At 42.3% G+C, this 57,671-nt stretch carries 50 protein-coding genes, 1 pseudogene and 1 riboswitch (1 of these 52 cut by a window edge); of the genes and pseudogenes, 34 read left to right on the top strand and 17 right to left on the bottom strand.

The window, feature by feature from the left end:
- Positions 1–71 precede the first annotated feature (71 nt).
- The 5 genes from A5878_RS10590 to efp all read left to right on the top strand — a co-directional run bounded on the left by A5878_RS10590 (position 72) and on the right by efp (position 6,858).
- A complete protein-coding gene (locus tag A5878_RS10590) occupies positions 72–833 on the top strand; it encodes a hypothetical protein (RefSeq protein ID WP_005229660.1) in 762 nt (253 codons plus the stop codon).
- Between the two features lie 424 nt (positions 834–1,257).
- The gene (locus A5878_RS10585) at positions 1,258–4,248 is read left to right on the top strand and encodes a WxL domain-containing protein (protein ID WP_060792231.1); all 2,991 of its coding nucleotides are present in this window, start codon (positions 1,258–1,260) and stop codon (positions 4,246–4,248) included.
- Between the two features lie 363 nt (positions 4,249–4,611).
- Positions 4,612–5,181: a DUF2179 domain-containing protein gene (locus tag A5878_RS10580; RefSeq protein WP_005229664.1), complete on the top strand. Its 570-nt coding sequence runs from the start codon at positions 4,612–4,614 to the stop codon at positions 5,179–5,181.
- A gap of 103 nt (positions 5,182–5,284) precedes the next feature.
- Positions 5,285–6,223 carry a cation diffusion facilitator family transporter gene (locus tag A5878_RS10575; protein WP_005229666.1) on the top strand — a complete coding sequence of 313 codons (939 nt, stop codon included), beginning with the start codon at positions 5,285–5,287 and terminating at the stop codon, positions 6,221–6,223.
- Positions 6,224–6,297: 74 nt separating this feature from the next.
- Entirely contained in the window at positions 6,298–6,858 is a 561-nt protein-coding gene (efp, locus tag A5878_RS10570; RefSeq protein ID WP_005229668.1) for an elongation factor P, read from the top strand.
- Positions 6,859–6,916: 58 nt separating this feature from the next.
- Here efp and A5878_RS10565 read toward each other — a convergent pair whose 3' ends face one another.
- Positions 6,917–8,128: a chloride channel protein gene (locus A5878_RS10565; RefSeq protein ID WP_060792232.1), complete on the bottom strand. Its 1,212-nt coding sequence runs from the start codon at positions 8,126–8,128 to the stop codon at positions 6,917–6,919.
- Positions 8,129–8,218: 90 nt separating this feature from the next.
- Positions 8,219–8,291: riboswitch (Fluoride riboswitch) on the bottom strand.
- Positions 8,292–8,522: 231 nt separating this feature from the next.
- Here A5878_RS10565 and A5878_RS10560 point away from each other — a divergent pair.
- On the top strand, positions 8,523–9,215 hold the full coding sequence (locus tag A5878_RS10560) for a hypothetical protein (RefSeq protein WP_060792233.1): 693 nt from the start codon (positions 8,523–8,525) through the stop codon (positions 9,213–9,215).
- Positions 9,216–9,301: 86 nt separating this feature from the next.
- On the opposite strand, the gene A5878_RS10555 is transcribed toward A5878_RS10560, so the two are convergent.
- Entirely contained in the window at positions 9,302–9,580 is a 279-nt protein-coding gene (locus A5878_RS10555) for a GIY-YIG nuclease family protein (RefSeq protein WP_060792234.1), read from the bottom strand.
- Positions 9,570–10,304 carry a tRNA1(Val) (adenine(37)-N6)-methyltransferase gene (locus tag A5878_RS10550; RefSeq protein WP_060792235.1) on the bottom strand — a complete coding sequence of 245 codons (735 nt, stop codon included), beginning with the start codon at positions 10,302–10,304 and terminating at the stop codon, positions 9,570–9,572. The genes A5878_RS10555 and A5878_RS10550 overlap by 11 nt, the downstream gene beginning before the upstream one ends.
- A 137-nt stretch (positions 10,305–10,441) precedes the next feature.
- Between A5878_RS10550 and A5878_RS10545 the strand changes: the two genes are divergently transcribed.
- Positions 10,442–11,077, top strand: a complete 636-nt coding sequence (locus A5878_RS10545) for a 1-acyl-sn-glycerol-3-phosphate acyltransferase (protein WP_005229679.1) — start codon at positions 10,442–10,444, stop codon at positions 11,075–11,077.
- 53 nt (positions 11,078–11,130) lie between these two features.
- Here A5878_RS10545 and A5878_RS10540 read toward each other — a convergent pair whose 3' ends face one another.
- The 3 genes from A5878_RS10540 to anmK form a co-directional block, all read right to left on the bottom strand.
- Positions 11,131–12,222 carry a DUF871 domain-containing protein gene (locus A5878_RS10540; RefSeq protein ID WP_060792236.1) on the bottom strand — a complete coding sequence of 364 codons (1,092 nt, stop codon included), beginning with the start codon at positions 12,220–12,222 and terminating at the stop codon, positions 11,131–11,133.
- Positions 12,223–12,337: 115 nt separating this feature from the next.
- Entirely contained in the window at positions 12,338–13,633 is a 1,296-nt protein-coding gene (locus A5878_RS10535) for a PTS sugar transporter subunit IIC (protein WP_005229683.1), read from the bottom strand.
- 21 nt (positions 13,634–13,654) lie between these two features.
- Positions 13,655–14,815, bottom strand: a complete 1,161-nt coding sequence (anmK, locus tag A5878_RS10530) for an anhydro-N-acetylmuramic acid kinase AnmK (RefSeq protein ID WP_060792237.1) — start codon at positions 14,813–14,815, stop codon at positions 13,655–13,657.
- 254 nt (positions 14,816–15,069) lie between these two features.
- Here anmK and A5878_RS10525 point away from each other — a divergent pair, with 254 nt between their 5' ends.
- From A5878_RS10525 to A5878_RS10515, 3 genes are read left to right on the top strand one after another with little or no spacing between them, the layout of a single operon-like run.
- On the top strand, positions 15,070–16,191 hold the full coding sequence (locus A5878_RS10525) for an exonuclease SbcCD subunit D (protein WP_060792238.1): 1,122 nt from the start codon (positions 15,070–15,072) through the stop codon (positions 16,189–16,191).
- Between the two features lie 2 nt (positions 16,192–16,193).
- A complete protein-coding gene (locus tag A5878_RS10520) occupies positions 16,194–19,322 on the top strand; it encodes an AAA family ATPase (RefSeq protein ID WP_086295533.1) in 3,129 nt (1,042 codons plus the stop codon).
- A 16-nt stretch (positions 19,323–19,338) separates the two neighbouring features.
- Complete coding sequence (locus A5878_RS10515; RefSeq protein WP_060792240.1) at positions 19,339–22,503, top strand: DEAD/DEAH box helicase; 3,165 nt, start codon at positions 19,339–19,341, stop codon at positions 22,501–22,503.
- Positions 22,504–22,550: 47 nt separating this feature from the next.
- Here A5878_RS10515 and A5878_RS10510 read toward each other — a convergent pair whose 3' ends face one another.
- The gene (locus A5878_RS10510) at positions 22,551–23,285 is read right to left on the bottom strand and encodes an HAD family hydrolase (protein WP_060792241.1); all 735 of its coding nucleotides are present in this window, start codon (positions 23,283–23,285) and stop codon (positions 22,551–22,553) included.
- Positions 23,286–23,529: 244 nt separating this feature from the next.
- Here A5878_RS10510 and A5878_RS10500 point away from each other — a divergent pair, with 244 nt between their 5' ends.
- The 5 genes from A5878_RS10500 to pepF all read left to right on the top strand — a co-directional run bounded on the left by A5878_RS10500 (position 23,530) and on the right by pepF (position 30,153).
- Positions 23,530–25,266 carry an ABC transporter ATP-binding protein gene (locus A5878_RS10500; RefSeq protein WP_074535160.1) on the top strand — a complete coding sequence of 579 codons (1,737 nt, stop codon included), beginning with the start codon at positions 23,530–23,532 and terminating at the stop codon, positions 25,264–25,266.
- A gap of 709 nt (positions 25,267–25,975) precedes the next feature.
- Positions 25,976–26,374 carry a transcriptional regulator SpxA gene (gene spxA / locus A5878_RS10490; protein ID WP_003127030.1) on the top strand — a complete coding sequence of 133 codons (399 nt, stop codon included), beginning with the start codon at positions 25,976–25,978 and terminating at the stop codon, positions 26,372–26,374.
- 152 nt (positions 26,375–26,526) lie between these two features.
- A complete protein-coding gene (locus A5878_RS10485) occupies positions 26,527–27,177 on the top strand; it encodes an adaptor protein MecA (protein WP_086295532.1) in 651 nt (216 codons plus the stop codon).
- 100 nt (positions 27,178–27,277) lie between these two features.
- On the top strand, positions 27,278–28,267 hold the full coding sequence (locus A5878_RS10480; protein ID WP_074535161.1) for a competence protein CoiA: 990 nt from the start codon (positions 27,278–27,280) through the stop codon (positions 28,265–28,267).
- A gap of 68 nt (positions 28,268–28,335) precedes the next feature.
- Positions 28,336–30,153, top strand: a complete 1,818-nt coding sequence (gene pepF / locus A5878_RS10475) for an oligoendopeptidase F (RefSeq protein ID WP_016610833.1) — start codon at positions 28,336–28,338, stop codon at positions 30,151–30,153.
- Between the two features lie 130 nt (positions 30,154–30,283).
- Here the strand turns inward: pepF and A5878_RS10470 are convergent, their stop codons facing one another.
- Both A5878_RS10470 and A5878_RS10465 read right to left on the bottom strand, forming a co-directional pair.
- The gene (locus A5878_RS10470) at positions 30,284–30,940 is read right to left on the bottom strand and encodes a ClpXP adapter SpxH family protein (protein ID WP_005229705.1); all 657 of its coding nucleotides are present in this window, start codon (positions 30,938–30,940) and stop codon (positions 30,284–30,286) included.
- A gap of 108 nt (positions 30,941–31,048) precedes the next feature.
- Entirely contained in the window at positions 31,049–31,624 is a 576-nt protein-coding gene (locus A5878_RS10465) for a CYTH domain-containing protein (RefSeq protein ID WP_060792243.1), read from the bottom strand.
- A 196-nt stretch (positions 31,625–31,820) separates the two neighbouring features.
- Here A5878_RS10465 and A5878_RS10460 point away from each other — a divergent pair, with 196 nt between their 5' ends.
- The 4 genes from A5878_RS10460 to mgtE are packed head-to-tail and all read left to right on the top strand — an operon-like array spanning position 31,821 to position 35,578.
- Positions 31,821–32,489 carry a GTP pyrophosphokinase family protein gene (locus A5878_RS10460; protein ID WP_005229708.1) on the top strand — a complete coding sequence of 223 codons (669 nt, stop codon included), beginning with the start codon at positions 31,821–31,823 and terminating at the stop codon, positions 32,487–32,489.
- Between the two features lie 5 nt (positions 32,490–32,494).
- Positions 32,495–33,292 carry an NAD kinase gene (locus A5878_RS10455; RefSeq protein ID WP_026008090.1) on the top strand — a complete coding sequence of 266 codons (798 nt, stop codon included), beginning with the start codon at positions 32,495–32,497 and terminating at the stop codon, positions 33,290–33,292.
- Between the two features lie 4 nt (positions 33,293–33,296).
- Positions 33,297–34,196, top strand: a complete 900-nt coding sequence (locus tag A5878_RS10450; RefSeq protein WP_060792244.1) for an RluA family pseudouridine synthase — start codon at positions 33,297–33,299, stop codon at positions 34,194–34,196.
- 17 nt (positions 34,197–34,213) lie between these two features.
- Positions 34,214–35,578 (top strand): magnesium transporter, encoded by a 1,365-nt coding sequence (mgtE, locus tag A5878_RS10445; RefSeq protein WP_010749430.1) that lies wholly within the window; start codon positions 34,214–34,216, stop codon positions 35,576–35,578.
- A 56-nt stretch (positions 35,579–35,634) separates the two neighbouring features.
- Here mgtE and A5878_RS10440 read toward each other — a convergent pair whose 3' ends face one another.
- A complete protein-coding gene (locus A5878_RS10440) occupies positions 35,635–36,471 on the bottom strand; it encodes an AraC family transcriptional regulator (RefSeq protein WP_010749431.1) in 837 nt (278 codons plus the stop codon).
- A gap of 144 nt (positions 36,472–36,615) precedes the next feature.
- Between A5878_RS10440 and A5878_RS10435 the strand changes: the two genes are divergently transcribed.
- Positions 36,616–38,367, top strand: coding sequence for an ABC transporter ATP-binding protein (locus A5878_RS10435; protein WP_060792245.1), 1,752 nt, complete (start codon positions 36,616–36,618; stop codon positions 38,365–38,367).
- Positions 38,354–40,135, top strand: coding sequence for an ABC transporter ATP-binding protein (locus A5878_RS10430; RefSeq protein WP_060792246.1), 1,782 nt, complete (start codon positions 38,354–38,356; stop codon positions 40,133–40,135). The genes A5878_RS10435 and A5878_RS10430 overlap by 14 nt, the downstream gene beginning before the upstream one ends.
- A gap of 61 nt (positions 40,136–40,196) precedes the next feature.
- Here A5878_RS10430 and A5878_RS10425 read toward each other — a convergent pair whose 3' ends face one another.
- Positions 40,197–40,838, bottom strand: a complete 642-nt coding sequence (locus A5878_RS10425) for a copper homeostasis protein CutC (RefSeq protein ID WP_005229722.1) — start codon at positions 40,836–40,838, stop codon at positions 40,197–40,199.
- Between the two features lie 102 nt (positions 40,839–40,940).
- Here A5878_RS10425 and A5878_RS10420 point away from each other — a divergent pair, with 102 nt between their 5' ends.
- From A5878_RS10420 to A5878_RS10400, 5 genes are all read left to right on the top strand, one after another.
- Positions 40,941–41,783 (top strand): methyltransferase domain-containing protein, encoded by an 843-nt coding sequence (locus tag A5878_RS10420; RefSeq protein WP_005229724.1) that lies wholly within the window; start codon positions 40,941–40,943, stop codon positions 41,781–41,783.
- 353 nt (positions 41,784–42,136) lie between these two features.
- Complete coding sequence (gene trmL / locus A5878_RS10415) at positions 42,137–42,640, top strand: tRNA (uridine(34)/cytosine(34)/5-carboxymethylaminomethyluridine(34)-2'-O)-methyltransferase TrmL (RefSeq protein WP_005229727.1); 504 nt, start codon at positions 42,137–42,139, stop codon at positions 42,638–42,640.
- A gap of 17 nt (positions 42,641–42,657) precedes the next feature.
- Positions 42,658–43,311, top strand: a complete 654-nt coding sequence (locus A5878_RS10410; protein WP_074535163.1) for a histidine phosphatase family protein — start codon at positions 42,658–42,660, stop codon at positions 43,309–43,311.
- A gap of 20 nt (positions 43,312–43,331) precedes the next feature.
- Positions 43,332–45,986, top strand: coding sequence for an ATP-dependent RecD-like DNA helicase (locus A5878_RS10405; RefSeq protein WP_074535164.1), 2,655 nt, complete (start codon positions 43,332–43,334; stop codon positions 45,984–45,986).
- Between the two features lie 101 nt (positions 45,987–46,087).
- Positions 46,088–46,315, top strand: a complete 228-nt coding sequence (locus A5878_RS10400) for a hypothetical protein (RefSeq protein WP_005229738.1) — start codon at positions 46,088–46,090, stop codon at positions 46,313–46,315.
- A gap of 103 nt (positions 46,316–46,418) precedes the next feature.
- Here the strand turns inward: A5878_RS10400 and A5878_RS10395 are convergent, their stop codons facing one another.
- Both A5878_RS10395 and A5878_RS10390 read right to left on the bottom strand, forming a co-directional pair.
- Positions 46,419–47,042 carry a response regulator transcription factor gene (locus A5878_RS10395; protein WP_060792249.1) on the bottom strand — a complete coding sequence of 208 codons (624 nt, stop codon included), beginning with the start codon at positions 47,040–47,042 and terminating at the stop codon, positions 46,419–46,421.
- Positions 47,039–48,148 (bottom strand): sensor histidine kinase, encoded by a 1,110-nt coding sequence (locus A5878_RS10390; protein WP_370447897.1) that lies wholly within the window; start codon positions 48,146–48,148, stop codon positions 47,039–47,041. Before A5878_RS10390 ends, A5878_RS10395 begins: the two co-directional genes overlap by 4 nt.
- A gap of 86 nt (positions 48,149–48,234) precedes the next feature.
- Here A5878_RS10390 and A5878_RS10385 point away from each other — a divergent pair, with 86 nt between their 5' ends.
- From A5878_RS10385 to A5878_RS10375, 3 genes are read left to right on the top strand one after another with little or no spacing between them, the layout of a single operon-like run.
- Positions 48,235–49,167, top strand: a complete 933-nt coding sequence (locus tag A5878_RS10385) for an ABC transporter ATP-binding protein (RefSeq protein WP_060792250.1) — start codon at positions 48,235–48,237, stop codon at positions 49,165–49,167.
- Positions 49,168–49,181: 14 nt separating this feature from the next.
- Positions 49,182–50,327, top strand: coding sequence for an ABC transporter permease (locus A5878_RS10380; protein WP_060792251.1), 1,146 nt, complete (start codon positions 49,182–49,184; stop codon positions 50,325–50,327).
- Positions 50,314–51,486 carry an ABC transporter permease gene (locus tag A5878_RS10375; RefSeq protein WP_010749441.1) on the top strand — a complete coding sequence of 391 codons (1,173 nt, stop codon included), beginning with the start codon at positions 50,314–50,316 and terminating at the stop codon, positions 51,484–51,486. Before A5878_RS10380 ends, A5878_RS10375 begins: the two co-directional genes overlap by 14 nt.
- 53 nt (positions 51,487–51,539) lie before the next feature.
- Here A5878_RS10375 and A5878_RS10365 read toward each other — a convergent pair whose 3' ends face one another.
- Positions 51,540–52,511, bottom strand: a complete 972-nt coding sequence (locus A5878_RS10365; RefSeq protein WP_060792252.1) for a diacylglycerol kinase family protein — start codon at positions 52,509–52,511, stop codon at positions 51,540–51,542.
- Between the two features lie 645 nt (positions 52,512–53,156).
- Between A5878_RS10365 and bsh the strand changes: the two genes are divergently transcribed.
- A complete protein-coding gene (gene bsh, locus A5878_RS10360) occupies positions 53,157–54,131 on the top strand; it encodes a choloylglycine hydrolase (RefSeq protein WP_060792253.1) in 975 nt (324 codons plus the stop codon).
- 60 nt (positions 54,132–54,191) lie between these two features.
- On the opposite strand, the gene A5878_RS10355 is transcribed toward bsh, so the two are convergent.
- Entirely contained in the window at positions 54,192–54,719 is a 528-nt protein-coding gene (locus tag A5878_RS10355) for an aromatic acid exporter family protein (RefSeq protein WP_060792254.1), read from the bottom strand.
- 390 nt (positions 54,720–55,109) lie between these two features.
- Here A5878_RS10355 and A5878_RS17710 point away from each other — a divergent pair, with 390 nt between their 5' ends.
- The 3 genes and pseudogenes from A5878_RS17710 to A5878_RS17705 all read left to right on the top strand — a co-directional run bounded on the left by A5878_RS17710 (position 55,110) and on the right by A5878_RS17705 (position 55,808).
- Positions 55,110–55,367, top strand: a complete 258-nt coding sequence (locus A5878_RS17710) for a hypothetical protein (protein WP_074535166.1) — start codon at positions 55,110–55,112, stop codon at positions 55,365–55,367.
- Positions 55,368–55,388: 21 nt separating this feature from the next.
- A pseudogene (locus tag A5878_RS17825) lies at positions 55,389–55,445 on the top strand (hypothetical protein); the annotation flags it as partial.
- Complete coding sequence (locus A5878_RS17705; RefSeq protein WP_081091723.1) at positions 55,425–55,808, top strand: hypothetical protein; 384 nt, start codon at positions 55,425–55,427, stop codon at positions 55,806–55,808. The pseudogene A5878_RS17825 and the gene A5878_RS17705, both read left to right, overlap by 21 nt.
- A 173-nt stretch (positions 55,809–55,981) precedes the next feature.
- Here the strand turns inward: A5878_RS17705 and A5878_RS10345 are convergent, their stop codons facing one another.
- Entirely contained in the window at positions 55,982–56,431 is a 450-nt protein-coding gene (locus A5878_RS10345; protein WP_060792255.1) for a hypothetical protein, read from the bottom strand.
- A 505-nt stretch (positions 56,432–56,936) separates the two neighbouring features.
- Between A5878_RS10345 and A5878_RS10340 the strand changes: the two genes are divergently transcribed.
- The gene (locus A5878_RS10340) at positions 56,937–57,446 is read left to right on the top strand and encodes a QueT transporter family protein (RefSeq protein ID WP_005229760.1); all 510 of its coding nucleotides are present in this window, start codon (positions 56,937–56,939) and stop codon (positions 57,444–57,446) included.
- Between the two features lie 84 nt (positions 57,447–57,530).
- Here A5878_RS10340 and cbpA read toward each other — a convergent pair whose 3' ends face one another.
- On the bottom strand, positions 57,531–57,671 hold the 3' end of the coding sequence (cbpA, locus tag A5878_RS10335; RefSeq protein WP_005229762.1) for a cyclic di-AMP binding protein CbpA. 498 nt of this gene lie beyond the right edge of the window; 141 of the gene's 639 nt are visible here — the last part of the coding sequence; its start codon lies off the right edge, out of view — the gene reads right to left on this strand; the stop codon is at positions 57,531–57,533.

The following is a 57,671-nucleotide window of genomic DNA, read 5'->3' as shown; positions in this document are numbered from 1 at the left end:
TCTGAAATGGTGTAGTCTTTCGTGAAATTCTCCTTAATTTATGGTATGATGAAAAAAATGCATGTAAGAGGATGAGTACAGTGGCAAATTATTTAGATGTGAAACGAAAACACTTCCGTTTTCCTGCTTATGATGATACAGATGGTGTGAAGCTGCAATCCGAGCATCGCCCCGCATTCAGTAAAGCAGATGATTGGATTTTAACCGAAATCAAAGATTCCGTGAGTCATTCTCACAAGGAAGAAAATCAATCTTTGCAGCGTAAAGTGCAGTCCAGCCAACGCGATCGGGGGCACAATGTTCGTCAAAAAGAAGAGCTTGCCAATCACCGTGCCAACTTGCCTCAGTACGGAAAACGTCCGGTGAAAGAACAGATGCCAACAGGAAAAACCAATTTTTTTGGCAAAGAGGCGAACCATTCTTCTTATCAAGTGACCAGTAAGAAGGAAAAAGCTGAGGTTCCTGTTTCTTCGAAAAAAGAATATTCGGGGCGCTCTTACTTCGTACCTAAATATATTCCTGCATCAATTATTCCAGATGAGCAAAAACCTGAAATTACGCCGAACGATTTGATGGATGCAATGGCAAAAAAACAAGAAAGTTATTTGTTGTTTGATACGGAACCAGCAGCTTATCAAGTCAAAGAAGAAAATGATCCAACCGTCAAAAAATTCAATCGCCATCCCTCTGTTGGGATGACGCGCAGTGAGTTTCGCGCCAATAACAAAAAAAATGGTGAGAAAAAACGTTCCGTTTTAGATCGATCATTAAAAGGAATGATTGAAGACGATCAACAAGAAGAATCTTCAAATGGCTATTTTCGTTCTAAATAGTAGTGACAGTTACTCTTAATAGAAGTGGTCCTTTGATCATAACGATGAATGATTTCAGCTAGATGGCTAACATCTAGCTGTTTTTTTTGTGTGCCGAAACTGCCGATTTCACAAAATGCTTAGTCGAATTACATTTTTCACCGGCTGAGGAATATTCTGATTTTACTAAGCGATAGCGTGGGCTATAGAATAAAGTGAAACGATCAAAACCATCGTTATTTATAATGTTTGTTATTTTAATTGGCGATTTCTTTTGTCATTTAAAATCGATGGCAGGTCAAACGGTAACAGGATTGTGGTTTTCTAATCAGCTGTAATTGAAAAAGGGAAGCAAGCGTCCTGATGGCTAAAGCTGCTCTTTGGGAAGGACTGATCCATGATCGATTTCAAGGGAAAGATACGCTGAAAGGTGGGGCATCAACAAATGAACAAGAAAAAGAGAAAGGTATATTTCACTATCATTATTGGCTTACTTGGAGGACTCTACTTTTTTTCAACCATGAGTGTGTTTTCTTCAAACATTTTCTTTGCTGCTCAGCTGGAGGAAGACACGGTTGCGAGTGAAGCATTTGAACCGATACGAGAGAAAGAAGCCGAGGAAAGAGTTGCCATTTATTTTGATGAATCAACGAAAGCTGGGACTGTAGGAGACATGTTGCTAGTCGCATTTCATACGGACCGTCCCATTAATGAAATAGCGATCCGATTGCCGCAATCTGCGGTTATTGCTGAAGAGGAGTTGCCAAAGGGAGTCAAAATTACACCAACCACTGAAGAGAATGGGTGGAAACTAACGACCGATACCCCTAGAAGTGATTTCTTGGTTCCAGTGGTAGTTGATACAGCAGGGTCGTTTCCATTTGAGGTAGCAGAATCAATGATAATACTTGAGATAAAAGAAGCACGGGAGACAAACCCTACGGATACACAAGAGGATGACCAAACTGATTCGAGTGACTCCACTGATCAATTGGATCAAGAGGATCAAGTAGCAGAAGAGAAGGAAATAGAAAGCCAGCTTCCTGAGGCATCAGATTCTGATCCTGGCAATCTGTATCTTTTAGGCGACGACGTAAAAAAGAGAGGGGTTGCTAACTGGGTCGAATTTATGGCTGCAATGGTCGATCCGACGGTCAATTATATTTATTTGACAGCCAGTTTTCAAACGAACGATAATCCTCGTTTAGGTATTACGGGAATTGACGGCTGGAGCAGCAGCGCCAATCCTAATGGCGGATTAGCCTATGTTTATATCAATGCCTCGAGAGTTTCAAGAACGTTAATCATTGATGGTCTCGACACCTATCAGATGGATCTTAGAGCCGTTGCGATCTGTTTCCGCGATTCGAGTGTCAATCCTGATTCCCCATGGGACATTACCTTGCAAAATTTGGAACTCTACCATGGAAACTTTTGGGGGGCAATTGAATACCATGATTTGAACATGACAAATCAGCAGCGTTCAATCATTCGGTACCACAATCTCAACCATACTGGCAATCAGTTGTTTTACGGTTTGCACTCTCGAGCAAGCTTTTCTGGACATTCGGTTTCACACCAAACGCCTAGATATACATCAGACTTCAATGCTTCTTGGATGATTCACTCGAACATCCAAGCGAATTTTGAAATCAACCAAATAGAACTTCGTGAGGGAGCAAACGTCGAAATGTCGACGATCAGCTCAGGAAATCTTGATTTTTATAATACGAATGCGCGTCTCGTACTAGGGGATAATGCCCGACTCTCATTAAATGCCAACGGTTCAGCTGGTGAAGCAGGTGGTGCCAATATTCGGTTTGTCGCTGGCAATGGACGCATTGAGTTAGGAAAAGGTGCGGAATTGGCATTAAATACACAAAACAACAGTCCGGCAGTCATCACATCAGGCACGCCTCATGATATTCGCTTAATGGAAAAAAGTCGCTTGTCGGTTACTGCTGCAAACCGAACATTGTATAGTCATATTTTCTGGTTGAGTGCCAATACTCATGTAACCTTAGAAGACAGCAGCACCTTAGAGGTTGAAGCAACAAATCAAAATACAACCGCAAATATCTTCCACTTCTCTGGCACGACTGGCAATCTCAATGTTGGCAAAGATGCTACCTTAGATATTCGTTCGGACAGCCCTCAACCTGTCCAACGCCTACTTTTCTTTAGTGGTGCCAACAATCCCGCAAGATTGACGATCGACGATGCCAAGCGTGTCAATTTGCAAAGAACCCGCCCAATAACGACCACAACAAATGGTCTAATTGAAGGGGGAGGAATCACTGCAAAGAACCAGGCGATTCGCCAGTGGCGGCATGGAAATACAGGAGACCCATCTGATTTTCAGTGGCAACCGATTCTGTCCATGACTGCGGCGATTTCAGGAACCAATACCAATGTGACCAATGTATCTTCACTGAATGAGGACACAAGTCGAGGGGTTGCCGCGCAGTTTGCTTCTCGTTCACAACGTCTATTATTTGAGAGAATACCAGACATCACGGTGACCATCGATCCTTTGACAGAAGATAGAACCTTACCTAATGCCTATACGATTTCGGGAACTGCCAATCCTGGTAGCTACCTTCGATTTCAAAGAGAGGGGCTGATGCCAGAACCGACGCTTGAAACGACAGTCGATAGTGCTGGCAATAGCGGGTATTTTCACACACAAGCGGATGAAAACGGGCACTATTTACTTGATCTATCTGATTTAGAACCTTTCCAGTATTTTACACAAGGTGAGGTGGTCACCGCACAGGCATTTCTTGATGGTAAATGGGCAGAAGCATCAACCACTGTGGAACCCATTGGTGACGTTGACCCAAAAGATCCCCTTGATCCTGATCAACCGATTCTTCCTGAAAATCCACCATTGATACCAGAAAATCGCGGGTTTGTCAGCATAGACTTTGTTTCACAATTCGATTTTGGTACAGTACCGATTCGCTCGTCGACAAGCCGCTATCCGGCGCGTTCGCAACGAATTTCTTCAGTGGATGATTATGAATCAACCGAACGACCAAACTATATTCAGGTTTCCGATCGTCGATTTCTCCCAAATGGCTGGACCTTGAGTGCCCGTTTATCTGAGGAAGGGTTCGTTAGCACGGATGCGTTTAAGCACAACTTAAAAGGAGCGAGTGTGCATTTGAATAATATTGAAATGGTTACCTCTAGAGAAAATCCCTCTGAAGCACCAGACTACTTTGAAGCAATTGAGCTGGGACCGCAGAACCAAGTGATTGCACGTGCCAATGAAAAGCAAGGGGCGGGAACTTGGATTCAACGCTATGGAAACGAGCATACCATGCAAAAAAGTGTCGAGCTGGAAATCCCTATTGGCGCGAGGCCACAAGCAACAAGTTATCAAGGAACCATCCATTGGGAGCTGAGTTTCGTACCTGGTGCTGACGAATAACCCCTTGGAAAACAAGTAAATATGTTCTGCAATCGTGAATATGATCGAACACTGTAAAAGTTGATCAGACAAAAAGAAGTCCATTTGCCATTGGGCTTCTTTTTTTGTCTGAAACAAACGAGTAGTGGTTTACACTACTTTTCCCACTTTGGTGGATACGCTTTTCAATCAATAGAAGTGAGTGAAACCACAGGCAATGGATCGATGAGCAAAATCATGACACGGTAGTCATCAACGAAATCACCTAAGCACTTTGCCTTCTGCAGAATAAATTTAATTTAGTTATTTTAGTAATTAAATCCTGCTCAAATATTTTAATTTTCGCTTGCGTTTTGATATGCTAAGAACAAGGGGGAATCAAAGATGGAAGTTGATCTACAAATGCTGGCGATGATTTTCTTTATCAATCTCGCCTATGTTACATTGAACACACTGCGATTTTTATTGACAATGAAAGGGTATCGCGTGATTGCCCCATTAGTGAGTATGATCGAAATCACGATCTATATTTTAGGCTTATCTATGGTATTGGATCGTTTGGATAACCCACTGAATCTCTTGTTCTATGCATTAGGTTATGCTGCAGGAGTCAGTATCGGGATCAAAATCGAAGATAAGCTGGCTCTGGGCTATACAATGGTCACAGTGATCCTACCTAGTAATACAGATGAAGAAAAGAGTTTGCCGAAGATTTTGCGACAAGAGGGCTATGGTGTGACACAAAGCTTTGGTGAAGGATTGGAAGGCCCGCGACTGATTTTAGAGATTCTTTCCCAAAGAAAAAGTGAGAAAAAGCTCTATCAAACGATCAAAGCGGTGGAAGAGCGAGCGTTTATCATCAGCTATGAACCCAAGTATATCTCGGGTGGTTTTTGGACCAAAAAAATCAGTCGTAGAGAGGCGAAGTTGAAAAAGCAAGCACCTGTTGATTGAGGAACTAGAGGCAGCTTGATTCATTCGTGAAGAATAGTTGCATAATAAGCAGGGAGTTTATTGATGAGAGGAAGCGTTAGGTGTGGAAAAGAAAGCAAATGGCATGATGGCGGTCATCGCTGCACTGATCTCAAACATTTTGGTGGCGATCAGTAAGTTTGTCGGTTATGCCTTGAGCGGTAGTGCGGCCATGCTGAATGAAAGCATTCATAGTGTCGTAGATTGCAGCAATCAGATCTTTTTATTGATCGGTGATAAACGGGCAACAAAGGGACAAAGTGAACTGCATCAGTTTGGTGAAGGTCGGGCGAAATATTTTTTCAGCACGATCGTTGCGATGATGCTCTTCTTTGGTGGGGGCGCACTAGGCGTGATGGAAGCAGTGGAAAAGCTGCTGCATCCCGCCCATGAAGTCGGCAATACCTGGTTAGTGATCGCTATCTTGATTTTCGGGATGATCGTTGAAGGAAGTTCGTTGTGGATCGCAATCAAGGAGATCCGCGAGCTAAACGTCGAACGTCAACCAATCTATCGTTTTTTGAAAGAAAGTCGGCATAGTGAGATTTTGATCATTTTCACAGAAGACTTTTGTGCGGTGATCGGTCTGATGATCGCACTGATCGGAACGGTTTTAACAATGATTACCGGGAACGCATTTTTTGATGCCTTCAGCGGCTTATTGATTGGTCTTTTATTGATGGTAGCAGCGATCTTCTTAGCCCGCGAATTTTACAGTCTACTGATTGGGGAAAGTGTTACCAAACGTGATTTAGCGGTGATCAAACAAGCGTTTGAACGTCCCGATGTTGATCGCTTGATCGATGTGAAAACAGTCCATTTAGGGCCAGCAGAAATTTTGATTGCAGCGAAAGTCGATATTGCCGCAAAACAAGAAGAGGTCGGCTATGAGATCATTAATGAGATCGAAGCCGAGATCCGACATCAAATGGCAGATAAAAAAGTCTATATTTATATTGAAACGGATGAGTACGATCCTCACTACATGGAGAAGCGGCGCAAACTTGTGCGACCTTCCCACTGATTTAGCTAGAATAAAGCTGTTTTTTTTGATACAATAGACAAGGATTATCACATAGTGAAGGAGATTTCAAAATTATGATCAATGCAAGTGACTTAAGAGCTGGAATGACGTTTGTTCAAGACGGCAAACTTATCAAAGTATTAGATGCCAGCCACCACAAACCAGGTAAAGGAAATACGGTTATGCGTATGAAATTACGTGACGTTCGGACTGGTTCGACTTACGATACAACCTTCCGTCCAGAAGAAAAATTTGAAAAAGCGCATATCGATACGAAAGCTGTACAATACCTATATACAATGGACGATACCGCATTCTTTATGGATCTGGAAACCTATGAACAATATGAAATTCCAGTTGAAGTGGTTGAAGAAGAAATGAAGTTCATTCTAGAAAACATGGAAGTAAAAATCCAATTCTTCGGCAGCGAAGTGATTGGCGTGCAATTACCTTCAAGCGTAATCTTGAAAGTTGTTGAAACACAGCCATCGATCAAAGGGGCAACTGTGACTGGTTCTGGTAAGCCAGCAACGATGGAAACGGGCTTAGTTGTCAATGTTCCTGACTTTGTTGAAGAAGGCGAAATGCTAGAAATCAATACAGCTGAAGGTACCTATTTAAAACGTGCAAAATAGCAAAAAACCGCGACTTGTTCGCGGTTTTTTCTTTGCTCTTGTTGTGTTCAGAAGTGGCTCATTGTCCCATTGCCGATGTTTTTTGTAAAGGATAGATACTATAAGGTTTACTGATAAAGTAGGCGACGGAGCAGACGATCACAAAGAAGGGTAGATTTTGAAAGCCAAAGACTTCTCCACCAATAAAGATCGGTGCAAATAAGGTGCTAGTGGCGCTGCCAAAAACACTGGCATAGCCTAGTGCTGCTACCAGTTCGATAGGCAGTCCGAACAGTGGCGCCAACACGACCCCCAAAGAAGAGCCAATCGCAAACAAAGGGGTGACTTCTCCACCCAAAAAACCAATGCTGATGGTCAATACGGTCAACACCAACTTAAGCAGCCAATCATAAGAATAGATCGGTTGATTCGTGAAACTCGCGCTGATCAAATTTGTTCCTAAGCCTGAATAACGCCCTTGATACAACAAAACAAAAAGCAAGACTAACGCCAATGCGCCAATCCCAATACGCCACAGTGGATTCGGGAAGCGCCGCTTCATGATGCGTTTCATCGTTTCTAAACAGCCCGCAAAGCTACCGCCAACCATACCAAAAATCAACCCAATCACAAGTAATTTCAGAAAAACAGGTATCGTCAAATCGACGGATTGAGGCAACATAAGACTAAATTTTTCTAAGCCTAACCATTGAGAAGTCGTACTAGCAGTGAAAGCAGCCAGCAAAGCAGGTAAGAGGGCATGATGACTGAATTTACCGATGACAAGCACTTCCAATGCAAAGAACGTCGCAGCGATGGGGGTTTCAAATAAACCAGCAAATCCCGCAGCCATCCCAATCATGATCAGGGTGCTGGCGTACTTTTCTATTCGCAGCCATTTTCCTAAACGATTGGCGATGGTGGCACCTAACTGAACCGCAACTCCTTCTCTGCCGGCGCTTCCTCCAAATAAATGCGTCAGCCAGGTTCCCACCATTACAAAAGGAATCAAACGCAGCGGAATATCTTTTTCTTCTTCCTGCCCGACTAAAAACACTAAGTTCATTCCTTGAGGACTCCGATCGCCATACTTTTGGAAAAGGTAAGTAAAGCAAATACCGATAATTGGTAAGAAGAGAATCAATGGCAAAAAATGACTTTCACGAAAGGCACTTAAGAACAGCAAAATTTTACCAAAGAAAGTGTCAACGGCTCCAGCAAGCACCCCAATCACCAGACTGAGCAAACCTAATGTAGTCAGTTCAAAATACGTTGTTTTTTGTTTCTTCATTTCTATCACGATCCTTTAAAAAATATAGGAATAATGCTCTTGCAACTATGACGAACGAGTGAAAATAAAAAATGACTACTACACACTAAAAAAGTGGTAGAAGTCATTAGCAAAATTGCGGTTTCAGTAAGAACTGAGGGAGACATTCATTCCCTATTAGCATCAATATTATCTGATAAAACCCTCGTTTTGTCAATGGATGCTGGTCGCGAAAAGCAGTCCATCTAATACTTATCTTTTATACATACTTATGGTAAAATTAATTTCATAAGAATTTACATGTGAATTGAGCGTCGGAAGAGTCAATGGCAAGAAAAGGGATGAAAGGACGATCCTTCTACTGGTTGACCAAGGGAAAAACAGTAGGTAGTGAGGAATCGAAGGGGAAGAAAGAATGGTTGCATTTATGACGATCGAAAAATGGCTGCAAAGTGAGCGTTTTTATTACGTGATCCTACCAATTCTCATGGTGGTTGGTCTAATTGCGTTATTAGGGTTCCTGATGGTTTTGCTTTATCGAGAAAACCGCAACCCAAAAGTGACGCTATTGCTTGGCGGCATAGTCGTTGCGTGTCTGCTAGGCTTTTTTATTGGAGATCAAGTGTATGGTGAATTCAAAACGTATAATGCGCTGATCACACCGAATATCCGTGACCGCGAAAAAATGTTTTTAGGCTATAAATATTACGAATCTGATACTACAGCAGTTTATCAGCGCATCCAAAGCAATGAAGCGATTGAAACTTTAGGGATCTATCAAGCAGTACCAGTGGAACGGGCGATTGAATTTCTTGGATCTGCTCATAACTCCGTATATTTTAAAATGGGCGCCCAGGTTTACTATGCTCGCTATCAACCGACATTTGTGGAAGAGGAAACAACCGCTAAACTGCAGGGGGTTCAATACCATTTGACTGATCCTTCCTTTGAAACGATCGGCTTCTATTCCGAAACCAACAACTATTTGACGGCAATTACGATTCCAAATACTCAAGAAACCCTCGAATATCAATCCGTCGATTCTGTGATCCCGCAAGAATTTGGGAAAAGTCAAACCCAATGGGCGTTACCGAATAGGAATGAATAACCATAAAAGAAAACTACCTAAGTAACGAAAGAAAGTTCTCTCAAGAGGGAATCTTCCGTGCGCAGGTAGTTTTTTTGTATGCTTAGTCAGATAACATTGCTTTTCCTATGACTGATTAGGTAGTCCTCTTTCTTTTTGCGAGACAATTTTTTGAAGGCGGCTTCTGCTTGAGTGGCTTCACTGCGAGTGGAAAAGCTTTCTGCATGAATCATTTGCAAAGGTCTGCGACTAGCAGGACGGGTATATTTTGCCCCAATCCCTTTGTTGTGCTCTAATAAGCGGCGACTCAAATCAGTGGTATAACCACCGTAGAAGGACTGATCGTTGCAACGCAAGACATAAAAATAATGATTCTCAGCAGCCATAGAGCATCGCCTTCACTTCTGAACTATAGGCACCTGTTTCATCATAGGTAATGAGAGGGGAATCAATTTTAAAGCCATCCGCCTTACCATCCTTGATTCCTTCAATCAATAAAATATTTGCCTCTTTGCCTACTTTCGGATAGACGAAGCGGACGCGTTTTGGGGCGATTCGATGGGCACGCATATGGTCCAAAATATCGAGAAAGCGATCCGGTCGATGAACCATCGCAAACCGTCCGTTCATTTTTAACGCTTTACTGGCGGTTTGGATCACTTCATCTAAATTTGTGGTGATCTCGTGACGGGCGATCGCTAAATAGGGATTCGGGTTTTTGATCGCCGTCGGTACATTTTTAAAATAAGGCGGATTGCAGACCAAAAGATCGACGGAATCAGGTTTGATTTTTTGAAAGAGGTTCTTCAAGTCCATAGGATAGACCGTCAGCTGGTCTTGCAAGTCGTTTAATTCGATACTGCGTTGCGCCATATCCGCTAGACGTTCCTGCAATTCGACCTGATAAATATGAGCGGTCGTTTTTCTGCTGATAAATAAACCGACTGCACCATTCCCTGCACAAAGGTCAACGACCACACCTCTTTTTGGCACTCTAGCGTAATTGGCTAATAAGACAGCATCTAATGAAAAAGAAAAAACTTCGGAACTTTGAATGATCTTGATGTCATCGGCATACAATTGGTCGATGCGTTCGTTCGGTTGCAACATGAAGCATACTCCTGTTCTAAATTCATTTCAATGTATTATACTACGATTAAGAATAATGGGAAACGCTAAAAAATGCTTGTCATTTAAACCGTTTTTTTGCATACTTGAATAGGAGAGAAATAGAAAGGAAAATGAGTATGTTTTTTCGCTTTATGCGCGGTGTGGTTCGCGTAGTATTATTTTTGATCAACGGCAATGCTCGTTATCAAAACAAAGAGGTTTTACCTAAAAATGAAAACTATATTTTAGTGGCTCCTCACCGAACCTGGTGGGATCCATTGTACCTAGCAGTGGCTGCTCGGCCAAAGAAATTTAGTTTTATGGCGAAAGAAGAGCTGTTCAAAAACCCGATTTTACGGTTCATTTTGATTCATGCCAATGCTTTTCCAGTCAAACGGGACAAACCAGGACCGAGTGCGGTAAAGACGCCAGTCAAAATTTTGAAGGAAACCGATCTTAGCTTGATCATGTTTCCAAGTGGTACGAGACACGCAACGGCTTTAAAAGGCGGCATGGCGTTGATCGCAAAAATGGCTAAGGTCAAGATCGTTCCCTCTGTTTATCAAGGACCGCTGACATTAAAGGATTTATTTAAACGCAAGCGAGTAACCGTCCGCTTTGGGGAGCCAATCGATATCAGTGACATCAAAAAGATGGACAAAGAGGGCTTGGCGGAAGTCGAACGGCGCATCCAGGGTGCATTTGACACACTGGATCAAGCGATTGATCCGTCATTTGTTTATCAAATCGATGAGTCCAAAAGAGAAGATTAATACCTAAGAAAAGCCGCTGATCCTTTTGTGATCAGCGGCTTTTTTCTAAAGAGTTAATCCAATAATTCGAAAGCAAATTTGGTCCATGGTTTCAAATATTCCAACAAAGGCAACTCCTCTTTGGGGATAGTGCCGACTTTGTTTTTTCGCACGTCTTGGTGAGGGGTCAAAACGATCTGCAATTCGTTTTTGTACTGACCAAAGGTATCATTGCCGATAACGATGTCCCCGTAAGCAAACGGTTCTTGGTTTGTATGAGGGAGGTTTTCGACGGGACGGTACTTCACCCGTGACTGTGTGGAACGAGCAACTAACGCATTACTATCACCGCGACGAAAATGATTGGTTTCAGCTAATATCCTCCGTTCGATTTCGCTGGCTTCTGCTTCTACGGAAACGCCAAATGTCAGTTTGTAGCGATCGATCGCCGCCAGAGCTTTCAGTTCTGCATCCGACGCATAGGCATTGCCAATAATCACCGTATCGATCAACCCAGAAGCAAAAAGCAGCTTCCCTTGCAGCGCCAATGGTAAATCTCGACAAGATTCTAAGGTCGGTAAGCCATCATTGACTTCCCAAGGGCCAATTTTGGCTGATTGACTAGTGATGAAGGCGGCTGTTTTCAACCCATATTTTTTAAAACGTTGACTGCAGCTGCGGAAAAAAGCCTCCGTTAAGCCTGTGCCTCGTTGGGGGTAAAAATTGTGGCAGCCATATAAAAAAGGTTCATTTGCTTGATAAGAAAGGATATTTTCTAAATAGTTCACATCATTACTCATATTCAATTCAATCGCCAAGCCAAATGGATTAAAGGTCAGCTGGGCTTCTTTATTGCCATCAAATCCTTGATCCAAGCGGATACCGTCCGCACCTAATTCTGCAAAGAAGCTCAGATCGTCATAAGAGATCGCCAAATCACTAAAAACAGCTGGCGAAATATCTAATATCGTTTCAAAGCCAAGGTTCTTGGCAAACCCGATAATCGAAGAGAATTTTTTTCTGACGGGCTCTTTGCCTTCACTGACTTCCAGCATACTCATAAATAAGCGCGAATAACCAAGGGCAGCAGCTTTTTTTAAATAGTCTTGATCCAGTAAAGGATCGCTATGGTCGGGGTAAATCGAAAGGCCAATTTCTCGTTTCAATGGTTTTCCTTCTTTCTAAAAAACCGCACGAAGCACCTCTTGGCATTGAAAAAGCTGCTGAGGAAGGCTTCTTCTGTTGTCTTGATGGGTACTTCGTACGACCATTATTTACACATTATTGTGCGACTGGTTGATTTTCTTTTTCTAATTCGTTTTTGTCATAGATTTTTACGAATGGGTAATAGATCAGAATCGATAAAAGAATCAAAAGAACATTCAGCACGATGGCACGCCAATCGCCGCCAGTCGCTAAGAAAGCACCAATTGGTCCAGGCAATGTCCAAGGGGCATTGACCGTGACGGCATTGACTAAACCTGCTGAGGTGGCGACCCATGCAATGACACCATTGATTAAAGGCGCAATGATGAATGGTGGGATCAAGATTGGATTCAAGACGATCGGTGTACCGAAAATCAGTGGTTCATTGATGTTGAAAATTGCTGGAATTAAGGCTGTTTTTCCTAGTTTTGAACCGAATTCTGATTTGGTGCGAAACGCTAGCAAAATCGCCAAACCAATCGTTGAACCAGCCCCACCAATCCAGATAAACCATTGATAAAATGGTTCGGCTGCGATATTGGGAATCATATCTCCTGAAGCAAGCGCAGTTGTATTCCCTTCTAACAACTGCAACCATAATGGTCGAGCCAATGATCCAACGATAGAAGCACCATGGATCCCGAATGACCAGAAGAAGGTCGTCAAGAAGGTGATCAATAGCACACTTGGCAAGGTGTCTGCGGCACTGACTAAAGGATCGACGACTTTTGCCACGATCGTGTGCCAGTCAAAGCCGATATAGTAAGTGATCGCGCCCATTCCTAAAATAATGACTAAGGTAGGGGTCAAGGCTTCGAAAGAGCGAGCGACTGCAGGTGGGACTTGTTCTGGCATCGTGATTTTAAATTTCGATTTGTCCGTTAACCGATAGATTTCAACGGCAAGAATCGAGGTGATGATCGCCACGAACATACCAGCACTCCCTAAGTTGGCCATTGGCAAGACAAAGCCGACCGTTCCAGCAGCATCCAAGGCTTCTGCTGGGATATTGACCGGGGTGAAGGTCAGTAAAAAGGCGGTCGTAGCTAGGATCCCGCCAGAAAGACCATCAAGCTTATAAGAGCGAGAAAGACTGTATCCAATCCCGAATGCCGCATACAAGCTCATAATGTACATCGTCATTCGATAAGGCAATAAGATCGTTGTGGCATTACTAGACAAGAATTGATAGATGCCCCAACTTTGAGGCAGCGGTGGAAAGGCTAAAATCATAAAGAACGAACTGACGATGATCAATGGCAAGGTTGAGACGATCCCGTCACGAACCGCCCGCAAGTGACGCTGGCTGCCAAGTTTTTCCATCGGTCCTGCCAAATGGCGCTCGATGAATTGAGTGAATTTATCTAACATGGTTTATCCTCCTAAGGTGTTTTACATTTTTGCTTCCCATGGATTCGGAATGATTTTCCCTAAGATCACGCCTTGGGATGCCCCGGTTGCTGCAGGGGCATTGTTGACACGGCTGTGAAGGGTTTCATTTCCTAATATGGCAAAAGCCACCGCTTCTTTGGCATCGTTGGAACCGCCAATGTCATCTTGTGTTCCAACGGCTACTGATTCTGGTAAATAGCCTTGGATCATCTCAATCAGCAGATGATTGTGGGCACCGCCGCCCGAGAGAATCACTTCCATATCGTTTGTTCCCAACTGAGGAAAAATGAACCGTTGGTAACTGTCAGCAATGGAAAAAGCGGTAAAATCGGTTAAAGTCCTCACCAAGTCTTCAGGTGCTGCTTCGGGATACTGGGTCAATAACTGCTGCACGAATTGTTTTCCAAAAAGCTCACGCCCGGTGCTTTTCGGCGGTTGCTGGGACAAATAAAAATGAGTTCTTAATTCCTTTTGCAAGGCTGGTATAATTGCTCCCGCACGGGCTGTTTCACCAAACGCATCATAAGGCTGACCGAATAGCTGAACCATTAATTCATCGATGACCATGTTTCCTGGACCTGTATCAAAGGCATACAGCTCGTTTAAGCTGCCACTTTTTGGTAGTACAGTAACATTGCCGATGCCGCCAATATTTTGCAGCAAACGATTTTTGGTGTCTGATTGATAGAGCAGATAGTCTGTATAAGGAACAAGAGGGGCGCCTTGACCGCCAGCAGCCATATCCATCACTCGAAAATCGGCGACGACTTTCGTTTGTAAGCCATAAGCGATAATTGAAGGTTCGCCAATTTGCAAGGTGCTGTTTTTCGCTGGGTCAGCATCGGGGGAGTGCCAGATCGTTTGTCCGTGGCTGGCAACAAAATCAATGCTTTTTTCTTCAATACCAGCTTTTTGGCAGAGGATTTGACACGCTTTCAAAAATTCATACCCTAATTCAGTATTTAATTGGCAGATGAGGGGAACATTTGATTCCACCGGATCACAAGCGGTTTTTATTCGCTCCTTCAATTCTTCACCAATGGGCAGCGTGATCATTTCCATCAGCTTTACGTCAGTTTCGGTGCCGCTGCCATTGATTTTTACTAAAGCAGCGTCGATCCCATCCAAACTGGTTCCTGACATGAGTCCTATTGCAAGCATATCGTTTCTCCTTTCTTTTAGAATAGTGATGAAAGCGATTGTTGAATTCGATTTCACACTCATTGTAAATGAAGTGTAATTATATTTCAAGATATAAATTTATAATTGAAAAAACATTTCAACATAATGATGTCAGGTGTTCGCTCTTTTTATCAAAAATGAGTGGTAAGTGAAATTTCGCTGGCAGAGAGATGTCTAACGATCAGGGAAAGTGGTATAATGGTTGGAAGGATATTTTTTAAGAAGGTGAAGAAATGCGCTTTATACATACAGCTGATTGGCACATCGGAAAAAAACTACATGGCTATGATTTGCTGGAGGACCAGCGAGCAATTATCGATCAAATCATTGCGATCGCTTTAGAAGAAAAAGTCGCTGCCATCGTCATTGCAGGTGATCTGTATGATCGTTCCGTTCCCGCTGTCGATGCAGTCAAATTATTGAATGAAAAAATCGCAGAAATCAATCTAACGAATGAACTGCCTTTATTGGCTATCTCAGGAAACCATGATAGCCCAACGCGGCTAGAAACCGGTAGTCAGTGGTTTCAACAAACACGCTTTTACCTGTCCACCAGCATCGAACAAAGTTTGCACCCGGTTGAGTTTGACGATACACAGTTCTTTTTACTGCCTTATTTTGAACCGATCGAGGCGCGCTTGTTTTTTGATGAACCATTAATGAAGATTTCTGATAGTGTCCAAAGAGTCATTGAGGAGATGACCAAGAACTTTGACTCGTCCAAAAAGCAAGTGCTAGTGACCCATTTTTTTGTGGCGGGTTCTAGCCAAACAGATTCAGAAACAAAAATTCAAGTTGGCGGATTGGACAGCGTACCGACCACCGCTTTTGCGCCATTTGATCGAGTCGTTTTGGGGCATTTACATGCCAATACCGCCCTGAAACATCCGAAAATCGGGTACAGTGGCTCTCCGCTGAAATTTTCCCTTTCTGAACGGACGAACCAAAAAGGGGTCTATCTTGTGGATACTGTAAAAGACACCAATGAATTTATTCCCCTCACACCAAAAAGGGATATCCAGCAACTGACGGCTTCCTTTGAGGAGTTGATCGATCCGGTTTTTTACCGTGATCTAAATCGTGAGGCGTTTTGGCATTTTCTGCTGACGGATCGTGCTGTGATTCCAAATATGATGAATCAGTTGCGAAAAATCTATCCATTTATTTTGTCTGTCGAACGGTTGAATGGACGAGAACAGACGAAAAAAAGACAGCTAACCACACGAGAAACCGACCCGCAGACCTTGATCAGTCATTTTTTTCAAGAAATGACGGGAGATTCATTGCTCGATGCACAAACCAAGTGGATCGAACAAGGATTAAATGAAGCATTTGTCGTGGAAAAGAGGGAATAGTCATGCAACCGAAGTCTTTACAAATGAAAAATTTTGGTCCATTCATTGATGAAAAATTGGATTTTAGTCAGCTGCAAGCTGGCGGTTTGTTTTTGATCAGCGGCAAAACGGGTGCAGGAAAAACGACGATTTTCGATGGCATGACGTTTGCCTTGTTCGGTGAAACATCGGGGAATCTGCGCTCAGGCAAAGAAATGCGCTCGATGTTTGCTTCACCAACCGAAGAGACCAGCGTCACCTTTACTTTTGAACATCAGCGTTTTACCTACCAGATCCAACGGAAACCGGAACAGACCTTAGCAAAAAAACGTGGTGACGGGGTCACCAACCAAACGGCAAAAGTCCAGCTGACGATTTTTGACGCCGAAGGCAAAGAGAAAAAGCAGATCAGTAAACGCACAGAAGTTGATGCATTTATCAAGGATCTGCTGCAGCTGGATGCCAAACAGTTTTTTCAAATCATGATGTTGCCGCAAGGAGAATTTCGTAATTTTCTGATTGCCAGCAGCAATGAGAAAGAACGCGTTTTACGGAATTTATTTGGCACGGAAATGTATCAACAATTTAATGAATGGTTGAAAGAGCAAGTCAAAGCACAAAGTAAAAAGCTTGAGCATCAGCAGCTGCTCGCCTCGCAAATCATGGAGCGCTTTGAATGGGAAGAAGCGCAGGAGGTTTTAACGGTTGCGGAAGGTCTGACTTTGTGGGCGCAGGATTTAGAAAAACAACAAGCGCAGCTTCAGCAATTATTGCACAAAAAAGACCAAGCGATCCAAGAAATGAAAGCTGCGCAAGATGCTTTTTACCGTGCAAAAGAAATTGAAAATGCACGGATCGAATGGCAAGGTCTACAAGAAAAAGCCCGAGAGCTGCATGCTAAAAAAACCGAGATTGCTCAGAAAAAAGCACAGTTGAACCAGTTGGTGTGGGCGCTTGAACATCAAGAAATCATGCAGCAAAAAGAAGAACGAGTGAAAGAAGCACAGCAAGCTGCTCAGCAAATCAACGAAACAAAGCAGCAGTTGCAAGAAATTCAGCAGCAACAAGTAAGCTGGCAAGACCAACGAGCGTTGATTGACGGCATCAAGAAAAAACAGGAAGCTGCTAGTCAAAAAGTTCAACGAATCCAGCAGCAGATCCCGCTAGCACAGCGTACACAAGCGCAGCAAGAAGAAGTGGCGCAACTTGAAAAAGCCGCACAGCAACAGACCACCGAATTAACGAAGATAAACCAAGCGCAAGCAAGTGCCAAAGCGCAAGCGCAGCATCTGGTAGAAGAAATCGAAACCTTGCGAGGGTTTCAAACAGAAGCGGTGAAATTGGTAGAAACGCAGGCTCTGGTCGAAAAATGGCAGCAAGCAAAAGCGCAGTTTCGTGAAGCCGAGCAAAAAGCAGGGGAACAGCAACAAATTCATTCGGAGTTAGTTCTTGAACAACAGCAATTAGCAGCATCCTTGCTGGAGCTGCAAAAAACGTTAAAACAAGAAACCAGTCAAAATGCTCGAATGCAAATTGCTCGGCTTCGTCTATTACTGGAAGAAAATGAACCCTGTCCGGTTTGCGGATCATTGGATCATCCGAATACACAGGAGCACACGACCTATCGCATCGAAGACATCATTGCCAGTGAACAAAGACTTGAGCAAACACAAGAAAAATTGACGAAGATCCAGCAGCAAGTATCGGCAAATCAAACGCTGCAGGAGCAAGCCACATTGCGAATCAGCGAATGGCAAGCCACCAGTGTTGCTGCGCAGAAGCAAGTGGCATTCGCTTGGACTGCAGTTCAACAGGCATTTGCTGCCTTGCAGCCGATAGAAAACCAAGAGACGATTACCGAGGAAACGACGGTAGCGGAACTAAAGAAACGGCAATCTTTCAATCAACAAAAAGCCGCTTCTTATGAAGACGCACAGAAGAAACATCAGGCAGTAAATGAGAAATTAGCAACGTTAAATGAGTCCTTTCAGCAAGTCAGTGAGCAAGCGAAAAAAGCCCAAGAAGCGCGTCAGCTTGCGGAGGGGAAATTGGCTTCTTTACAGGAACAACTTGCAGGCGCAACGTATGAACAATTACAAGCCGATTTAACAAAAACCAATGGTTTACTGAGGGAATATACGCAACAAATTGAGGCTGATGCCCGACAAGAAGCGCAGCTAAACGAGCAGCAAGCGATTCTTTCAGAGAAGCTGAAAAATCTGCAGCAATTTTTTGCAGAAAAGCAAGCGGCTAAGACAAAAGCAGAACAACGACTGACGCAGCGACTCCAAGAAGCTGGTATGACGGAAGAAACGATGCGGGAATTGATTGACCAAGCCGCTCAAACAACCGTTCTCTCAGAAGAAATCAAAACCTATGAGCAAGAAACGGTGTTTGTTCAGCAACGGCTAGCATTGTTAGATGCACAGTTAAAAGAGCAAGCTGCGATAGATTTAAACCATTTGGAAGCTGACTACCTTCAGTTGCAGACCGTGATGGAGGAACTACAGCAAGAAACAGTTCGCAAACAGGAGAAAGTCAACGTCAATCAACGGTTGTTTGACGAGCTGCAGGTCATTTATCAGCAAAATGTCGAAGAACTGGCCCAATTAGGCCAACTTCAGCAGTTGGCAGAAACCATCAACGGCGAAAACGTCAAAAAAACCAGCTTGGAACGGTATGTACTGCAGCAATTTCTGACAGAGATCTTAGAAGTCGCCAATGAACGCTTGGCTCGGTTGACTCGTGGCCGCTATCAATTTGAATTAGCGGATAAAGTCGGGAGCTATCGAAGCTCAACAGGCTTAGAAATTGACATATATGACGATAATGCGGGACAAGTCAGAAGAGCTCATACACTTTCAGGCGGCGAAAGCTTTATTGCTGCCTTAGCGTTGGCGATCTCTTTGGCGGATGTGATCCAGCAACGAGCTGGTGGGATCGAGATCGAAGCCCTCTTTATTGATGAGGGCTTTGGATCGCTTGATGAAGAATCATTGGAAATGGCGATGGAAGCATTAGAAATGATCGAAAATGAAGGGCGCATGATTGGGATCATCAGTCATGTTCGAGAACTGCGGGCAAGAATCCTGCAGCAAGTTTTCGTAGAAACTAACGGCAGCGGGCAAAGCCGGATCCGAATAAAAGAATAAGGAGAGGAGGGCTCTTATGAAGTGGAGTATTCCAGAAAAAGTAATTGAGCGTGGCAGAACGTATGTCAACGAAGATCGCGTCTTATCTGTCACACCAGACAAAGAAAAAAATGTGTGGCACGCAGAAGTATTGGGGACAGAATTGTATTTAGTGACCTTAGATGCTACAGCCAAAGAGGTAGATTATTGCCAATGTCCGTACTGGGAAGAGCATCATTATTGCAAACACACGGTGGCAGTCGAACTTTATCTACGCAAACAAGGGAAAACACGAAAAATCAATGAGCAAACCCCCATCAAAAAAGCCTTTTCTGCTTCAGAGATGTTTTCCAACGGCTTTGCCCGCTTAGGGAGCGAAAAAGAAACGAGCCAACCCTTACAGGTTGAATTTCGGATAGATACCATCGCCACCAATCCTTACCATCAAGAAATGGATATCTTAGGGATTTCCCTCAAAGTCGGCCATCGTGGCACCGCACGGACCTATGTCGTTAAAAACATTTATAAATTTTTGCAGATGTACCAAGAAAACAAGCAGTACGCAGCGAATAAGCAGCAGACCTTCTTTCTATCTGCGGATGCCTTTGATGAGAAAAATCGAGCCTTGTTGAATCGATTGGCAGGAATCGCGCAAACGCAACAGTTAATCGGGCAAGCAGGCATTCAGATCAGTGGTAAACTTGACAAAAAGTATTTGCTGCTACCAGTTGAGTTCGGCAAAGAATTGTTGTTACAGTTAAACGAAGTCTATACGCAAATAACCATTGGTGAAACAAAAGTCAATGAAGCCGATTTTCAAATCGGTGAACCTTTGTCGTTTTCAGTCACAAAACAAGAGGATCATTTTCCGCTGGAATTCGTGAAAGATTTTGACCATTTACTTAGCTATTATAATTGGGGTCTGCTGGATGGAACCTTTTATGAACTGACTGTCGAACAAAAGGAAATCTATGTCACGATGCAACAGTTGTTTAAACGATTTGAACAGCCAGTCATCGACTATCCGAAAGAAGAACTAGCGAATCTTTTTATGAAAGTATTGCCTTATTTGCGAAAAATCGGGCGTGTCCAAGTAGCACCTGAAGTTCAAAATGAAATCGAAGAGTCTGAATTGAAAGCTGTCTTTTCGTTACGGAAAATCAAAGGACAAGTCGATTTACAAGTAGACTTCACTTATGGAGAAGTCGTTTTTTCAAGTGATGAAAAACATCACTATATGCCAGAAAATCATCCCGAGATTTTACGTGATTTTCAACAAGAAGCACGAATTGAAGCGATTATTGAAACCTTTGGCTATCAAGCGAGCACTAAAAATTGGCAAAAAAGCTTACCTGCGGGGGAACAACTTTATACCTTTTTTACAAGGGAGATCCCTGTTTTAAGGCAATTAGGTGAAGTCCGTATCGGCAAGAAGCTGCGGGAACTTTACCTTGACGCCCAACACCATCGACCAGAAATCGTTATCGAAGAAAATGGTTCTTGGTTGGATATCAAGTTTGATGTCAGCGGCATTCAAGAGTCAGAGATCAATGAGGTCTTGCGCAGCCTGTTACAGTCTGCACAATTTTATACCACAGAAAATGGGCAAGTCCTTTCATTGGAATCGGAAGAGTTTCAAGAAGCAAGTGCTGCCCTGAAAAAATTGCGTCTTTCACTAGAAGCGAAGGATGGGGCGATCCAAGTTCCTTTGAATCAAGGGCTGCTCCTGCAAGAGCAGTTTGCTGATCAAGCCAGCTTTAGTGCCGGTTTTCAACAAATGACGGAAGACTTGATCCATCCAGAAAACTTTGAGGCGCAGCTGCCAGAAAACTTGCATGCTGAGTTGCGGCAATACCAAGAAGTTGGGTTCCGTTGGCTAAAAATGTTGAGCCACTATCAATTTGGCGGTATCCTTGCCGATGAAATGGGGTTAGGGAAGACCGTTCAGACGATCAGCTACTTACTTTCAGAAAAACAAGAGAAACAAAAATTGAATGTATTGATCGTGGCACCGGCGAGTCTAACATTCAACTGGCAACAAGAAATCAAACGGTTTGCGCCAACGATTTCTGCGTCTGTCATCAGCGGAACGAAAGAAGAGCGCGAAGGGCAGATGGCGCAGCCAGCGGACGTCCGCATCACTTCTTATGCAAGCTTGCGGCAAGACATTGATGCTTATCAAGCACTAGATCTGACTTGTTTGATTTTAGATGAAGCGCAAATGGTCAAAAACAGTGCGACCAAAACGGCACAGGCCTTGCGCTCCTTGGAAGTTCCACAGCGATTCGCCCTCAGCGGCACACCGATCGAGAATAATTTAGAAGAATTGTGGTCCTTGTTCCAAATGATCATGCCAGGATTTTTCCCGAACAAGCAGAAATTTAAAGAACTGTCTACACAAGAAATTGCGAAAATGATCAAACCCTTTATTTTGCGAAGAGACAAAAAATCCGTGCTGCATGATTTGCCGCAAAAATTGGAAACAAATTATTACAGTGTTTTAACAGAAGAACAAAAGAAAATCTATTTGGCGTACTTGCGGCAAATGCGGGAAGAAATCGCGCAAATGGATTCTACGTCTTTTCGTAAAAATCGAATCAGTATCTTAGCTGGTTTGACTCGACTGCGGCAAATCTGTTGTGACCCACGATTATTCGTGGAGGATTATGAAGGGTCTTCTGGGAAACTTGAACAGGTCAAAGATTTACTCTTAGCAGCCAAAGAAAATGGGCGTCGTGTGCTGTTATTTTCTCAGTTTACTAGCATGCTTTCGATCATTGAAGAAGAGCTAGCACAAGAAGGGTTTGAGTCCTTTTACTTGCGAGGCAGCACACCGCCGCAAGATCGTTTGACGATGGTTGATGCCTTCAATAGTGGAGAAAAGGACGTCTTCTTGATCTCGTTAAAAGCAGGAGGAACAGGACTGAATCTGACCGGCGCAGACACCGTGATCTTATACGATTTGTGGTGGAACCCGGCGGTGGAAGAACAAGCCGCTGGACGAGCCCATCGGATCGGTCAAAAAAATGTTGTCGAAGTCTGGCGAATGATTGCTGAAGGAACCATTGAAGAACGAATGGATGCGTTGCAACAAGAAAAACGTGAGCTTTTCCAAAAAGTGATCCAAGGCAATGAAACACAGCTTCAACAAATGACAGAAGAAGATATTCGCTTGATATTGAGTATCGGCGAAGAAAGTTAGCCAATCAAAAAGATGGACCTGCCGCAGGAGCGAAGGTCCATCTTTTTTTAGTTATACATGTATGCAGGCACTTGCATCAGTGTGTCAATACTGTCTTGCAGCTGTGAAAAAGCAGTGATCGATGCATCTGGTAAGTCTTCCAATCCACTAGGCGCTTGACGGAGACGATGATTGAACCACAAAGCTTGCCAACCGGCTTTCTTACAGCCAACCACGTCATTATCAAAATTATCACCAACGTACAGTGTGGTTTCCGGATCAAGAGCAAAGGCGGTTTCTGCCAATTGGAAAATTTCTAGTTGCGGCTTTTGATAACCAGTTGCTTGTGAAATGATCATATGCTCTGGTTTGATCCATCGAGTCAGTTGCAACTGATCCAATTTTTTTTGCTGGTGGTCAGTGGGACCATTGGTAATAATTCCTAGTTTGACTGGCAATGTGGACAAATAGTTCAAAGTTGACTCAACTTCAGGATGCAGTGTGATGGCATCTAGTTCTTGTTCATAACACAGCTGAAACTTACAGCTTTCTTCTATTGTAATAGGTAAGTACCCTAAATCCGTTAATGAATGGGTCAGTCGAAAATAACGAAAATGATCTAGCGTCCATTCATTTGCCAATACCCGTCCAAACTGCTCATCACTGTGCACCCGAAACCGTAAGTAAAGAGCAGTTAAATCTTTGTGGGCTATTTGTGGGAAACATGAGGTTACGGCATTACGAAATGGTTGTTGCTGGTCATATAAGGTATCATCGACATCAAAAAGAATACTAGTGATCAAAAAAGACACGCCTTTCAGAGTTAGTGAAAATTTTCAGTTTGTTTTCGAATCAATCATAAGCCATTATTTCTGTAAAAAAAAGAGGAAAATCCCTGCAAAATAAAGGTTTTATTTACTGTTTTTAGAAATCCGCGTCTTCATAGGTTTTCAAAATTATAGTGAATTTTACCCATTTTCACATGTTTCTCATTTTGCATTTCTACTGAGAGTTGCTTATAATGAAAGCTATTGAGGAGGGGGAAATGTGTTAAAAAGGTTTTTTCGTTATTATCGACCGTATCGGTCACTATTTATACTCGACTTTACTTGTGCGGTATTTGCTGGTTTATTGGAACTAGCCTTTCCAGTTGCCGTCAACCAAGTAATCGATAAGATCATGCCTCAGAACAACTTTCGCCTAATACTGTTGGCATGCTTAGGCTTGTTCTTGTTTTATGTGATCAATACTGTGTTGCAATATATCGTGGTTTTTTATGGTCATAAACTTGGGGTCAATATTGAAACTGATATGCGTCAAGAGTTATTTCGACATCTGCAAACGCAATCTTTTGAATATTATGATAATCAAAAGACTGGCAAGCTGATCAGTCGATTGACTACGGATCTCTTTGAGATTTCTGAAGTCGCTCACCATGGTCCAGAGGATGTTTTTATTACCATTATGACTTTGGTCGGTTCATTCCTATTGATGTTAAATATGCATGTTCAATTAGCTGTGGCAACATTTGCGTTGATTCCCTTGATTACGATCGCCTTGGTTTTTTTCAATAAGAAAATGACCAAAGTCAACACACAGATCTATGATAATCTCGGTGAGTTCAACGCCGGAGTGGAAGCATCTGTCAGTGGCATTCGAGTGACACAATCATTTGCCAATGAAACGTTTGAACATAAACGTTTTGACGGGTTAAGTGAGATTTATCGGCAGTCTAAAATCCTTTTTTATAAGGTAATGGCAATCAGTTCAGCGTACAATTATTTCTTGATTCGGTTGATCAACTTGTTTGCTCTGATCTTTGGTGCCTACTACGTGATTCGTGGTGAACTGACGAACGGTCAGTTCGTAGGGTTTATTTTATTGTCAAATGTCTTTGTTAGACCAATCGAGAAGGTTAATACGATGATCGAAAGCTATCCGAAAGGCATCGCTGGCTTCAAACGCTTGACCGAAGAGTTGGATAAAGAACCGACGATCAAAGACAAGCCAGGCGCACGGGCAGTAACTTCCTTAAAGGGAGACATCGTGTACCATGATGTTTCTTTTTCCTATGCGGATGCGACGAAAGTCTTGAATCACATCGACTTGTCGATCAAAGCGGGTGAGACGATCGCCTTCGTTGGGCAAAGTGGTTCAGGGAAAACAACGTTATGCAACTTGTTGCCGCGGTTTTATGAAGTCACGGAAGGCGCCATTACGATTGATGGCATCAATATTCAGGAGATGACCTTGGCATCTTTACGTCAGCAGATTGGTACGGTGCAGCAAGATGTTTTTCTTTTCCCAGGAACGATTCGAGAAAATATTGCTTATGGCAAACTTGATGCAACAGAAGAGGAGATTTTAAAGGCAGTCAAATTGGCACACTTAGAAAAAGTCATTGATCAAATGACGGATGGCTTGGATACGGTCATCGGTGAACGAGGCGTCAAATTATCCGGTGGCCAAAAGCAGCGAGTAGCGATTGCTCGGATGTTCTTGAAAAATCCGCCGATTCTGATTTTAGATGAAGCAACTTCAGCGTTAGATACCGAAACGGAACAAGTGATCCAAGAATCATTGAATTCTTTGGCAGATGGGCGTACAACCTTGATCATTGCCCATCGCCTCGCAACGATCAAACATGCGACACGAATCATTGTCGTTAGTGAGAAGGGCATCTTAGAAGAAGGAACCCATGAAGAGTTGATGGCGAGAAGAGGGCATTATCGTGCATTGCATGATGCTCAATTCGCTCGTGACCGAGAACCAACACTCGCTTAGAAGAAAGACATGGTAAACGATCAGTTCAAGAATAGTACAGTCTATTATGCTTTGTCAGTGACCAAGTAACAAATTGGCTGGCTTCTTGGATTGATCGTTTTTTACTGAGTTTTTTGTGAGAAACCCTTTTCATTTATAAGCAGATGTTCATTTCTGCTGCTGTTTTATAGCAGATTATGACAGAAATGCTTCTATGGTTTTCTGATTAAAAAGGAATGTGATACAATAAAACCAAGAAGAAAGAGAGTGGTTGCGATTACTAGCACAAAAAAATAACAATCATTTTCCTTGTAGCGCGATCGTTTCTCGGCAAAGGAAGGATCGTGAAAAAGTTCTTTTGAAAACGATTGAGCGACTGCCTTGGTTTTTCGCTCAGTTTTTGATTACATCTGTAATTTTCGGAGGAAAATTAAAAAACGTTGCCTTCTGTTAAAAGAATATTTTAATATTCTGACATCTTTTTGATACACCTTTGACACACTGTTGTATAAAAGGAGTAATATTAAAAAAAAATTTGAGTTTTCTCATTTAAAAATAAACTTTTTGAAGGAAACCTTTTGCCTTAAAGGTTTCGCTTTTAATATAACTTTCGAGTTTTATTAAAAAATATGAGATTTAGACTAGATTTTTTTTAGTTAAACCTGTATAATTGAAATCAAGCGAGGGAACAGGACTTGCTTGATTGAAAATTAAAAAGGAGAGATGCACGTTGTTGACACTATACACTTCCCCAAGTTGCACATCTTGTCGCAAAGCTCGTGCGTGGTTACAAGAGCACGAAATCCCTTTTGTTGAAAGAAATATTTTTTCAGAACCGTTAAATATTTCTGAGCTTAAGGCAATTCTACAAATGACAGAAGATGGCACAGAAGAAATTATTTCCACCAGATCCAAAGTATTCCAAAAGTTGAATATGGATCTAGATGACCTGCCCCTAAAAGATTTATTGACACTTGTTCAAGAAAACCCAGGATTATTGCGTCGTCCGATCATGATTGATGAAAAACGATTGCAAGTTGGGTTCAACGAAGATGAAATTCGTCGGTTCTTACCTAGGGATGTTCGCCAACTGGAACTAAGACAAGCGCAATTAATGGCAGGATTATAAATTTGACTTCATCGACTCGCTTTCTCTTTGAAAGTGAGTCTTTTTTTGAGTTTTTACGTTTTTCTTAAGAGGATATTCGTTTTCTCTTTACTTTTTATCAGGTTTCGATACAATGAACCTATAGTGAGTAGCAAAAGTGAGGTGTAGCTAATATGGAAATGGAACATATCAATGAGAACACCATTCGTGTATTGATCAAAAGTGAAGACTTAGCTGCGAGAGGCATCACTTTTCTTGACCTTCTAGGAAATCACAATGAAATTGAAAACTTCTTTTACAGTATTCTTGAAGAAGTTGATATTGACGAAGAATTTAAGGGCAGTGAAGCTGTAACTTTCCAAGTCTTGCCTAAAGGCGATGGGTTAGAATTGTTTATTAGCAAAAATCTTCCACCAGAAGGAATGGGAAATTTTGATGAGATGAACGATGAAGCGAATGAAGACATTACCGACATGTTGAAAAAGCATGTGGCGGCTCAATTACAAGAGTCGGAGCAAGCAGAAGACATCGGCAATCGTTTTGTATTCGAGTTGTTGCGATTCGAAGATATGATTCAATTGGCATCCGAAGTATATTTGGATTCCGTTGCAACCAATCTTTACCAAATGGGTAACCATTATTATATTGAAATTCGATTCATGGATGCAGAGGTTACTGATATTGAAGTGGAGAACGCACTTTCTTATTTGATGGAATTTGCCCAACGGACATCAGTGACGCCAGAGGTTTTATCTGAATATGGTCAGTTGATCATGGAAAACGATGCACTTGAATTGACTCGTTTCTACTTCAAGAATGATTAATGAATGAAATTCATTTCCAGCCAAGAACATGTTGCTAATGTTCTTGGCTTTTTCAATTGTGTTTGATGAAAATGGCGTATCTTTTATTGAGGTGAGTTAGATGCTGAAAGCATTGAACCAAAGAAAAGAAGTCATTGCAGCGAAAGGGAGAAAGAAAGCATCAGGTCCTTTTTATTGCCCAGGGTGTCACCAAGAAGTGACTTTGCGGCAAGGAACCAAGCGACAGCCCCACTTTGCCCATCAAGCAACTGCTGATTGTCAGACTTACAGCGAAGGGGAGACGAAGGAACACTTGGAAGCCAAACAACTATTGTTTGAATGGTTTCAAGATACAGGGATTGAGATCGAAGCTTTTTTGCCTAAACTCCAACAGCGTCCTGACCTTTGTTATAAGAATATCGCCATTGAAGTACAGTGTTCTTCCCTAAAGTTTTCACGATTTCTTGAAAGAACCAGCACGTATTTAGCAAACGGCTATCGACCATGGTGGATCTTAGGGGAGAAATTGCATCCGAAACGCCAATGGTCACTTTTGACAAGAGCCTGCTGTAGTTATCAGGCAACTGGTTTTTGTTTGTGGCTGATTGATACGCAAAATCAATCCTTAATGAAGTTAGAACAAATCAACTGGCACTATCAAGAAGGAGTCAGCAGTCAACAAAGCGATGCTCGAAAAGGGGCGCCTTACCATAAAGAAACACTTCGCCCTTTGTGCAAAGGACAAAGATCAAACCATCACCGTCCTCCTGAGTGGCTTGCTGCAGACTATCAGGTCTGGTTGATACAAAAACTGCGAAAGAACCTGCCAAAAATCCGTATGATCCAAGAAATATTGTATCCGTTAAAAGGCAATGTCTCCCAGCTGCCTATGTGGTGCTATTGTGCAAGCAGCTTTGGCATTTTATTTGAGCATCGAATATTGGTTTTTCGCTTTCTTTATTTAAGTGACTGTCCACTTCGTTTTGATCAATGGGTGGCACGGCTGCGGCAGCTGGATTGGCAATGGCAATTCCCGTTACTGGATCAACGGGAAATTTTGCGCGGACTCTTTCAAGAATGCCAATATTTAGAAAATTCGGTTTCTTTTTAAGCCAATGATTTGGTTTCACTGAAAAGTATGATAAGATAATTTTAACCAATGAACAAGGAGTGAAGGGAATGTCAGAAACAAAACAATTACCAGCACGTGAATCGATTCCAGTCGAAAAAACGTGGGACTTAACGAAAATCTATGCCGATGATGCGGCTTTTGACATAGAATTTCAAGAGATCCAAGCACAAGTCAAAGAAGCAAGTCGTTACCAAGGCACTTTAGCCGATGGGCCGCAAGCCTTCTTATCCGCATTAGAATTTGTTTTAGCGCTTTCTCGTCGTTTAGAGAAACTCTATGTATACAGTCATTTGAAAAACGACCAAGATACTGCCAATACGACGTATCAAGGCTTGTATGCAAAAGCAAGTAACTTGGTTGCGCAAGTAAGTGAAGCCGTTGCTTGGTTTGATCCTGAGCTATTGACAATGTCTGATGAAACGATTTGGGGCTATTTCGATCAAGAGCCGAAACTAGCTGTTTATCGTCATATGATCGAAAAAACCATCAACGAGCGTCCACATGTCTTGCCAGCGGAGCAAGAAGCGTTATTAGCTGGTGCTGGCGAAATTTTTGGGGCACCTGGCAACATTTTTTCTGTTTTAAACAATGCTGATTTGGATTTTCCAGTAGTTGAAGACGAAAACGGGGAAAAAGTACAGTTATCTCATGGTGTATACGGTGAGTTGATGGAAAGCACGGATCGATCTGTCCGTGAAGCAGCCTTTAAAGGTCTTTATGGTGTCTATGAGCAATTCCGCAATACCTTTGCCCAAACATTAAGCACCAATATCAAAGCTCATAACTTTAAAGCAAAAGCCCGCAAATTTGATTCGGCACGGCAAGCCGCTTTGAGTGCCAACCATATTCCTGAAAGTGTCTACGATACATTAGTGGACGTCGTCAATCAGCACCTGCCATTGTTGCATCGTTATATGGCATTAAGAAAACGCCTATTGGCTGTCGATACGTTGCATATGTATGATGTTTATACGCCAATTTTAGGGGAAGCGCCTATTCGTTATACCTATGAAGAAGCGGTCGAAAAAGCGAAAGAAGCGTTAAAACCATTAGGTGAAGAATACCTTGCAGTGGTTGAAGAAGCCTTCAGCAATCGGTGGATCGATGTCGTTGAAAACAAAGGCAAACGCAGTGGCGCGTATTCTTCTGGTGCCTATGATACGCTGCCATATATCCTGATGAACTGGAATGATCGATTGGATCAACTCTTTACTCTTGTTCATGAAATGGGACACAGTGTGCATAGTTACTTTACACGTAATAACCAGCCTTACGCCTATGGGGATTATTCGATCTTTTTAGCGGAAATCGCTTCAACCACCAATGAAAATATTTTGACAGAGTATATGCTGCAGACTGAAACAGATCCACGGGTCAAAGCTTATGTCTTGAATCATTTTCTCGATGGCTTCAAAGGAACGATTTTCCGTCAAACGCAATTTGCCGAGTTTGAACACTTCATGCACGTGGAAGATGCGAAAGGAACGCCATTGACCAGTGAGTTCTTAAGCGAGAACTATGCCGAGTTAAATGCAAAATACTACGGACCTTCTGTTGAAAAAGATCCTGAGATTCGTCTTGAGTGGTCACGCATTCCGCATTTCTATTACAATTACTATGTTTACCAGTATTCAACCGGATTTTCGGCAGCTTCTGCTTTAGCGAAGAAAATCTTAGCAGGTGAACCAGATGCCTTAACCAACTATTTGAACTATTTGAAAGCTGGACGCAGTGATTATCCAATCGAAGTCATGAAAAAAGCGGGCGTCGATATGACAAAAGCAGATTATATTGAAGACGCGATGAAAGTATTTGAGCAACGCTTGAATGAATTGGAAGAACTCGTCAAAGAAATTGAAGCATAATTGAAAAGCGAACCAATCCGTAAAGGATTGGTTTGTTTTTTTGTTTGTCCACAATAAAAAACGCTGCGCAGCGAGCCAAACACAAGATCATCGTTTGGCTCGCTGCGCAGCGTCGCTATTGAATAGGGTTTCATAAAAGAATCAACCCGCGATCAATTTCATGAATAGTGGAAAGTTTTGGTGCTTTCAAAGACTGAGCTTTTTGCAAGAATGTATCGAGTTCTGTTGCTGTACCACAGACGAGCGGAAGACTTCTCAGTTCCTCTGATCCTTCTAAAAGGACCCCATATTCTTCTTCACTTGAAAAATCATACACCACAGCAGAGGGTGTGATCGTGATGCCCATATCTTTGGCTACACGCTGATCGGTGGCAAAGTTCTTTTTCACAAGCTCAGAGGATCGATCTTCTAGGAACATCTCTAAATCACCATTCGTTTCAGAAAATAATTCTTTCACTAAGGCATCGCTATATTCTTGTCTTTCGATCCCTATCCGTTGTTGCAGTTTCAACAAGAAATCCCGCGCAATTTTTTTCCCTTGCAACTGAGCGGCCTTATAGTCCAGTGATGCAGCATAGATTTGGTTGGTCTGTTCATTTCGCAAGACCAAATCCGTCTTATTCATGGACAAATAGTCCATTGAGACACCTACGGAAAACAAGTTAACGAAAGGTAGGATCTGCAAATGGATTTTTTTGCGGCTGGTGTTTAATTTATTGAGAATCTCTTTTTCGATATCATAACAAATAGGCCCAATCGGATTAATAAATAAAAACAGTTCGATCATTTGAATCTCTCCCCAATTAAGATTCTTTTGTACCTTGAAAAACAAAATAAGTATGTTTTATTAAATATAGCAAAAAAACGCGAAAAAAGTAAGCAAAAGGACAGCTTACTATGATTTTTCTTCAACGGCTCGGATGATCTTGTTTTTCGCTGGTCGGTAAGGAACGCCAAAGAGACGTAACAAGGAGTGAAAGGCATCTTTTCCTTTAATCGGCTCGTTGACTTCTAACTCCAACTCATAATCATGCTGTTGACCATACCAGCTTTCATCCAAAGCAAGTAATCCTTCATTGATTGGAAATTCCGCCCGTTTCGTTTTTAATGCTGCGATCATGTGTAATGAATCAGGTTCGATATCCGCTGCTTTTAAACGTTGAGCAACCACACCTGTTTTTAAAATTTTTTCTGACGCGATCAATGACGCTGCGGTTTCGATTGTCAAAGGATCAGTCGTTTCTAGCAGACCGTGCTCAATGGGGGTTTTTAGCGTTAATTCCGCATTGGTAGCAGTCGTGCGAATACGCAAGCCGAACTGCTTTTCCTGCAGCTTATGATCTACCGTATCAAAATAGTAGTTGGTTTGTATCTTAAATGCTTCTTCTGACAAATTGTAATAAGCAAGCAGCTGGTGGTATTCTTTTTCCGTCAACATTGTTTTATATTCAATCTCTACTTGTTCGACCATCGTTTCTCACTCTCTTTCTATTGCAACCATAGTGTACGCTGTTTCAGCTATTCCGTCAAAGAAACCAAACAAAGAAAAGCTGAGACGTTGGGGGAGAGACAAAAAATCTTTTGTTTCTGCTCTTCTGTTCATTCAGTTTTATTCCAAGAGTATGGTAGAATAAGAGGTATGTTATGAACAGAATCGAGGGAGAAGAATGATTCGAGATTGGGAAGAATTCTTAGCGCCTTATGAACAGGCGGTTTCAGAATTAAAAGTAAAATTAAGAGGCATACGAAAACAATATCGGGAACAAAACAAGCATGTTCCCATTGAATTTGTCACTGGGCGGGTCAAGCCAGTGGATAGCATTTTAACGAAAAGTAAATTACGTGGGATTGCTTTGGATCGGCTAGAAGAAGAGATGTCTGATATCGCTGGCTTGCGAATCATGTGTCAATTTGTGGAAGACATTCACCAAGTCGTTGAACTGTTGCGTACACGTAAAGACATGAAAGTGATCATTGAACGGGACTATATCACCAATAAAAAAGCCAGTGGTTACCGTTCGTACCATCTAGTGATCGAATATCCCGTTCAACTGATCGACGGGGAAAAAATTATTTTGGCTGAGATTCAAATTCGGACACTAGCGATGAATTTTTGGGCAACGATCGAACATTCATTAAACTACAAATACCAAGGGGAATTTCCCGCTGAAATCAGTGAACGGCTACGTCGGTCGGCAGAAGCCGCCTATCAGCTAGACGAAGAAATGTCCAATATCCGTGAAGAGATCCAAGAGGCACAACGGTTATTTTCACATGGGAAAGGCAAGCGAGGCGGACATGATCAGAACCCGTTGCCAAAGGGGGAAACGGAATGAAAGGTATCCGCGTGGCAATCGTCCATAATCAAGAAAGCAAGTCGGTAGAAGTGACAAAGCGTTTAACTACGCTTTTAGAACAATCAGAAAATAAGATCGATCAAGACAATCCTGAATTAGTGATTTCTGTTGGGGGAGACGGCACGCTCCTTTCTGCTTTTCACTTGTACAATCATAAGTTGGATCAAGTACAGTTTTTAGGCGTCCATACGGGTCATCTCGGCTTTTACACGGACTGGCGAGATTATGAATTGGAAGAACTAGTCGAGTCATTATGCAATGACCATCAAAAAAGCGTCAGCTATCCGTTATTAGATGTCCGTATCACGTATGCGAATGGAAAATCAGACAAGCATTTCCTAGCATTGAATGAATCAACGATCAAGCGCGGCAATCGAACGATGGTTGCCGATATTTCTATTAAAGAAGACCTCTTTGAAAAGTTTCGCGGCGATGGCTTATCGATCTCAACGCCCACCGGCTCCACTGCTTATAACAAGAGTGTTGGTGGGGCAGTCTTGCACCCAAGTATCAATGCCTTTCAATTGGCAGAGATTGCTTCGTTGAACAATCGTGTCTTTCGGACCCTTGGTTCGCCGATCGTCGTGGGTCACCATGAATGGGTCAAAGTACAACTGCAGCAAAGCACCGACTATTTAGTGACGATCGATCAGTTTACCATCGAACAAGAAGAAATCGATGCTATCTATTACCGTATTGCCGATGAACGGATTCATTTTGCGTCTTATCGGCATATGCATTTTTGGAATCGGGTCAAAGATTCCTTTATTGGAGAAGAATAAACCCATGGAATTTACGTATCACTATACTGGACAAGGACAGCAAGTCAAATACTTTTTGAAGGAACAAGGGGTGTCCAAAGGACTGTTAGCAAAAATCAAATTTCAAGGCGGAAAGATATTTGTCAACGATCACGAGCAAAACGTCTTGTTTTCTTTGGCGCAAAATGATAGGGTAACTATTGTAATTCCTCCTGAAGGGGAACATGAGACGATGCTGGCTGACCCGACACCGATTGAGGTCGTGTATGAAGATGCCCATCTGTTAGTCGTGAATAAGCCAGCAGGCATCTCATCGATCCCTGCGCAATATCATCCGACTGGCACGATGGCCAATCGCGTCAAGGCCTACTATCAAGCGCAGCACTATGAAGATCAAGTGATTCATGTAGTCACGCGGTTAGACCGTGACACATCAGGACTGATGCTTTTTGCAAAACATGGGTTTGCCCATGCGAAGCTGGATAGCCAGTTGCGAAAGAAGCAGGTCGTAAAAAAATATCAAGCCCTCGTTGCTGGTGAACTGCCCGCACTTTCTGCCCATGGTGAGATTGAGCTGCCGATTGCTAGGGACCTGACGTCACTATTGAAACGCAAGGTCAGTGACGAAGGAAAAGAAGCACGGACGGAGTATTGGCTAAAACAACGCAATTCAGATTGCGCTTTAGTTGATATTCAGTTACACACAGGCAGGACACATCAAATAAGGGTCCATTTTTCTGCAATCGGTTGTCCCTTATTAGGAGACGAGATGTATGGCGGTACAATGGCTCTTGGGATCAAACGACAAGCATTACACTGCTGTCAGCTGCAATTTCAGCATCCCTTTACGAATGAACCGTTGGCTTTTAAGCTGCCCTTACCAGCAGACATGGCCGCTGTTTGCTCAGCCATGGATAGGCAATAACAAATGAGGTGAAGAGATTGGATGAAAATCAAGAATTAACTGAACGGTTTGATCAACTGAATCAAGCATTAAAAGACAATGATATCCAGGGATTTCGTGAGGCGTTCTTGGATCTGCATATCTACGAGCAGGGTCAGTTCTACCAATCTCTAGAAGCAGCCGATCGACAAATCGTCTATACGTATCTTTCCCCGAAAGAATTGGCAGACATGTTTGACGTCATTGAAGAAGATGATGAACACATGGTAGACTATCTTTCAGAGATGCGCCCCGCCTATGCGGCTGATATGTTGGCGCAAATGTATACCGATAATGCGGTTGACCTGCTGAATACTTTGGATAAAAAACAAACAGCAAAATATTTGAGTTTGATGACCGCTGAAGCTGCTAGCGAAATCAAAGAGCTGCTGCATTATGAAGATGAAACTGCTGGATCGCTGATGACTACCGAGTTTGTTTCCATTGTTGCCAACCAAACGGTTCGTTCAGCGATGTATGTCTTAAAAAATGCCGCAGATGTTGCCGAGACGATTTACTATATTTACGTCGTGGATACTGATAATAAGCTTGTGGGCGTTATTTCTTTAAGAGACTTGATCATCAATGATGAAGATACCATGATCGCGGATATTTTGAACGAGCGGGTGATGTCGGTCCATGTTGGAGATGACCAAGAGGATGTCGCTCAGACCTTCCGAGATTATGACTTTCTCGCATTGCCAGTCACCGATTATGACGATCACCTATTAGGGATCGTGACCGTCGATGATATCATCGACGTTATCGATGATGAAGCAGCCAGTGACTACTCTGGTTTGGCAGGGGTCAATGTGGAAGAAGTCAGTGAGAACCCAATCAAAGCATCTTCGAGACGCTTGCCTTGGCTTATCACCTTACTCTTTCTCGGAATGGCAACCGCCAGTCTGATCAGTCATTATGAAGAGTTGGTCAGCGAAGCAAGTATTCTCGCCGTCTTTATCTCACTGATCACCGGAACTGCCGGTAATGCTGGTACCCAATCCTTAGCCGTAGCCGTTCGTCGTCTGGCGATCAATGACGACAAAGAAAACAGCTTTATGAAGACGGTGGTCGGTGAAGTGCTGACAGGACTGTTCACAGGTGCCATCACGGGGTTGACGATTTTTGCTATCGTAGCTGTCTGGAAACAAAATCCGATTCTAGGGTTTGTGATTGGGATGGCGATGATGTGTGCCATCACAGTAGCCAACTTAGCGGGAAGTTTGATCCCGATGCTGATGGACAAGCTGGGTTTTGATCCAGCAGTGGCAAGTGGTCCGTTTATCACGACCCTTAGCGATTTGACTAGTGTTTTGATCTACTTCAACATTGCCAGTCTTTTTATGAACTATTTTATTCAATGAATAAAAAAGAGCAAGCCGATGATTCTTCATTCGAAGGAAGGTCATCGGCTTGCTCTTTAATTTTTTGGTTTTGGCAATACCCCAGAAGGAGAGACACCATAAAGTTTTTTAAAAGACTTGCTAAAGTGATAAGCATCCTGATAGCCCACAGCAGAGGCGACTTCTTTGATCGTGAGGTTTTCATTTTTTAACATGTCTTTGGCACGCTTTAAGCGAATCTCAATCAAGTAGTTGATGGGACTGACACCCGTCGCCTCTTTAAAAATCTTTGAAAGGTACGTCGGGCTGAGAAATTGATCCTGTGCGAGCTTCTCTAACGTGATTTCTTCTTTGTAATGATTTTCCAAGTAATAGACCGTATAGTTGACGATCTGTTGTTGTCGTCGTTGGCTTTTGGAAAGGTAAGGCACGACATTGATATGGTCTTCATTTAGTCCACGTAAAATGTAGACGAGCATCTCCATCAAAACAGCCTTTTGCATCAATTGAAACTCATCCCGCTCTTCACTGCTTTCTCTCACCAACTGCCAGGCTTTTTCCAAAACTTGATGATGGTATTTGCCTAGCTCCAACAAGGGGTGTTTGTTAGGGAAAAAATTCCGTTTAAACCCTTCCAAAGAAATATTTTTTAAACCAATATGCAGCTGATGGGAGCGAGTGCCCTTAGGCTGCAATTCGCAGTGATCGACGCCAGGATTGAAAAGCATGACGCTGCCAGCACGGATTTTTTTCGCTGGTTCTTTTTCAAAATAATAGGTACTTTCTCCTTCTAATAAGACGCTGATTTCTAAAAAGTCATGATGGTGCATTTCTCCATGACTTTCTGATTGCGTCCATGGGTCAAAGAGATAGATGATTTCTGGATTAAACGTGCGAGGGTTAACTAAATTCATGGCTGATTCACTCCAATTGGGTGCTTATTTCCTGTAAAAAAAGGGAATGGTGCTTCTTACTAATATTTTACATCAAAATGAGTAAGAAAAACCATTCAAATCGCTTTTCAAAACGCTAAGCTTAACAACGAGAGGGGGAATTAGATGAGTAATACACAATGGATCTGGCGCTATGCCAAAAAGAACCGGGGAAAAATCATATTGGCAGTCCTGTTTTTAGTGATCAATGCAGCGCTGATCATTGTTAATCCGTACTTGGGAGGAATGGTGATCGATGATGTCATCAATCAGCAAAAAACGCACTTATTGATTCCATTATTGTTGATCATGATCGCAACGACCGTCATTCGTACCATTGTCCGCTACAGTTATCAAATTTTATTTGAACGGGTCGGGCAAAATACGCTATACGATTTACGGGAAGATTTGTATCAGAAGCTGCAAGAATTGGATTTCGACTTTTTCAATCATACTCGTGTGGGAGATATTATGGCACGGATGACTGGTGATACCGATGCCATTCGCCACTTTGTTTCTTGGGTGACCTACAATATCGCTGAATGTATCTTGTGGTTCTTTTCAGCGGTGGTGGTTATGAGCTTTATTGATTGGAAATTGATGTTGGCGCTGGTGGCTGTCACACCGATCATATTTCTGTTGACCAATCGCATGTCTAAGAAAGCACACCCGTTGTTTTTTGACATTCGTGAGAGCTTTTCGCGCTTGAATTCAATGGTGGAAGAAAATATCGGCGGCAATCGGGTCGTAAAAGCCTTCGCTCGTGAAAATTTTGAGATTGAAAAATTTCGCTCCTACAACGAAGATTTTAAGACCCGCAACATGGCATCTGCCAAAGTTTCCCGTACCTATCTGCCATGGCTTGACGGCTTAGCAGGAAGCTTGTCAGTCATTGCCTTAGTCTTAGGCGGAATTTTCGTAATCAATGGGGACATGACCTTAGGAGATCTTGTTGCGTTTAATGGCTATCTTTGGATGTTGAATAATCCTATGCGCATGAGTGGTTGGTTGATCAACGATGTTCAGCGATTTTCTGCAGCCTGTATCAAAATTCGGCAAATGTTGGCGCAAGAATCGAAAATTCCTGTTCATCAACAAGAAAAATTAGAGCCAATCAAAGGATTTGTAGAGTTTAAAGATGTTTCCTTCCACTTTTCGGATGATCCGAATCAAAATGTGTTGGAAAACATCAACTTCAAAATTGGCCCTGGCCAAACGTTAGGGATCTTAGGGGAAACCGGTTCAGGGAAAACGACGTTAGTGAATTTAGTTGGACGCTTTTATGATCCGACTGAAGGGGAAGTATTGATTGATGGAAAAAACGCCAAAGAGTATCCCGTGCGTCAAATGCGGGAAAACATTTCAATGGTGATGCAAGATGTCTTCTTGTTTTCCAATACCATCTCCGACAACATTGCTTTTGGAAATCCTTTAGCTGATGAAGGCTTTATTCGGCAAATGGCGGTAGTCGCTGATGCAGATACCTTTATTTCTCGGATGCCTCAAGGCTATGAAACGATCGTGGGCGAGCGAGGTGTAGGGCTTTCTGGCGGACAAAAACAACGGATCTCCCTAGCACGGGCCTTAGCCAAAGATCCATCGATCTTGATTTTGGATGATACGACGTCTGCCGTCGATATGGAGACAGAATCGAAGATCCAACAGGAGCTGACAAAATTAACAGGAGAGAAAACGACGTTTATCATTGCGCATCGGATCTCCTCTGTTCGAGAAGCCGATCAGATTCTGATGATGGAAAAAGGACGAGTCGTTGAACAAGGGACCCATGAAGAACTTGTCAGTCTGCGGGGCAAATACTACGAAGTGTATCAAAAACAATTAGGCTTGTCAGGAGGTGAAGACGATGGCGAGAAATAAATTTGATGTGGATGAGGAATTAGACCAGGAATTTAGTTGGAAGGATTTCAAACGCTTGTCACAATATGTCGTTCCTTATAAAAGAAGTATTGCGAAAGTCCTATTTACGATCATTCTGGCAAACTTAGCAGGAATGCTGGCGCCCGTGTTCACAAAGATCGCGATCGATTCATCGATTCCTGAGAAAAATGTCAACCAATTGCTGCTTCTAGGAGCTGCCTTTCTAGTGACCTTGATCGTTATCGGCGTCTGCATGCGTTACCGTATCTACCATATCACGAATATTGGTCAAGACGTATTGAAGGATATGCGCTTTGATATTTTTGAACATCTGCAGCGACTGCCTTTTTCTTATTTTGATACAAGGCCCCACGGCAAGATCTTGATTCGCATCGTAAACTATATCAATACACTGAGTGACCTATTGAGCAACGGCCTGATCAATTTGATCTCGGATGTTTTCAACGTCATCATCACCTTGATCTTTATGTTTGCGATCGACTTCAAATTGACCTTGTATTCCCTTGCGTTGCTGCCAATTTTGTTCATCATGGTGATGGTGATCAAGAATAACCAGCGCAAAGCCTATCAGGTGTTGAGTAATAAACAATCCAATCTAAATGCTTACATTCATGAAAGTATTGCTGGTATCAAGATTACTCAATCCTTTGCGCGAGAAGAAGAAAATGCTGAGATCTTCCAAGAAGTCAGCAATGATTACCGAACTTCATGGATGAAAGCTGTCAAAATTCAGTTTCTGATGTGGCCAGGGGTGCAAAACATTTCAGTCATTACGACTTGTTTGATTTATTTTGTCGGCATTCGTCAGATCGGTGTCGATGTCAGCACAGGTACTCTGATCGCTTTTATCAGTTATATCAATAATTTCTGGAATCCAGTCATCAATATCGGGAATTTTTATAATTCTTTGATTACAGCAACAGCCTATCTTGAACGAATTTTTGAAACGATGGATGAAGTCCCAGATATCGAAGACAAACCAGATGCAAACGTATTGCCAACGATGAAAGGGACCGTTGATTTTGAACACGTGACCTTCCGATACGAAGAAGGCAAAAACATTCTTTCTGATGTTAACTTCCACATTGAACCTGGGGAAAGTATTGCTTTGGTTGGTCCTACTGGTGCAGGGAAGACCACGATCATCAACTTGCTGAGCCGCTTTTATGATGTCAATGAAGGCAGTGTTAAAGTGGATGGGATGGACGTTCGTGACGTGACGCTGGAATCGCTGCGCTCACAAATGGGTGTCATGCTGCAAGATACCTTTATTTTCTCAGGAACGATCATAGAGAATATTCGCTATGGAAAATTAGATGCGACAGAAGAAGAGATCATCGAAGCAGCGAAGATCGTCCGTGCCCACGACTTTATCACGGAGTTGAAAGATGGCTATCAAACCGTCGTCGAAGAACGAGGAAGTACTTTATCTGCAGGGCAACGCCAACTGATTTCCTTTGCCCGAGCGTTGTTGGCTGATCCAAAAATTTTGATCTTAGATGAAGCGACCTCAAGTATCGATACGAAGACAGAAGAATTGCTGCAAGAAGGATTGTTGAAGCTGTTAGAAGGCAGAACCTCATTTATCATCGCTCACCGACTGTCCACGATCAAAAATTCTGATCGAATCTTTTACGTGGCAGGGGGGACAATCGCTGAATCGGGTAACCATGATCAGCTAATGGCACAAAAAGGCTTGTATCACCATTTGTATCAATCACAATACGACTTATTGCAAGCGATCTAAAAGAATCCCCACAAACGATAGAAACGCATCGTTTGTGGGGATTTCTTTGTGTCCTTCAAGCTCAATCGTTAAGGTCAACGATTCTGGTTCCATGAACTTCTTTTACACCTAGTGTATCGGCAACTTCTTGGGCATTTTCAAAGGAAATGCCACCGCCAGGTAAAATCGTTAAACGCTCACCAGCATAGGCGATCAATTCTTTCAGACGATCGAAATTTGCTTCGATTGGAGTGCCTGCAGCACCACCATGGGTCAAAATCCGCTGTACCCCATGCTCAGCTAACCAATCGATCGCCTTGAATTGGCGCGCTACAGGAATCGCGTCGAATGCCATGTGAAAAGTAACCTGCAAGCCTTCTGCGGTTTCTAACAGTAGCTCCAATGCTTCTTCGTCCAACCAGCCGCTAGGAGTTAAGCAACCTAGAACAACGCCGTCTGTTCCTAATTTTTTTGCTTCGATCAAGTCGGTATGCATGATTTTCAATTCTGTATCATTGTAAACAAAATCACCGCCCCGAGGTCGAATGATCGTCATAACGGGTATTCCTTTTTCGCCAGCATATTGCAGAACTTCTTCTTGCACGCCGGTACTTGGTGTTGTTCCGCCGACTGCTAAATTATCACAGAGTTCGATGCGCTTTGCACCTCGGGCGATTGCTAAGGGAATATTGGTATAGTTTTCTGCACAAAATTCTTTTAACATGATTTACCTCCATTTGATGGGTGTTCAATTGATTTGTTATTCTATCCACTAGCATTCTACCACAAGAATATGCTAAAGTAGAGCAGAGATGAGGGAAGTTGAATGTTAAAAAAAATCGATCGCGGGCGCCTATTTTTAAACGCCCATTATCACTTGTTTGAATGTCCATTGTGCCGCCAAGCATTTTTCCCGACCGAAAATGGCTTGGTTTGTCCAAATCGTCATCGATTTGACTTATCAAAGAAAGGCACACTTTTCTTTTTGGATCATCAAGTCAAAGCAGATTATGATCAAGCACTGTTTTTGCCGCGTCAACGAATGATCGCTAGCGGCATGTATGCACCAGTCCTTGAGACCATCAAAGCAGCTTTGGGAGATGCTAAGCATCTTTTAGATGTTGGCTGCGGGGAAGGCAGTTTTCTGGCTCAGCTGGTCAATGAAAAGACTCAGGCGGCTGTCGGCTTTGATATTGCCAAGGACGGAGTCTATCTAGCAACCAATCAAAACGTACCAGCTTTTTGGTGTGTGGCGGATCTGACCAACCTGCCGTTTGCTGAAGCGAGCTTTGATACGATTTTCAATCTATTTTCGCCGTCAAATTATGGGGAGTTTAACCGCATTCTAAGAAAAGGCGGACAGCTGATCAAAGTGGTTCCTGCGGCGGACTATTTAAAAGAGCTACGAGCCGCTTTTTATCCTGATAACGAAACAAAACAGCAGTATTCGAATGAACGGGTCGTTAGCAAATTTTTTGAACACTATCCCAACGCATCCCGTCAAAGAGTGACGCATGTTTTTGCGATCCCTGAAGAAAATCGTCAAGATTTACTTGCCATGTCCCCGTTAGAGTGGGGGGCTTCGGAGGAACGCAAAGAAAAGCTGCGACAAACCCCTTTGACACAGATTACGGTTGATGTTGAGGTGTTGATTGCGAAAATTTCCTGAAAATATTTTGAACTTTTTTGTTATTTACTCTTGCAATCATGCCATGGGAGTGATATATTGTTCTCAAGTCATTTTTCATTGGTTTTTATCAGGTTCCTGTTCTGATAAAAGTTAGTGAAAAGAGCTTCACTAACGTAACGACTCGCAGTGATCGACACCGAGTTGGTACGTTTTTTTTATGCCCAAAAAAGCGCCCAAAAAATGTTGTTTCTAGAAAAACAAGCGTGCCAAAATATGGTACTATAGAAGTTATTGAAGTAGTTACTGAGCATGCAATGGAAAACGTAACGTTTAACGACACAAATCAATGCGAGAACCGATCGGCAGTAACCGATCGAAAGGAGTTTTTATCTATGAATCACATCGTTCTTTTTGAACCTCAGATCCCAGCCAATACGGGGAATATTGCACGGACGTGTGCAGCAACAAATACTCATTTACACTTAATCGAGCCTTTAGGCTTTTCAACGGATGACAAGCAATTGAAGCGTGCTGGGCTTGATTATTGGCATGATGTCAATATTACCTATCATAAAGATTTAGCTGCTTTTATGGACTTTTTAGGAGCGCGTCCGTTGTACCTGATCTCGAAATTTGCCAATCGAGTGTATTCTGATGTCGATTACACCGCAGATGACGATCAGTTCTTCATTTTTGGGAAAGAAACGACGGGGCTTCCAGAAAGCTTTATGCGAGAGCATGCCGAAAAATGCTTGCGGATTCCGATGAATGATGAGCACGTTCGTTCCCTTAATCTTTCAAATACGGCGGCCTTGATCATTTATGAAGTTTTGCGGCAGCAAGGCTTCCCAGAGTTGGAATTGACGCATCATTACGAGAACGACAAATTAGACTAAGAAGCGAGGCTTTTTCGATGCAATTATACTTTACCCGTCACGGAAAAACAGAGTGGAACCAAGCACGCCGCTTTCAAGGAATGCTGGGGGATTCGCCGTTATTGCCAGAAAGTTATGACGAGATCAAATTACTCGGTGATTATCTGGCAGCTATTCCTTTTGAGAAGATTTACTCAAGTACATCTTTGCGAGCAAAAGTGACTGCCCAAGAGATCCAAGCAAGACTCCAACACCCTGTTGAAATCATTTATAATGAGAACCTGCGAGAAATCGGACTCGGTGAATTGGAAGGTCGGTCCATCGATGAAATGCATGAGAAGTATCCCCAACAACTGAATGATTTGCGTAATCACTTGGATAGATACGATCCCAGTGCCTTTAAAGGTGAGCCGATCCAAGAAACATTGAGCCGAATCGAGACCGTCGTCATGGATGCGGTGATGCAGCATGAAGGCCCATTATTGTTCGTCGGTCATGGAGCATCCTTTACGGCTGCTATACAGTGGCTTGCAGGCAAACCATTAGCCGAATTAAGAGAGCAAGGTGGATTAGTCAATAACAGCGTTAGCTTATTAGAGACGAATGAACAAAAAGTATTGCCTTTTAAACTAAAACTTTGGAATGAAGCAAGCTTTTTAAGCAATCAGGCAGGATTAGACGCTTTATTGTAAACCATGAAAGGAGCGGCACCATGATTCCAGAAAGAACGTTTTTTGTCGGCCATGTTGCCGCCATCTTTTTCCAGAATCCCAGCAATTTTTATAAAGTACTATTAGTTAAAGTCACTGAGAATAATGCCGACTACAAAGACTCGGAGATCGTCGTTACTGGTAGTTTCGGCGAAATCCAAGAAGAGGAAAAGTATCGGTTTTTTGGTGAGCTGGTCAATCATCCCAAGTATGGCGTCCAGTTGAAGGCCGAAAGCTACCAACAAGAACAACCAACCTCTGAACAAGGGTTGATCGCCTATCTTTCTGGAGAAAAATTTCCTGGGATCGGCAAGAAGACCGCTGAAAAAATCGTTGATCTTTTAGGAGAAGAAGCGATCGACCGGATGCTGGAAGAACCAACATTGTTGGAGCAGATTCCAGGATTGAATGAAAGTAAGCAAAAAATGATTTTAGATACCGTTCGGCAAAACCATGGGATGGATCAAGTGATCGTTGGCTTGAGCCGTTATGGTTTTGGTAGTCAGCTTTCTTTTGCAATCTACCAAGCCTACAAAAATGAAGCATTAGCAATTATCGAAGAAAATCCTTATCAGCTGGTGGAAGACATTGAAGGCATTGGCTTTAAACGTGCAGATGGCATCGCTGAGCAACTAGGGATCGAAGCATCGTCACCGCAACGGTTTCGAGCGGCGGTCTTGCATCAGATCTTTGCCCAGTCCTTGCAGACGGGTAATACCTTTATCCACGCCCAGGACTTGTTAGAGCAGACACTGCGTTTATTAGAGACGAGTCGACCTATTGAGATCGCGCCAGACGACCTGGCATCAACGATCATTCAATTAGTGGAAGAAGGAAAAATCCAGCAAGAAGAAACTCGTTTATATGAAAACAGTTTGTACTTTTCTGAGTGGGGAATCGCTAGTTCCATCGAACGCTTGCTTTCTCGCAAAAAAGAGATCGTGTATCCTGAGAAAACAATCAGCAAAACGCTGCGAAAAATTGAGAAGCATTTAGGAATCACCTATGGGTCTTCGCAAGAAGAAGCAATCAAAGAAGCCATTCGTTCGCCATTGTTTATTTTGACAGGAGGACCTGGTACTGGGAAAACGACGGTGATCAATGGGATCGTACAATTGTTTGCTGAGTTGAACGATTTGGACTTAGAGCCATCAAAATACAGCGACGAAACCTTTCCGATTCTCTTGGCAGCACCGACTGGTCGAGCCGCCAAACGAATGAACGAAACGACTGGCTTGCCAAGTGGTACGATCCATCGTTTGTTAGGCTTGAACGGACGTGAAAAAGCGCCATCGATCAGTCCAAAAGAATTAGAAGGCGGCTTACTGATCGTCGATGAGATGTCTATGGTGGATACATGGCTGGCGAATACCCTCTTTAAGTCGATTCCTACGAACATGCAAGTGATTTTTGTGGGGGATAAAGATCAGCTTCCTTCTGTGGGGCCAGGACAAGTTCTTCATGACTTGCTAGCGATCGATGCGATCCCGAAACAAGAATTGACGGAGATCTACCGCCAAGGCGATGGGTCAAGTATTATTCCACTCGCCCATGCCATAAAAAACGGGCAGCTGCCTGCAGATTTTACACAAAACCAAAAAGATCGTTCTTTCTTTGCGTGTGATGCTTACAAAATCGAACCGTTGATCGCTCAGATCGTGAAACGGGCAAAAGACAAAGGCTACACGCCGCAAGATATTCAAGTGTTGGCACCGATGTATCGTGGGGCAGCCGGGATCGATGCCCTTAATAAAATGATGCAAGAGATCTTTAACCCCAATGATGGGACCAAAAAAGAGGTGACCTTCAATGATACGGTGTATCGTATCGGAGATAAGGTCTTGCAGTTGGTAAACTCTCCTGAAGATAACGTGTTTAATGGCGATATGGGCCAAATCGTTGGGATCACTCTAGCCAAACAGTCGGAAGACAAGGTCGACGAGCTGGTCATTCAATTTGATGCCAACGAAGTGACCTATAAGCGGAATGAATGGAACAAGATCACGTTATCCTACTGTTGTTCGATCCATAAATCTCAAGGCAGTGAATTTCAAATGGTTATTTTGCCGATGGTTCATCAATACCAACGCATGCTGCAGCGCAATTTGCTATATACTGCTGTGACCCGTAGCAAAGAGATGCTGATTTTACTTGGTGAACCACAAGCGTACCAAACTTGTGTCAACCACGAATCTGCGACTCGTTTAACGACGCTGAAAGAACGCATCAATGGCACAGAAAAAATGACGCCGTTACAACGAGCAAAATTGGCCCAATTTGAAGAAGCGGATGATCCATTTTATGAGGATTCCTCTGTTGACACGAAAGTAAAAACGTCTTCGACGAAGATAAAGGAGCAATCCAGCACTGAAGTTAGTGCTAACAAGCAAGCGGTAGAAAAGACCTCAGATAGTGGGCTTGATTTGTTTGCTTTTGCCGAGACGGAACCGTCAGCATCAAATCAGACAGAAATGGCAAAGCCTCTTTCAGGGGATAAGGTTCTAAGTGAAGGGACTACGGGGGAAGAAGCACTCATCGAAGAAACGCCAAACGATGGTGTATTGACCTTAACGATGGTCAAAAAGCATTTAGTGGATCCAATGATTGGCATGAAGGATTGTTCTCCATACGACTTTATGCCCGCAAAAAATGGTTGATTCAAAGATGAGAAAATACTAAAAAAGGGTCGTTAGTGAGCGCTTTCTTTTGGTTTTTTAGCTTCTTATGCTAAGCTAAAATCAAAAGGAGGCGTTACGTTATGGCGAAAGAAACCGAAGATAAATTAGCAAAATTAGCAAAAGAATCTGGCAACGACTTTAAAAAATTAGATGAGATGGAAAAAGAATTCAAATTGGATGAAAGTCCTGAGTCAGAACGAGGCGATCGGGAAGAATCAGGGTTAGAAAAAACGTTAGATAAGGCGCCGATTTTTCCGCCTAACACACCGAATAACCCAACGAATCCTGGCAGTCCTGGAAATCCATAGCTTGTCCACAAAAATACTATGACAGTCGGATAATCGAGTAGAAAACAAAAAGCCTGAAGAATGCAGCTTCGCATTCTTCAGGCTTTTTTGCAATCGATGAGGTTTACTTTAAATGCTGATAATAATAGATCGCTAATTGCGTGCGATCCCGCAACTCCAGCTTTTCTAGTAATTGACTGATGTAATTACGAATGGTTCCATCACTCAAATACAAGGCATCAGCGATTTCTTTATTATTTTTACCCGCTGCTACTTCTTTGATGATCGCAAGTTCACGTTCGCTAAAAGATGCTTGATTATCTATCGCTGGTTGGTTCTTCATCATTTGCGTGAAGGTCTCGACGATCTCATTCCCAAACACGACTTGCCCATTGTATGCGGCTTTGACAGAAGGGATGATCGCTTGCAGGTTCTGTTTGATCAAATATCCTTTGACACCGATAGAAAAGGCTTCACGAATGTATTCTTGATCTTTGAAGGTGGTCAAAAGCAAGAGGATCGCTTGGGGAAATTTAGCCAGTATTTCTTTGGCAGCAGCGATCCCAGTTTGTTCCGGCATACGGATGTCGGTCAACAAAACGTCAGGACGATGGGCTTCGTAAAGAGCAATGGCGTCTTTGGCACAATGACCGATATCCAACACCTGAATCTCTTCTGTGCTTTCAAGAATGGTTTGTAACGAGGTCGTCACGAACGGGTCATCATCAATAATGACTACAGTAATCATTGGTGTTCCTCCTTTGGTAAAATGATCGTCAACTGAAAGCGTTGGTTTTCTTGCAAAATATGAACTTGACCTTGTAGCTCCTGGACCCGTTGACGCATCGTTTTTAGACCGATTCCGCTGTTTGCAGTTTGGGGTGAATTGACGTCCTCGTTGGTGATCTGCAAACGGTAAAAGGCGGGCAACGTGCGAAAATGCACGACAACGGTTTTGGCATGACTGTGTTTGATGCTGTTGGTCAAGGCTTCTTTGATGACCATTAAGAAACAGTTTTGCTGTGCTTCGCTCAATCCTTCAAACAAGTTTCCTTCAATCGTTACGGAAGAGGGGAAATCAGCAATCAGAAACTCTATGGCCTGCGGAAAAGAAATCGAGGTTTCATGGAGATCATGAACGCTTTGCCGAATGCGATCCATCCCAGTGTGAACCGTTGCACTCAAATTTGCTAACGGCACATTTAATTTCGGCTCTTGATTGATCATTTCAAGCGCACCAATTTGTAAAATGGCACTCGAAAGTAGATGGCCGACATTGTCATGGATATCTCGCGCGATTCGATTTCGTTCTTCCGCGATTTGTAAGGCTAATTTTGTCTCTTGTGACAGGGCTAATGCTTTGTTTTGTTCCGATAACTGCTGCTGCTTTTCCCAATGGGTATCTTTTGAAGCAATATATTTTTTCTCAAGATCGATCATTCGCTGCTCTTTTTTTCGTAAATAAAAAGCGAAAAGCAGTAGCAGGATGATAAAGGCGAGCTCAGTGGGTGAATGGTTGCCAACCGTCGAAATCAACAAAAAACCTAATAGGAATAAACCATCATCTTGTCTTTCTTTTGGAGCGATCACCCGCATCATTGCGGGCAAAAAGAGGGCAAGCGCTGGCCAAAAGGCACATAGCAGCAACAGAATAACTTGAAAAAACCAGCTTGGTTTCTTAGGCAGCAAATAACTGACGCCAGTAAATAAAACAGCGATCAGCAGATAGATGACTTGCACAGCAACAAATCCTTGGTTTACCAATAAGAACAATGAGATAGCGAGGAAAAAGCCCGCTTCGGTGAGTGGTCGATAGTTCGTCATAGGAGACTCCTTCATTGTGACAAATGTCATGGTTGGTTTAGCCAATCGTCACTAGTTTCTTTCCTTGAACTTTATTATAGTCAGATTAACAAGAAATTTGGAAGGAGTTTTTCATCATGATTATCGAAATTGATAAATTAGTAAAACGCTATGGTGATTTTGTGGCATTGAACCATTTTGATCTGCAAGTTCAAGAAGGAGAAGTTTTAGGATTATTGGGACCAAACGGGAGCGGAAAATCCACCGCCATCAACTGTATGCTCTCTTTGTTAAATTATGACAAAGGGATCATTAAACTGTTTGGATCAATCATGACGCCGGAAAATTATGCCGTCAAGGCAATGATTGGCGTCGTTCCTCAAGATGTTGCCGTCTTTGAAGAACTTAGTGTGCAAGAAAATATCGATTACTTTTGCGGTTTATATGTTGCTGACAAACAGAAACGCCAAGCCTTGATCGAAGAAGTGATTCAATTAGTGGGATTGGAAAATTTTGTGACGTTTCACCCAGGCGAGCTCAGCGGTGGGTTGAAGCGACGATTGAATATCGCCTGCGGGATCGCTCATAAGCCGCGCTTGATCTTTTTAGATGAACCCACGGTAGCGGTCGATCCTCAAAGTCGGAACAAAATTTTAGAAAGTATCAAAGAACTGAATCGTCAAGGAGCGACGATTGTTTATACGACCCATTACATGGAAGAGGTGGAGATTCTTTGTGACCAGATCGTGATTATGGATCAAGGACAGGTGATTGCTAAAGGAACCAAAGAATCTCTAAAAGATATGGTACGGACAGCGGATCGTTTGACCATCGATATCCCCTTACTGCCTGAGCCTGTATTGACAACGATTCAGCAAACCATTGCTTCTGATGGGATCGCCTATAAAAACGGTCAGCTTGAAGTAACAACGACGGAGCTGAATACAGTTTTATTACCGATTCTGACGCTCTTACAAGCAGAGCATATCACTTATGGAAAAATTGCAACCAAAGAAGCCACCTTGAATGATGTCTTTTTAGAGATCACGGGCAAGGAATTGAGAGACTAAAGGAGGGAATCACAATGTTTTGGCATTTTTATAAATACCGCACAAAAGTGTTGCTGCGAAATAAATCCATGCTGTTTTGGACGTTGGCGTTTCCTATCCTCTTAGGTCTAATGTTTATGGCTGCCTTCTGGGAGATCGATCAAGCGGGCAATCTAGAAACGATCACAACGGGGATCGTAAAGACTGGAGATCAATCAGCGCTTTCGGAAAATTTTTCCACCGTCCTTGAACAAGTAAAAATCAATGAAAAACCATTATTTGAACTCGAGGAATTACAAGAGGCAGAGGCAGCTGAGAAGCTGACTGCCGGTGATTTAGCTGGGTATTATCTGATTGATGATGAAACCATTTCTCTGCATGTGGGCCAAGCGGGCATGAGCCAGTCGTTGATGAAAAATGTAATGGATCAATTTTTACAACGCACAGCAATCATTGCTAGTAAAGCGGCAGAACTTGAGAGCCTTGATCTGGCACCAATTCTATCGGCTTTTGAGCAGGAAGCGACTTTTCAAGAAGTGAATGCTGATCGTGACATGAGTTTCAAAAGTTTCTATTTCTTTACGTTGATCGGGATGGCGATCCTCTACGGGACGATGTGGGGTGTCCGCAATGTCCAGGATCAGCAAGCCAATCAATCCGCGAATGGTATTCGGCTTTCCTTGATACCAAGGAAACGGACATTGGTTTCAAGTGCGAATTTAGCGGCAAGTTTTACGATTGTGTTAGTCGAAATCTATCTTATCTTAGCCGTCTTTCGTTTTGTCTATCAAGTAGACTTCGGCGAACGTTGGCAGTGGTTACTGCTGGTTGCCGCATTAGGATCATTGTGTGCGATTTTGCTAGGGACATTGATTGGGAATCTGACACCAAAAATGAATTTGGTGCAAAAGGACGGAATTTTGGTCTCCGTGACGATGGCAATGAGCTTTTTTGCCGGGATGATGGGCTCGGAACAAATCAAGTATTGGCTTGATCTGCATGTGCCACTGTTGGGGCAAGTGAATCTCGTCAATTTGATCAGTGAAAGCCTGTATCAATTGTACTACTATACAGATTTGACTAGCTTTTATACCAATCTTCTATGGCTGACTGGCTTTATCGTCCTATTTGCCATCGGGAATGCTTGGATCGAAAGAGGGGTGCGCTATGACGCTTTATAAAACGATTTGGACTTTGCTTAAAGCAAATAAGTCGAACTTACTGATTGGGGTATTGATCACTGTTGTTGTCACATTCTTTTATGCACAAAGCATCGATGTCGAAAACACCTCTTTGCAAGAGGCAAAAATTGCTTTGATCAGTGAGGAGGAGTCGCCTGTCGTGGATGGTCTCCGAGCCTATTTAAAAGAAAAGCAAACCTTGGTCACGTTGGATGGCACCTCGCAAAAAGAAATTGATGATGCGCTTTATTTTAATCGTGTAAACATTGTCTTGCATGTGCCAGCAGATTTCACTTATCAAGTTGAGGCAGGCAAGATGCCGACGATCGAGATTCAAAGTCGACCCGATGCCTTTTCTAAAACAGTCGTCACTCAGCAAGTGAACACTTTTTTACAAACAGTCCTTTTGTTTCAGGAGGAAGGCAAAACCGTCGCAGCGGCGATAGAACAAGCGCAATCTGCACTAGCGGTCACAGGGGATGTGAAGCTGAGTGCAGAGTATGGGCAGCGAATGAAAAAACTGTTGACTGGCATGACCTTTAACTTATTGTCTTATGGGCTCTTTCTCTCGGTATTTAGCGGGTTTGGTGTGATCAACTTGGCATTCAATCGCAAAGAAATCAGCAAGCGAAACCAGAGTGCACCACTTCCGAAGCGTGTATTGCAGCGGAAAATCCTTCTAAGTTTGATCAGCTACTCGCTACTCTTGACCTTCGGCTTTCTACTACTGATGGTGTTATTAGTGATTCGCACGTCTTGGGATACAGCAGCCTGGTACCACATTTTGAATACGTTCTTGTTTTTATTGCCAGTTATCAGCTTTTCAGCTTGTGTCACTTCCCTGGTGAAAAACTCAGAAGCAATCGGTGGGATCAGCAATATCTTCATAACAGGAAGTTGTTTTGTCGGTGGTGTCTTTGTATCCGCGAATTTCCTGCCAGATATCGTCAATAAAATTGCAGCGTTTACGCCAACCTATTGGTTTGTACAAAACAATACATTGATCAGTGAAACCCTCACTTATAATCAAGCGTTCACAGAATCTTTTTGGTTCAATGGCTTCGTACTAGTTGCTTTTGCTGCCGTATTTTCAATGCTCCAATTTATTTTGGGAAGAGAAGGAAGCCGTCGTTGGCAATACCATTCGGCGAAAAATTAATGATCGAACGGATAGAAAAACGATACAAATCAGCAGCGATTTGTATCGTTTTTTTATGGGCACCAGAATAATTGTGAAGCCGTGGTAAAGGTAATATCAAAGGGGCGTTGCCCCATTTCCTCGCCATCTTCTTGTCCATGTTGAGGAACGGGGGAGATGATTCTCAGCTTCGAAGTGGAAAGATGGTGAAAGTAACGTGAATTCATGTGTTTCTTTCGCATCAGTAAGCCGATCAGCCAAAAAATCTTAAAAAGCGACACACGTTCGACAAGAACGAAATCAAACTTTTTCTCTTTGACTGAAGCGGTTGGAGCAATCGCCACACCGCCGCCAAAGTAAGGATGATTGGTCGTGGTACATAAAAAAGCTTTTTTGTAACTGAACTGCTGCCCATTGCACTCAACTAAGATCGGGAAGCCTTTTTGGCGAAACAAAACCCGAATAATCGCAGCGATATAGGAAAAGGAGCCAAGATTAAACTTATTTAGATTGCTTTTTGCCACAGAGTGATTGGTGGTATAGACGATTGCCGCATCAAGACCAATTCCGACATTATTAAGAGCAATGCCATTTTCTTCTTGGATCTGCTCCTCATAACGGATAATGGTCAATTCTTGAGGCTTAGTAGTACCAGCAATTTTCCAAAATGCTTTTTCTGGTTCCCGCGGCAACTCGATACTCCGAGCAAAATCATTTCCTGAACCAGCAGGGATATAGGCAACGGGGATTTGTTGTTGTTCAAGTTGTAACTCTGAAACTACTTGGTGCAACGTTCCATCACCGCCGATAACCACCAATAATGGATAAAGCATCTCGCCGTTTTCTAAATAGACCTCATCCCAAGGAATGAGGCGCTCTTTTAAGAGTTTTCGTGTAATCGTTCGTTCATCACCTGGAGACTTTGTTAAATAGACTTGATGGGGGAAACGATGTTTTTTTACGATTTTTTGCACACGTTCCACCGCTTTTTTTCCTCGTCCACTGCCTGAGACAGGGTTCACGAGGAAGTGATAATAATAGTTCATTTTATGAATAGCTCCATATCGTTTTTTCGTTCAATGCGATTAATTATAGCATGTTTCGACAGAAGGAGGGGGGACGATGCCTGAAAAAAAGAGCAAAAAAATAGATTCGACGATTGTGCTTTCTAGGTTCTCAAAGGTTCTTATGTCCACTTTGATCCTCAGGTAACGATGCCCATCGCCGAATCCTATTCAATTAGTAAGGAGTAACTCAAATTCCCACATCCTTTGTCTTTTATTCTAAGTTGACAACAATTCTTTTCTTGCAGAACCTGCTTCGTCTGCTTTACTGGGAATCCTTGCTCCTTACACTTACAGTATAGCAGGTTTTCCTATTTTAGCAATCGCTTACAATGTTTACTTTGTGCATTTTAGAGAATTTTAAACTTTCTAAAGGAAAGGTAAAAATAGTAGCAACTTCCTCTTTTCGCACCAAACTCGGAAGCTGTCGTCCAAGTGTTCCCGAAGTGAGCAAGCTGTGAGAAGGCAGGCATTTAAGCTGAAATTTTTTTTTGAATTTTAGTTCATATTAAAATAATTATAAAATGTCTAATTATCTTTTTATTAATATTTCTTCCGTTTTACTTGTTAAAAAAATGCGATAGGAGTAAATTAAAGGTGTAAAAACTTATTTTAGGAGGAATTAGGATGTGTACTGCGCTAACGTATGTAACGAAGGATCATTATTTTGGCAGAAATTTTGATTACGATGTTTCTTATAAAGAAGTGGTGACCATTACTCCGAGAAATTATCAATTGAAATTTCGCAAAGTAAGTGAAATAGATCACCATTATGCGATGATCGGGATTGCTGCTGGAGTCGCTGAATACCCACTCTATTATGATGCGGTCAACGAAAAAGGCTTAGGTATCGCTGGTTTGAATTTTCCAGAAAATGCTGTATACAATGAGTTTCAAGAGGGGAAAGAAAATGTCACGCCTTTTGAATTCATCCCATGGATACTAGGACAATGCGCTACCGTGGAAGAGGCAAAAGCCCTGTTGGCGAAGGTTAATCTGGTAAAGATCAATTTTAGTGAAGAACTACCATTATCGCCATTGCATTGGATGATTGCTGATAAAAAGAGCGCCATCGTTGTTGAGAGTATGAGTGATGGTCTTCATATTCATGAAAATTCGGTCGGGGTCTTAACGAATAATCCGCCATTTGACTACCAGTTATTCAATTTGAATAACTACCGTGTGTTATCATCGAAAACACCAGAAACGCATTTTTCTGACAAGCTGGATTTTGATGAGTACAGTCGTGGAATGGGGGGCTTAGGTCTTCCAGGAGATCTTTCTTCGATGTCTCGTTTTGTCAAAGCGGCATTTACCCGATTGAATTCCGTTTCTGGAGAATCTGAATCCGAAAGCATTAGTCAGTTTTTCCATATTCTAGGTTCTGTCGAACAGCAAAAAGGACTATGTGATATTGGAAATGAAAACTATGAATACACGATTTATACTTCTTGCTGCAATACAGATAAAGGGATCTATTACTATCGTACGTATGAAAATAGTCAAATCGTTGCAGTCGATATGAATAAAGAAGATTTGGGAGGCAATGTACCGATTTCTTATCCATTAGTTGAAGACCAACAAGTATTTTTCAGTAACTGATCCATTTTTAAAACCCCATCTCAATGCCGTTTTGAGATGGGGTTCTTTTTCTGCTTTGTTTCAAACCGATTCGCTCTGACTCGGTGTTGCCTTCGTTTGTGTAGTGCGTTTATTGGGAAATGGGAAAAAGCGATTCACCAGTATGGCGATCGTCATGCCTATGAAGCTGTCAATAATCCGATTAAAGGCATACAAGTATGATTCAGTTTGAGGAATCATAAATAAAATCGTCAATAGTGTGGCACAGGCGCCAACTGTTCCCTCGGAGTAATCAAATTTGACCAATAAAGCGATCATCAACATGATCACTAAAGGGATCGCAATGATTTGTATAACGGACGAATGTCCGAAAAAGTTAAATATCGCAATACAAAACACGGAAGCGATTGCGCCAAAGCTGTTGCCGGCAATCCGATGTTTCCCGTATTTGACAGTGTTTTCATGGTCTTCTCGTAATGTGAAAACAGCTGTGATCGTCGATACAACATACGTTTCACGATTCAAAAGAAAACTAATCAAAATACATAGAAATACACTAATGCCAGTTTTTACATTTCTTAAGCCAAAGGTCAATCCAAATAATTTCAATCATGCCATCCTCTCTAAACAATTTCAACGAAATAGATTATACCATATCGCAAGCACTCATATTTTAGATTTTCAGAAAAATGAACAACGATTCTTTCATCGTGCGTTGAGAGGTAAATTCTACCAGTAGTCGAAAAGCTAGTTTTATCCTATGCACTTATCAACTTTGAGTATTGAAAGGAATACAATAAGTAAACCTAACTTAAAATGAATTGATTTTCGCATTCCTCGTTTAAAGCTCCTTTCCATTTCCATGAGTGATCCTTCTTTTGATTTTTCAGTCCTGTTATCATTTATATAAGTTGTTTTGATAAAAAACTACTTATTGTTTATAAAAAGTTTGTTTTTTAGATATTATATTGAGATAATCAAAAATAAGGAGGGGATAAAATGAAAAAAGTTTCTGTATTACTTGTTTTCTTACTTGGTTTTGTTGTTTTTCCAGTGACAGTTTTCGCTGCTTCTTCACCGAGCGTGAGCTATCAAACGAATGTCCAGTCTCAAGGGTGGCAATCATGGAAAACAAACGCTCAGACGTCAGGGACTACAGGAAAAGGGAAGCGACTTGAAGCAATCAAAATAAAAATTACAAACGAAAAATATAAAGGAAGTATTGAATATAAAACATCCATTCAGAAACAAGGATGAGAAAAATCTTTTAGAAAAAATGGTGCGCTATCTGGTACAAGCGGTAAGGGGCAACGTTTGGAAGCGATCCAAATCAAACTTACCGGTGAGATCGCTAAATACTATGATGTCTATTATCGAGTCAATGCACAACAATTTGGCTGGATGGGCTGGGCAAAAAACGGGCAGTCCTCAGGAACTTCTGGCTTTGGCTTTCAATTGGAAGCAATTCAGATTAAGCTGGTAAAAAAAGGTGGGAAAGCACCTGGAACGACGAATAATGGCTTTCGAGATGGACTGAAAAAATATGTAGATAAACGGGGCAAAGGGTTGATCAAAGGGTCAAAACAAAAGATTTATCACCTACCGGGTAGTCAATACTATAAGAAAACGACCATTCCGATTCGTATGTTCAAGACAGAGGTGGAAGCTTACAAAGAGGGCTTTCGACCAGCTAAATAGAGAAGGACTCAGTCAATGTGTACACAATCGGGCACTTGAAACTGGTTCGATCACTATAAACAATTCCTTCCCCTCAGCGGGAAAGGAGTTTTTTATTTCATAGTATTTTTTGCTAGATATGAGGATTCACAAAGTAAGTTTACTGGCTGCCCGCTTTATAGGCTGATCCTTTTTTAGCGAGGTTTCAGCACAAAGCTACCATCTTCATCGTTCATTCCTTCAATAAATGTAAAAATAATATTTTTACCATCTCTTTCAAGGAAGAAGTAGGACATCTCAGTTTCATATTCTGGATCTTGCATCACTAGCTGATTGTCTTCAAGGGTATAGTTGTAGGTATACTCGAATTCTTCCCAGACTACCCCATCAAAAGCTACTCCAAGCTCTTCCAGTTCATCATCTTCTTCTGATTGTAGCGAGCTATTATCGGTACCAATAGTAAGATTCGTTTCACTAAATGTGGCTGTCATCACTGCATACTCACCATCATCATCTATCTCAATAAGCCAGTCATTTTTTTGTAAGTCTTCTTTTGTGATATTTTCATTACCATTACCATTTCCACAACCAACAGCTATGACCATCAGAAGGAGAGTTATTAAGTTTATCGATATTTTTTTCATTATTACACCTTTTCCTCCTTTTATTTTTGTTTATATGAGTATATTGTAACATATTTATTGCGCACCTCATTAAAGTAAAAAAATATGATTATCCATCACGTGATTTGCGACATCAATTACAAGTGCTTCTCTCCCTTCTTTTTTTAGTTTTGCTATCTGAAAGATCAGCATGACTAGCGGTACTTTTTTATTAGTAAGCGTAGGCTTTGCAAGAGTATTTCTCATTGAGTTTGCTTTCCAAAAGTATGCTTTTATTGGCAGCCAAAAATAAAAGCTACCCCATGAGCCGTGACTAGCTTGTTTAAGTAGAATGAAGAAGCACTGAATGAATGGCAATCGGTGAGAAACTTGACTTAGAAAAAGCTTTTAAGGGGATTTAGAAAAGGATTTGGCTGGTTTAACATTGATATATGGCTATTAATGTGTATAATAAGTACTTGTGCGAAGCGCACCGCGGTTCATCAACCATCCCGCGTAATCAAAACTCGGAGAAAGTAGGGATCAAATGGAAAAATCAACAAATCTAACCAATCAACGTTTGCGTGTCGTCGCAGCCAATGGGATCATTATGGCACTTTATGTTGCTGTAACGGTTCTGGTCGCACCAGTCGCCTCAGGAGCGATTCAATTCAGAATATCTGAAGGGTTGAATCACTTAGTCGTTTTCAACAGAAAATTGATGTGGGGTGTCGTCGGTGGGGTCGTTGTGTATAACTTGTTCTTTGGAATGGGGATCTTGGATGTCGTATTCGGCGGTTTCGGAAGCTTTTTAGCCTTAGGAGCAACTGCCTTGGTACATAAGAAGATTCCAAATGTTTTCTTAAGACTCGCATTTAATACAATTGTTTTTTCATTAAGCATGTTCCTGATTGCGATTATGCTAAACATCACCTTAGCATTACCTTTCTGGCCAACCTTTGCAACAACGGCATTGAGTGAATTTATCGTGATGACGATCACTGCACCTGTGATGTATATCATCAATCGTGCCGTTCGTTTCGATAAGCGCGTTTAAAAAAAATCTTGTTTTTTGCTTTGATGGTTCTCAAAAAACAAGAAAAAAGATCATTCCTTTCTTTTTTAGGAATGATCTTTTGTTTTATTCTGCTTTTAGGTCTTCGATCTCCACAACTTTGAAATTTTTTGCTTCCAGTTGAGAAACGATCTTGTCGCATAATTCTTTTGATGTGTTCGCTGGTAAAGTGATCATCGTACGACGGATAAATTCATCTTTACCGAT

Source organism: Enterococcus sp. 3G6_DIV0642 (assembly GCF_002140635.1).
GTDB lineage: Bacteria > Bacillota > Bacilli > Lactobacillales > Enterococcaceae > Enterococcus_D > Enterococcus_D casseliflavus.
Note: the sequence above shows the minus strand (reverse complement) of the source record. Positions and strands in the feature narration are given on the sequence as shown.

Excerpts from the sequence above, each read along its gene's own strand:
- A5878_RS10590 (WP_005229660.1), top strand. The coding sequence starts at position 72 with ATGAGTACAGTGGCAAATTATTTAGATGTGAAACGAAAACACTTCCGT.
- A5878_RS10585 (WP_060792231.1), top strand. The coding sequence starts at position 1,258 with ATGAACAAGAAAAAGAGAAAGGTATATTTCACTATCATTATTGGCTTA.
- A5878_RS10580 (WP_005229664.1), top strand. The coding sequence starts at position 4,612 with ATGGAAGTTGATCTACAAATGCTGGCGATGATTTTCTTTATCAATCTC.
- A5878_RS10575 (WP_005229666.1), top strand. The coding sequence starts at position 5,285 with ATGATGGCGGTCATCGCTGCACTGATCTCAAACATTTTGGTGGCGATC.
- efp (WP_005229668.1), top strand. The coding sequence starts at position 6,298 with ATGATCAATGCAAGTGACTTAAGAGCTGGAATGACGTTTGTTCAAGAC.
- A5878_RS10565 (WP_060792232.1), bottom strand. The coding sequence starts at position 8,128 with ATGAAGAAACAAAAAACAACGTATTTTGAACTGACTACATTAGGTTTG.
- A5878_RS10560 (WP_060792233.1), top strand. The coding sequence starts at position 8,523 with ATGGTTGCATTTATGACGATCGAAAAATGGCTGCAAAGTGAGCGTTTT.
- A5878_RS10555 (WP_060792234.1), bottom strand. The coding sequence starts at position 9,580 with ATGGCTGCTGAGAATCATTATTTTTATGTCTTGCGTTGCAACGATCAG.
- A5878_RS10550 (WP_060792235.1), bottom strand. The coding sequence starts at position 10,304 with ATGTTGCAACCGAACGAACGCATCGACCAATTGTATGCCGATGACATC.
- A5878_RS10545 (WP_005229679.1), top strand. The coding sequence starts at position 10,442 with ATGTTTTTTCGCTTTATGCGCGGTGTGGTTCGCGTAGTATTATTTTTG.
- A5878_RS10535 (WP_005229683.1), bottom strand. The coding sequence starts at position 13,633 with ATGTTAGATAAATTCACTCAATTCATCGAGCGCCATTTGGCAGGACCG.
- anmK (WP_060792237.1), bottom strand. The coding sequence starts at position 14,815 with ATGCTTGCAATAGGACTCATGTCAGGAACCAGTTTGGATGGGATCGAC.
- A5878_RS10525 (WP_060792238.1), top strand. The coding sequence starts at position 15,070 with ATGCGCTTTATACATACAGCTGATTGGCACATCGGAAAAAAACTACAT.
- A5878_RS10520 (WP_086295533.1), top strand. The coding sequence starts at position 16,194 with ATGCAACCGAAGTCTTTACAAATGAAAAATTTTGGTCCATTCATTGAT.
- A5878_RS10515 (WP_060792240.1), top strand. The coding sequence starts at position 19,339 with ATGAAGTGGAGTATTCCAGAAAAAGTAATTGAGCGTGGCAGAACGTAT.
- A5878_RS10485 (WP_086295532.1), top strand. The coding sequence starts at position 26,527 with ATGGAAATGGAACATATCAATGAGAACACCATTCGTGTATTGATCAAA.
- A5878_RS10480 (WP_074535161.1), top strand. The coding sequence starts at position 27,278 with ATGCTGAAAGCATTGAACCAAAGAAAAGAAGTCATTGCAGCGAAAGGG.
- pepF (WP_016610833.1), top strand. The coding sequence starts at position 28,336 with ATGTCAGAAACAAAACAATTACCAGCACGTGAATCGATTCCAGTCGAA.
- A5878_RS10470 (WP_005229705.1), bottom strand. The coding sequence starts at position 30,940 with ATGATCGAACTGTTTTTATTTATTAATCCGATTGGGCCTATTTGTTAT.
- A5878_RS10465 (WP_060792243.1), bottom strand. The coding sequence starts at position 31,624 with ATGGTCGAACAAGTAGAGATTGAATATAAAACAATGTTGACGGAAAAA.
- A5878_RS10460 (WP_005229708.1), top strand. The coding sequence starts at position 31,821 with ATGATTCGAGATTGGGAAGAATTCTTAGCGCCTTATGAACAGGCGGTT.
- A5878_RS10450 (WP_060792244.1), top strand. The coding sequence starts at position 33,297 with ATGGAATTTACGTATCACTATACTGGACAAGGACAGCAAGTCAAATAC.
- A5878_RS10440 (WP_010749431.1), bottom strand. The coding sequence starts at position 36,471 with ATGAATTTAGTTAACCCTCGCACGTTTAATCCAGAAATCATCTATCTC.
- A5878_RS10435 (WP_060792245.1), top strand. The coding sequence starts at position 36,616 with ATGAGTAATACACAATGGATCTGGCGCTATGCCAAAAAGAACCGGGGA.
- A5878_RS10430 (WP_060792246.1), top strand. The coding sequence starts at position 38,354 with ATGGCGAGAAATAAATTTGATGTGGATGAGGAATTAGACCAGGAATTT.
- A5878_RS10425 (WP_005229722.1), bottom strand. The coding sequence starts at position 40,838 with ATGTTAAAAGAATTTTGTGCAGAAAACTATACCAATATTCCCTTAGCA.
- A5878_RS10420 (WP_005229724.1), top strand. The coding sequence starts at position 40,941 with ATGTTAAAAAAAATCGATCGCGGGCGCCTATTTTTAAACGCCCATTAT.
- trmL (WP_005229727.1), top strand. The coding sequence starts at position 42,137 with ATGAATCACATCGTTCTTTTTGAACCTCAGATCCCAGCCAATACGGGG.
- A5878_RS10410 (WP_074535163.1), top strand. The coding sequence starts at position 42,658 with ATGCAATTATACTTTACCCGTCACGGAAAAACAGAGTGGAACCAAGCA.
- A5878_RS10405 (WP_074535164.1), top strand. The coding sequence starts at position 43,332 with ATGATTCCAGAAAGAACGTTTTTTGTCGGCCATGTTGCCGCCATCTTT.
- A5878_RS10400 (WP_005229738.1), top strand. The coding sequence starts at position 46,088 with ATGGCGAAAGAAACCGAAGATAAATTAGCAAAATTAGCAAAAGAATCT.
- A5878_RS10395 (WP_060792249.1), bottom strand. The coding sequence starts at position 47,042 with ATGATTACTGTAGTCATTATTGATGATGACCCGTTCGTGACGACCTCG.
- A5878_RS10390 (WP_370447897.1), bottom strand. The coding sequence starts at position 48,148 with ATGACATTTGTCACAATGAAGGAGTCTCCTATGACGAACTATCGACCA.
- A5878_RS10385 (WP_060792250.1), top strand. The coding sequence starts at position 48,235 with ATGATTATCGAAATTGATAAATTAGTAAAACGCTATGGTGATTTTGTG.
- A5878_RS10380 (WP_060792251.1), top strand. The coding sequence starts at position 49,182 with ATGTTTTGGCATTTTTATAAATACCGCACAAAAGTGTTGCTGCGAAAT.
- A5878_RS10375 (WP_010749441.1), top strand. The coding sequence starts at position 50,314 with ATGACGCTTTATAAAACGATTTGGACTTTGCTTAAAGCAAATAAGTCG.
- A5878_RS10365 (WP_060792252.1), bottom strand. The coding sequence starts at position 52,511 with ATGAACTATTATTATCACTTCCTCGTGAACCCTGTCTCAGGCAGTGGA.
- bsh (WP_060792253.1), top strand. The coding sequence starts at position 53,157 with ATGTGTACTGCGCTAACGTATGTAACGAAGGATCATTATTTTGGCAGA.
- A5878_RS17710 (WP_074535166.1), top strand. The coding sequence starts at position 55,110 with ATGAAAAAAGTTTCTGTATTACTTGTTTTCTTACTTGGTTTTGTTGTT.
- A5878_RS10345 (WP_060792255.1), bottom strand. The coding sequence starts at position 56,431 with ATGAAAAAAATATCGATAAACTTAATAACTCTCCTTCTGATGGTCATA.
- A5878_RS10340 (WP_005229760.1), top strand. The coding sequence starts at position 56,937 with ATGGAAAAATCAACAAATCTAACCAATCAACGTTTGCGTGTCGTCGCA.